The organism is Streptosporangium nanhuense, from assembly GCF_059358815.1.
In genome coordinates, this window is record NZ_JCADBG010000038.1 from 1 (window position 1) to 57,671 (window position 57,671).

The 57,671-nt window shown below is 67.0% G+C and carries 45 protein-coding genes and 2 pseudogenes; 22 read left to right on the forward strand and 25 right to left on the reverse strand.

Going from position 1 to position 57,671, the window contains the following annotated elements; genetic code table 11:
- The 9 genes from AC5L38_RS41175 to AC5L38_RS41215 form a co-directional block, all read right to left on the reverse strand.
- On the reverse strand, positions 1-345 hold a 345-nt coding region (locus tag AC5L38_RS41175), incomplete at its 3' end, for a hypothetical protein (protein ID WP_495248250.1).
- Positions 342-638 (reverse strand): hypothetical protein, encoded by a 297-nt coding sequence (locus AC5L38_RS41180; RefSeq protein WP_495248251.1) that lies wholly within the window; start codon positions 636-638, stop codon positions 342-344. The genes AC5L38_RS41175 and AC5L38_RS41180, both read right to left, overlap by 4 nt.
- Positions 635-1,204 carry an ATP-binding protein gene (locus AC5L38_RS41185; protein ID WP_495248252.1) on the reverse strand — a complete coding sequence of 190 codons (570 nt, stop codon included), beginning with the start codon at positions 1,202-1,204 and terminating at the stop codon, positions 635-637. The genes AC5L38_RS41180 and AC5L38_RS41185 overlap by 4 nt, the downstream gene beginning before the upstream one ends.
- Entirely contained in the window at positions 1,204-1,461 is a 258-nt protein-coding gene (locus tag AC5L38_RS41190) for a hypothetical protein (RefSeq protein ID WP_495248253.1), read from the reverse strand. The genes AC5L38_RS41185 and AC5L38_RS41190 overlap by 1 nt, the downstream gene beginning before the upstream one ends.
- Positions 1,458-1,868, reverse strand: coding sequence for an SsgA family sporulation/cell division regulator (locus tag AC5L38_RS41195; protein ID WP_495248254.1), 411 nt, complete (start codon positions 1,866-1,868; stop codon positions 1,458-1,460). Before AC5L38_RS41195 ends, AC5L38_RS41190 begins: the two co-directional genes overlap by 4 nt.
- Positions 1,865-3,529, reverse strand: coding sequence for a DUF2637 domain-containing protein (locus AC5L38_RS41200; protein WP_495248255.1), 1,665 nt, complete (start codon positions 3,527-3,529; stop codon positions 1,865-1,867). Before AC5L38_RS41200 ends, AC5L38_RS41195 begins: the two co-directional genes overlap by 4 nt.
- Entirely contained in the window at positions 3,526-4,077 is a 552-nt protein-coding gene (locus tag AC5L38_RS41205) for a hypothetical protein (RefSeq protein ID WP_495248256.1), read from the reverse strand. Before AC5L38_RS41205 ends, AC5L38_RS41200 begins: the two co-directional genes overlap by 4 nt.
- On the reverse strand, positions 4,074-4,628 hold the full coding sequence (locus AC5L38_RS41210; protein ID WP_495248257.1) for a hypothetical protein: 555 nt from the start codon (positions 4,626-4,628) through the stop codon (positions 4,074-4,076). The genes AC5L38_RS41205 and AC5L38_RS41210 overlap by 4 nt, the downstream gene beginning before the upstream one ends.
- Entirely contained in the window at positions 4,628-4,861 is a 234-nt protein-coding gene (locus AC5L38_RS41215) for a helix-turn-helix domain-containing protein (protein ID WP_495248295.1), read from the reverse strand. The genes AC5L38_RS41210 and AC5L38_RS41215 overlap by 1 nt, the downstream gene beginning before the upstream one ends.
- Before the next feature lie 310 nt (positions 4,862-5,171).
- Here AC5L38_RS41215 and AC5L38_RS41220 point away from each other — a divergent pair, with 310 nt between their 5' ends.
- The 4 genes from AC5L38_RS41220 (at position 5,172) to AC5L38_RS41235 (ending at position 8,826) form a co-directional block, all read left to right on the forward strand.
- Entirely contained in the window at positions 5,172-5,948 is a 777-nt protein-coding gene (locus AC5L38_RS41220) for a GntR family transcriptional regulator (RefSeq protein WP_495248258.1), read from the forward strand.
- 302 nt (positions 5,949-6,250) lie between these two features.
- Positions 6,251-7,108 carry a phosphoribosylaminoimidazolesuccinocarboxamide synthase gene (locus AC5L38_RS41225; protein WP_495248259.1) on the forward strand — a complete coding sequence of 286 codons (858 nt, stop codon included), beginning with the start codon at positions 6,251-6,253 and terminating at the stop codon, positions 7,106-7,108.
- A gap of 81 nt (positions 7,109-7,189) precedes the next feature.
- Positions 7,190-7,945 (forward strand): ParA family protein, encoded by a 756-nt coding sequence (locus tag AC5L38_RS41230; protein ID WP_495248260.1) that lies wholly within the window; start codon positions 7,190-7,192, stop codon positions 7,943-7,945.
- Positions 7,945-8,826: a ParB/RepB/Spo0J family partition protein gene (locus AC5L38_RS41235; RefSeq protein WP_495248261.1), complete on the forward strand. Its 882-nt coding sequence runs from the start codon at positions 7,945-7,947 to the stop codon at positions 8,824-8,826. Before AC5L38_RS41230 ends, AC5L38_RS41235 begins: the two co-directional genes overlap by 1 nt.
- Before the next feature lie 339 nt (positions 8,827-9,165).
- On the opposite strand, the gene AC5L38_RS41240 is transcribed toward AC5L38_RS41235, so the two are convergent.
- Both AC5L38_RS41240 and AC5L38_RS41245 read right to left on the reverse strand, forming a co-directional pair.
- A complete protein-coding gene (locus tag AC5L38_RS41240) occupies positions 9,166-9,480 on the reverse strand; it encodes a hypothetical protein (protein WP_495248262.1) in 315 nt (104 codons plus the stop codon).
- Positions 9,481-9,690: 210 nt separating this feature from the next.
- Positions 9,691-10,113, reverse strand: coding sequence for a hypothetical protein (locus tag AC5L38_RS41245; protein ID WP_495248263.1), 423 nt, complete (start codon positions 10,111-10,113; stop codon positions 9,691-9,693).
- A gap of 742 nt (positions 10,114-10,855) precedes the next feature.
- Here AC5L38_RS41245 and AC5L38_RS41250 point away from each other — a divergent pair.
- Positions 10,856-11,398 (forward strand): hypothetical protein, encoded by a 543-nt coding sequence (locus tag AC5L38_RS41250; protein ID WP_495248264.1) that lies wholly within the window; start codon positions 10,856-10,858, stop codon positions 11,396-11,398.
- A gap of 1,265 nt (positions 11,399-12,663) precedes the next feature.
- Positions 12,664-12,945 (forward strand): hypothetical protein, encoded by a 282-nt coding sequence (locus tag AC5L38_RS41255; protein WP_495248265.1) that lies wholly within the window; start codon positions 12,664-12,666, stop codon positions 12,943-12,945.
- 738 nt (positions 12,946-13,683) lie between these two features.
- On the opposite strand, the gene AC5L38_RS41260 is transcribed toward AC5L38_RS41255, so the two are convergent.
- Positions 13,684-13,998: a hypothetical protein gene (locus AC5L38_RS41260; RefSeq protein WP_495248266.1), complete on the reverse strand. Its 315-nt coding sequence runs from the start codon at positions 13,996-13,998 to the stop codon at positions 13,684-13,686.
- Between the two features lie 843 nt (positions 13,999-14,841).
- Here AC5L38_RS41260 and AC5L38_RS41265 point away from each other — a divergent pair.
- The 4 genes from AC5L38_RS41265 (at position 14,842) to AC5L38_RS41280 (ending at position 19,736) form a co-directional block, all read left to right on the forward strand.
- Complete coding sequence (locus AC5L38_RS41265; RefSeq protein WP_495248267.1) at positions 14,842-14,982, forward strand: hypothetical protein; 141 nt, start codon at positions 14,842-14,844, stop codon at positions 14,980-14,982.
- Positions 14,983-15,233: 251 nt separating this feature from the next.
- A complete protein-coding gene (locus AC5L38_RS41270) occupies positions 15,234-16,121 on the forward strand; it encodes a hypothetical protein (RefSeq protein ID WP_495248268.1) in 888 nt (295 codons plus the stop codon).
- Between the two features lie 939 nt (positions 16,122-17,060).
- Positions 17,061-17,423, forward strand: a complete 363-nt coding sequence (locus AC5L38_RS41275; protein WP_495248269.1) for a hypothetical protein — start codon at positions 17,061-17,063, stop codon at positions 17,421-17,423.
- Positions 17,424-18,635: 1,212 nt separating this feature from the next.
- On the forward strand, positions 18,636-19,736 hold the full coding sequence (locus AC5L38_RS41280; RefSeq protein ID WP_495248270.1) for a helix-turn-helix domain-containing protein: 1,101 nt from the start codon (positions 18,636-18,638) through the stop codon (positions 19,734-19,736).
- Between the two features lie 459 nt (positions 19,737-20,195).
- Here AC5L38_RS41280 and AC5L38_RS41285 read toward each other — a convergent pair whose 3' ends face one another.
- Complete coding sequence (locus tag AC5L38_RS41285; protein WP_495248271.1) at positions 20,196-20,696, reverse strand: hypothetical protein; 501 nt, start codon at positions 20,694-20,696, stop codon at positions 20,196-20,198.
- A gap of 1,554 nt (positions 20,697-22,250) precedes the next feature.
- On the opposite strand from AC5L38_RS41285, the pseudogene istA reads away from it, so the two are divergent.
- Both istA and AC5L38_RS41295 read left to right on the forward strand, forming a co-directional pair.
- Positions 22,251-23,159, forward strand: a pseudogene (gene istA, locus AC5L38_RS41290) (IS21 family transposase); the annotation flags it as partial.
- Between the two features lie 378 nt (positions 23,160-23,537).
- On the forward strand, positions 23,538-23,672 hold the full coding sequence (locus AC5L38_RS41295) for a hypothetical protein (RefSeq protein WP_495248272.1): 135 nt from the start codon (positions 23,538-23,540) through the stop codon (positions 23,670-23,672).
- A 291-nt stretch (positions 23,673-23,963) separates the two neighbouring features.
- Here the strand turns inward: AC5L38_RS41295 and AC5L38_RS41300 are convergent, their stop codons facing one another.
- The 4 genes from AC5L38_RS41300 to AC5L38_RS41315 form a co-directional block, all read right to left on the reverse strand.
- Positions 23,964-24,821: a hypothetical protein gene (locus tag AC5L38_RS41300; protein WP_495248273.1), complete on the reverse strand. Its 858-nt coding sequence runs from the start codon at positions 24,819-24,821 to the stop codon at positions 23,964-23,966.
- Between the two features lie 219 nt (positions 24,822-25,040).
- Complete coding sequence (locus tag AC5L38_RS41305) at positions 25,041-25,421, reverse strand: hypothetical protein (protein ID WP_495248274.1); 381 nt, start codon at positions 25,419-25,421, stop codon at positions 25,041-25,043.
- A 59-nt stretch (positions 25,422-25,480) separates the two neighbouring features.
- Positions 25,481-26,578, reverse strand: coding sequence for a tyrosine-type recombinase/integrase (locus tag AC5L38_RS41310; protein WP_495248275.1), 1,098 nt, complete (start codon positions 26,576-26,578; stop codon positions 25,481-25,483).
- A gap of 415 nt (positions 26,579-26,993) precedes the next feature.
- Positions 26,994-31,250: an nSTAND1 domain-containing NTPase gene (locus tag AC5L38_RS41315; RefSeq protein ID WP_495248276.1), complete on the reverse strand. Its 4,257-nt coding sequence runs from the start codon at positions 31,248-31,250 to the stop codon at positions 26,994-26,996.
- A gap of 594 nt (positions 31,251-31,844) precedes the next feature.
- Here AC5L38_RS41315 and AC5L38_RS41320 point away from each other — a divergent pair.
- From AC5L38_RS41320 to AC5L38_RS41340, 5 genes are all read left to right on the forward strand, one after another.
- Positions 31,845-32,606, forward strand: coding sequence for a hypothetical protein (locus AC5L38_RS41320; RefSeq protein WP_495248277.1), 762 nt, complete (start codon positions 31,845-31,847; stop codon positions 32,604-32,606).
- A 366-nt stretch (positions 32,607-32,972) separates the two neighbouring features.
- A complete protein-coding gene (locus AC5L38_RS41325; RefSeq protein WP_495248278.1) occupies positions 32,973-33,566 on the forward strand; it encodes an LGFP repeat-containing protein in 594 nt (197 codons plus the stop codon).
- A 201-nt stretch (positions 33,567-33,767) separates the two neighbouring features.
- Complete coding sequence (locus AC5L38_RS41330) at positions 33,768-36,602, forward strand: helix-turn-helix transcriptional regulator (RefSeq protein WP_495248279.1); 2,835 nt, start codon at positions 33,768-33,770, stop codon at positions 36,600-36,602.
- A gap of 70 nt (positions 36,603-36,672) precedes the next feature.
- On the forward strand, positions 36,673-37,317 hold the full coding sequence (locus tag AC5L38_RS41335; RefSeq protein ID WP_495248280.1) for a hypothetical protein: 645 nt from the start codon (positions 36,673-36,675) through the stop codon (positions 37,315-37,317).
- A gap of 136 nt (positions 37,318-37,453) precedes the next feature.
- Entirely contained in the window at positions 37,454-38,182 is a 729-nt protein-coding gene (locus AC5L38_RS41340; RefSeq protein WP_495248281.1) for a calcium-binding protein, read from the forward strand.
- Between the two features lie 169 nt (positions 38,183-38,351).
- Here the strand turns inward: AC5L38_RS41340 and AC5L38_RS41345 are convergent, their stop codons facing one another.
- Positions 38,352-38,618 carry a hypothetical protein gene (locus tag AC5L38_RS41345; RefSeq protein ID WP_495248282.1) on the reverse strand — a complete coding sequence of 89 codons (267 nt, stop codon included), beginning with the start codon at positions 38,616-38,618 and terminating at the stop codon, positions 38,352-38,354.
- Positions 38,619-39,037: 419 nt separating this feature from the next.
- Between AC5L38_RS41345 and AC5L38_RS41350 the strand changes: the two genes are divergently transcribed.
- The 3 genes from AC5L38_RS41350 (at position 39,038) to AC5L38_RS41360 (ending at position 48,693) form a co-directional block, all read left to right on the forward strand.
- Positions 39,038-40,042, forward strand: a complete 1,005-nt coding sequence (locus AC5L38_RS41350) for an AraC-like ligand-binding domain-containing protein (RefSeq protein WP_495248283.1) — start codon at positions 39,038-39,040, stop codon at positions 40,040-40,042.
- 306 nt (positions 40,043-40,348) lie between these two features.
- Entirely contained in the window at positions 40,349-47,968 is a 7,620-nt protein-coding gene (locus AC5L38_RS41355) for an RHS repeat-associated core domain-containing protein (RefSeq protein WP_495248284.1), read from the forward strand.
- Between the two features lie 125 nt (positions 47,969-48,093).
- The gene (locus tag AC5L38_RS41360) at positions 48,094-48,693 is read left to right on the forward strand and encodes a hypothetical protein (protein WP_495248285.1); all 600 of its coding nucleotides are present in this window, start codon (positions 48,094-48,096) and stop codon (positions 48,691-48,693) included.
- A 534-nt stretch (positions 48,694-49,227) separates the two neighbouring features.
- On the opposite strand, the gene AC5L38_RS41365 is transcribed toward AC5L38_RS41360, so the two are convergent.
- Complete coding sequence (locus AC5L38_RS41365; protein ID WP_495248286.1) at positions 49,228-49,434, reverse strand: hypothetical protein; 207 nt, start codon at positions 49,432-49,434, stop codon at positions 49,228-49,230.
- A gap of 473 nt (positions 49,435-49,907) precedes the next feature.
- Here AC5L38_RS41365 and AC5L38_RS41370 point away from each other — a divergent pair, with 473 nt between their 5' ends.
- On the forward strand, positions 49,908-50,432 hold the full coding sequence (locus AC5L38_RS41370; protein ID WP_495248287.1) for a putative dsRNA-binding protein: 525 nt from the start codon (positions 49,908-49,910) through the stop codon (positions 50,430-50,432).
- Between the two features lie 156 nt (positions 50,433-50,588).
- On the opposite strand, the gene AC5L38_RS41375 is transcribed toward AC5L38_RS41370, so the two are convergent.
- The 5 genes and pseudogenes from AC5L38_RS41375 to AC5L38_RS41395 form a co-directional block, all read right to left on the reverse strand.
- Positions 50,589-52,790: a M56 family metallopeptidase gene (locus AC5L38_RS41375; protein WP_495248296.1), complete on the reverse strand. Its 2,202-nt coding sequence runs from the start codon at positions 52,788-52,790 to the stop codon at positions 50,589-50,591.
- Positions 52,791-52,897: 107 nt separating this feature from the next.
- Positions 52,898-53,506: a hypothetical protein gene (locus AC5L38_RS41380; RefSeq protein WP_495248288.1), complete on the reverse strand. Its 609-nt coding sequence runs from the start codon at positions 53,504-53,506 to the stop codon at positions 52,898-52,900.
- A 382-nt stretch (positions 53,507-53,888) separates the two neighbouring features.
- Entirely contained in the window at positions 53,889-54,029 is a 141-nt protein-coding gene (locus AC5L38_RS41385) for a hypothetical protein (RefSeq protein WP_495248297.1), read from the reverse strand.
- A gap of 52 nt (positions 54,030-54,081) precedes the next feature.
- Positions 54,082-54,249 (reverse strand): annotated as a pseudogene (locus tag AC5L38_RS41390) (hypothetical protein); the annotation flags it as partial.
- Positions 54,250-54,255: 6 nt separating this feature from the next.
- Positions 54,256-54,900 (reverse strand): hypothetical protein, encoded by a 645-nt coding sequence (locus AC5L38_RS41395; RefSeq protein WP_495248289.1) that lies wholly within the window; start codon positions 54,898-54,900, stop codon positions 54,256-54,258.
- A gap of 624 nt (positions 54,901-55,524) precedes the next feature.
- On the opposite strand from AC5L38_RS41395, the gene AC5L38_RS41400 reads away from it, so the two are divergent.
- On the forward strand, positions 55,525-55,656 hold the full coding sequence (locus AC5L38_RS41400) for a hypothetical protein (RefSeq protein ID WP_495248290.1): 132 nt from the start codon (positions 55,525-55,527) through the stop codon (positions 55,654-55,656).
- A 276-nt stretch (positions 55,657-55,932) separates the two neighbouring features.
- Here AC5L38_RS41400 and AC5L38_RS41405 read toward each other — a convergent pair whose 3' ends face one another.
- A complete protein-coding gene (locus AC5L38_RS41405) occupies positions 55,933-57,285 on the reverse strand; it encodes a hypothetical protein (RefSeq protein WP_495248291.1) in 1,353 nt (450 codons plus the stop codon).
- Positions 57,286-57,671: the final 386 nt, after the last annotated feature.

The following is a 57,671-nucleotide window of genomic DNA, read 5'->3' on the forward strand; positions in this document are numbered from 1 at the left end:
GAGGGACTCTTTTTCCAGCCGCACGTACTCGTCGTGGACGCCCGCCATCTTCTGCAAGCTGGAGACGGCCTCCAGCAAGGCGTCGGCGGCGTTGCGGCTGTGGGCGCGGGTGCGGCGCGACAAGCCCACCCGCTCCAGCAAAGGGACGCGCTTGCCCTTCTTGGGCTTGTGGTGGCGCAGCCAGGTGGACACCAGCTCCCCGTCCTGCACCAGCATCAGCGCCAGGGTGCGCGACAAGGCCTGGACGTTGTAGAGGTGGTTTTCCAGGGCCTCGTGACCGGCGATGATCTCGGCGGTCTCAAACTTGACCATCTGGCTGCCCAGGTCCTCACTGCGGTTGCTCACAGGTCCTCCTCGTGGATCACGGCGTCCAGCAGGTGCCGGGCGGTCTGCTCGGTGCTGCTCTGGGCGATCAGGGTTCCGTCGGCCAGCACCTGCACCGAGGTGGTGGTGGCCGCCGAGCGGGCCCAGGAGCGGGCCACGGCGCGGGCCCGGCCGCGCAAGGAGGTCTCCTCGGCCAGCGCGAAGGCCACCAGCAGCGCCGCGGTGGCCAGCAGTGCGACCGCGATGCCGTGCGCGGCCCGCTCGGGCCAGCCCGGGGAGAACGCCGCCGCCAGCCAGGTCACGAAGGCGCTCACCGGTTCGCCTCCCCGCTCGGGCGCGGCTGCGCGCCGGGGTTGTGCGCACCGTGTGCGGTGATCTTGTGCGCGGCGTGTGCGGGGTCGCTGACCTGCTGTGCGCTCATGTGCGGCCCGTAGGTGGCCGCGCCCTTCGCACCCTGCGGGGTGCCGGTGACAACAGGCCAGTCCAGGCGGCACCACGCGGCGCGGGAGGCCTCGGTGAGGGTCACCTCGTAGGCGTCGGCGAGCTCGCGCACCAGGGTCAGGCCGCGCTGGTACTCGCCCTCCCCTCGGGCTGCCGGCACCAGCGCCGGGCCCTGATCGGTGCAGGTCAGCGCGACCGCCCCGGCCTCGCCGGTCGAGCCGGGCTCGACCTCGGCGCGCAGCGTGAACCGGCCGCCTACGGTGCCAGACGCGCTGTGCAGCACGGCGTTGGTGGCCAGCTCCGACACCACCAGGGCGACGTCGTCGGCGCGCGGGCATCCGGCGGGAAGGCAGGTCAGCACCCAGGCGCGCACCTCGGCGACGCGCTCCGGAGCGCCGGGGAACACCCGCTGGTAGGCGAGGGTGACGGTGACGGCCATCACGCCACCTCCCCGCAGGTCAGGACCGGCAGGGCGGGGGCGGCGCACGCGGCGAGCAGCACCACCGGGCGCGCTCCGACCGGCGGGAGCTGCCCGTGCGCGGCCAGCGCGTGACGCAGGTGGACCAGCGGGTCGACCTCGCCCAGCTGCGCGGCCGCCACCGTGGCGCGGGCCGCGGCCAGCAGCTCGGCGTGCTCGGCGACCAGCAGCGCCAGCTCCTGGCGGGTCAGGGTGTTCTGCCTGGTCAGCGTCTTCATGACGTCACCTCGCCCAGGATCGTGGCGATCGCGGTGTCGACGTCGACCTGCTCGCGGCCGTGTGGCACGAGCCGGAAGGTCTGGTCGACGAAGTCGATGACGAGCTCGCGGACCGCGTAGAGCAGGAACGGGTAGCCGGACTCGGGAGTCAGGGTGATGGCCAGGTAGGCCTCGTCGAGCTCCTCGTGCGGCGCCACCAGGACGTCGCCCTCCCCGGCCGGGGCGCGCACGCCCTCGGCGAGCAGGTCGCGGCCGAAGGTGTACTCGGAGGTGACGGTGCGGCCCCGAACGAACATCAGGTGCACCGCGTGCGGGTCCGCGACGGTGTAGGTCAGCACCGCATTCAGCGGCGTCTTGGGACTGTCGGCGGGCCACAGCCGCACGTCGTAGATCACCTGAGGCTTCATGCCGACACCTCCGTACGGGCCTGGTCGCTGTCACCGGTGAGGTCCGTACGGGCCTGCGCGGCCCGTACGGCGTGCTTGTCGCTGCCGTCCGTACGGAGGCGACGCAGAACGCCAGCGACCTCCTGGTCGCCGGTCTTGTCGTCGGCGCGCTCGCCCGTACGGGGCGCCGGTGATCCGGTATGGGCGGGCGGCGTACGGGTCTCCTCCGCGCCCGTGCGCGCATGGTCCTCGTCCGTACGCAGACCCGTACGGGCATCCCGTACGGCCTTCTCACACCAGCTGCGGCGCCGGTCGTAGCGCTCCTCCAGCACCGCGTAGTCCGGCGTCCACACCTCATCGCGCGCAGCGGCGGCAGCGATCTCCTTACGGATCTCGGCCACGGCCTCCTCCCGGTCGACCGGCGTCAGCGGCGGAACCGTACGAGGCGCCTCACCCCGTACGGAGCCCGTCCGTACGGGCTCCGTACGGGGTGAGGCCGTACGGGCGTTCTCCGTACGGGACCGGGACGTGTTCTCCGTACGGGGCGACTCCGTACGGGGTGAGTCCGTACGGGACTCGATCGCCGGACGAGGGCTCGCCTCGATCGAGGGGGAGCCGATCGAGGGGAACGCGATCGAGCGGGCCACGTCCACGCGCTGCGCGGAGAAGGCGCGCAGCCGGGCCATGGCCTCCTCGCCCTCGGCGCTGGCCTGAGGGCTCTGGGCGCCGGGGCGGACGATGGAGCCGTCGACGATGACGAGCTGGCCGGCCTTCGCGGCCTCCTTGTCGGCCTTCTTCTCGTAGCGGACGATCGAGCGGGCCAGCTTGCGGTCCCTCCTCGAGGAGCCGGGGCCGACGCCGTAGCGGTCGATCCACGCGGCCGTCCAGGCGTCCTCGATCGAGCAGTCCTCGCCGCGCGAGGCGCGGATCGAGGCCGCCGACCACGACAGCCGCGGGTAGCGGACCCGGCGCCAGGCGGCCCGGCGGATCTCGGCCGCGCTGCGCCGGGCGGTGGTCTGCTGGGTCAGCGACGCGGTCAGCTCCCACAGGGCGATGCCGAGCAGGGAGGCCAGCGCGAGGATCACGCCGACCTGCAGCCCGGCCCACGCGTCGGCCTTCGTGGCGTTGGCGGTGATGCCGTGCCACAGGTTCATCCCGGCCGCGATGCCCGCCATGCCCCAGGTCGCGACCCGGTAGCGGCCGATCGGCAGTTTCGCCTGGATGGCGCGGTGCACCAGGAACGCCAGGTACCAGACGCCGCCCTCCAGGGCGATCGGCAGCGCGGGCGACATGAAGCCCAGGTGCATCACCTGCTCGGCGAACTCCAGCTGGCCGCGCCAGGCGATCGCGATCGGCGCGCCCATCGCCACACCGCCCACGATGACCGGGGCCCGGGTGACGAGCGCGGCCGCCAGCAGCCTGGCGCCACGGCGAACCGCCGCCGAGCGGGCAGCGCGATCCCGGGCCCGCTGGCGCTGACGCTCTACGCGGCGGGCCTCACGACGGTCCTCACGGGTCTGCTTGTCGCGGCGCTCCTGGTCGGCCTGGCGGGCGGCCTGCTCAGCGCGGGCGCTCTCCAAGCGAAGCGTGGTCTCGGCGCGGGTGGCCTCGGCGTCAGCGCGGGTCCGCTCGGCCTCGGCGCCGGCCACGGCGCGCTGGGCGCGGGTGTCGTAGTAGCTCATGCCGCCACCTGCGCAGTCCCGGTGGCCTTGGCCACCAGTACATCGGCGAAGACCTCGACGACCTCCCGGCCGATCGCCGTGGAGATGTCATCGGCCCAGCGCCACCCCGCCGGTATGACGGCGACGCAGGCGAGGACGCGAAGTAGCGCCTGCTGGTCGGCCACCGTGCGGACGCGGGCCTGCGGGCCGTACTGGTCGGTGAACGAGATCTCGGCGTCGGCGATCGAGCGGAGGCCGTGGATGTCGACCATCAGCCCGGCCGGGCTGATCACGCCGGCGTGCGCCCACTTCCACTCGTCGTCGACCAGCTGCTCGACCGGTGCGAACGGCCAGCCGGTGCGCTCGTGCATCGCCGCGGCCAGGAGCACGCACTGGGAGTAGCCGAACAGCTCAATGGCGGCCTCGTCGACCAGGCCCGGCCGGATCACGAACTCGGTCTGCTGGAGGCGGCAGGACGGCCTCTGGAGGTTTACCCGCACGCGCAGCTCGTGCAGCGCAAGCCCGTCGGCGCGCTCGGCCAGCGTGGGGTACGTGGCGAGAATCGTCATCGCCCATCACCCGCCTCGGCCAGCTCGGCCTGGGCGATGAGCAGGTCGGCGAACACCCCGACCAGCTCGTCGGTGAGGGGGTCGATGGCGCTGCCGTCGATCCAGCCGCTCCGGAGCTCCTCACGCTCGCCGATGACGTCGAACAGCAGGTCCAGCGTGGGCAGGGGGCAGGTGGTGACCCGCAGGCCGTGCTCGCGAGCGTAGTCGGCGACGACCTCATCCAGGCTGCGGGTGCCGTGGATGTCCAGCAGGCGCCCGGCCGGGGTGAGCACGCCGACGTGCGCCCAGCGGTAGGGCCACTCGACGAGCTGCACCAGGGCCAGCGGCCAGCCGGTGCGCAGGTGCAGGGCGCGGGCCAGCACGGCGCACTCGCCGTAGCCGTACAGCTCGATCGCGGCGTCGTTGACGACACCGGGGCGAACGGTCAGCTTGTTGTGACCGTGGAAGGTCGGAACCTCCAGGGTCACGACGCACTCGACGGCGGCCAGCGGCCGATCACCGGCCGACGCGGCCAGCTGCGGATAGTGGGAGCGGTAGGTGGCGGTCGTCATCAGACGCTCACCGCCTCAGTGTTCTCAGCGGCCTTGGCCTCTTCGGCCTGCGCCTCGACGATGCCGTCACGCAGGGCGGTGTACACGGCCGACTCCCAAAAACGCAGCAGCCGCCCGCCCGGGGTCCGGACTGCGGTCAGCTCGCCGGTGCGGGCCCAGCGGGCGACGGTCTTGGGGTCGACCCGGAACAGGGCGGCGACCTCCTGGGAGGTCAGCAGCCGTTCCCTGGGCATGGTGAGATCAGGAATGATGGACATGAGTCGGTTTCCTCTCAGGGTTTCGACTCGCCGCGGCCCCGGTGTGACAGCACCGGGGCCGCTTGTTTGGTAATCGGACCTTGCGTCTGCCTCGGTGTGACAGCACCAAGGCCGTACGTTTCGAGCATGTAAGCCTCCAACTTGGACCCGAGTCGCTTGCGCGATTCAAGTCCCACAGGAGGTGTTAATGCCCTACGTTGATCGTTCTACGTTAGTAGTAACTCTACGCTCCCAAGGTGTCAATGCCCAATGCCCTACCTTGGGCATTGGGTACTAGGGTTGTGGCATGGAAGTAACGCCCGCCCGGGGTCAATACCGCCAGGTTGCTGACATATTGCGCACTGCCATCGCTGAGGGTAAGCACCCTCGTGGCGAGACGCTTCCTGCGGAGAGTGAACTTGCGAAGCGGTTCGGTGTGAGTCGCCAGACTGTCAACCGTGCGTTTGCGATTCTGGAAGCCGAAGGGTTGGTGCGTGTCGAACGGCCGACAGGAACGATCGTCCACGAGTTGCCGCCGATCGTCCGCAACGCCGCCGTTCGGCATAGCCGCACTCACCGTGAGCGTGAAGGCAGCCGAGGAGCGCTCGCCACGGAACTTGCCGATCTGAACTATGAACTGCGGTCCGAAAACACCGTTGGCCCTGGCCGTCCCCCCGTCCACGTCGCCGAAGTGCTCGGTGTGGCTCCTGACGAGGCCAGCGTGGTGGTCCGGGCTCGCTACATGCGCGCCGAAGGTGTACCTATCCAGATCGTCACCAGCTACATCCCCCTTACCATCGCCCAAGGCACTCCCATCGAACGGGAGGACCCTGGAGTTGGTGGCATCAGCAGTCGCCTGGCGGAGCTTGGCCACGCTCAGGCAGAGATCGAAGAGCGCGTCATAGTTCGCCCTCCCGTACCGCGGGAGGCCGCTTTTCTGCGGATGACCGAAGATCAGCGCGTCTACGAGATTTTCCATGTTGGCTGGACGCGCGACGATCGCCCCGTCAAGGTGACGATCTACATCATGCCGACCCATCAATGGAATCTGCAGTACAGATACCCCGTTGACTCCTCCGGCTAGAGGAAAGGGTGCGGCTTGGACGCGGGCGGCGTGCAGAGAATCATGTAACGAAGATCTGCCCGCAGAGACTCGATGCCCAAGTGTCACCCCTATGTCACCGCCCCAGGACCAGGGCGTTGACTGCGACTGAGGCAGAAGACCGCATAGATTTCCCGCTTCAGGAGGCAGCCAGATGGATGATCGGCCGTCATGGGCACGCCGTATCCGTGCTGAACGCGAGGTGAGGCACTGGTCGCAGACTGAGGCCGTCCGCGCCTTGGAAACCCATTCCGACTCCCCCATCCAGGAACGATCCACCTTGGGTGGGCTCTCTGAACGGTGAGGATCTGGTCCTGGTCGCGTCCGATCGGGTGTCTGTGTACGACGTCGTGCTGCCGACCCCCATCCCCGACAAGGGGAAGGTCCTTACGCGGTTGTCGTTGTGGTGGTTCGACCAGCTCGCCGCCCTCGTCCCCAACCACGTGATCTCCGCGGCCGATGTCCCCGCGGAATGGGCCCGCCGGGCGGTCAGGTGCCGCCGGCTGGAAATGACGCCCGCGGGGTTCGTCGCTCGCGGGTACCTGGCCGGGTTGGGGCTCAAGGAGTACGAGAAGCACGGCACGGTGCCGGGCATCGCTCTGCCGCCCGGCCTGGTCGAGGGATCCCGACTGCCTGAGCCGATCTTCACCCCGACCACGAAGGCCACCGTCGGTCATGACGAGTTCATCACCTACGACGATGTGGTGACCGAGATCGGCGCCGAGACGGCCGCGGCTCTGCGGGATTTGACGTTGAAGGTGTACAGCCGAGGTGCCGCCCTCGCCGCGGAACGGAGAGTCCTCATCGCCGACACCAAATTGGAGTTCGGCCGCGCCACCGACGGCACGCTCGTGCTCGGCGACGAGGTGCTGACCTCCGACTCCTCGCGCTTCTGGCCCGCCGACTCATGGGAGCCCGGCCGCCCCCAGCACGCGCTCGACAAGCAGTTCGTCCGTGACTGGTCGAGCACTCTGGACTGGGACAGCACTCCCCCCGGACCAGCCGTCCCGGACGAGATCGTCCAAGCCACTCAGGATCGCTACGTCGACGTCTACGAACGCATCACCGGAAAGAGGTGGGGAGTAACCATGGCTGAGGATGAGTACTACGACACACGCCCGCGAGAGGTGATTACGGCGTAATCACCTGATCATCTGAGAGAGTTGCTCCGCCATCCGAAGTACCAGTGCAGTCACTGGGAAGCACACGGAACAGGAGCCCTCATGGCAAAGGTCCATGTCGTCCTCAATCAGAAGGGCGGCGTCGGCAAGTCCACGACGACGATGAATCTCGCCGCCGTCACAGCCGACGCGTCAGGCGAGCAGGAAGCCACCGTCGTCGTCTCGATCGACCCCCAGGGGTCCGCGGTCTGGTGGTCCAACCGGGTCGTCGAAGCGGCCGAGGAACTCGCCAAGACCGATCCGGACAAGGCCGCCGCCCGGGCGTTGCCCTTCGACTTCGTCCAGGCGAACGCCGATGACATCGAGGACCTGTCGAACCTCCGAGACCTCCCGGGCGTCAAGCACGTCTGGGTGGACACCCCGGGTTGGATTCCCACCGTCGACGAGGACGCCGACGACCCGTTCGACGGTTCGAGCTTCGCCGAGGCGCTGCGCCGGGTTCTGGCCTGCGCCGACGACGTGCTCATCCCGATAGAACCAGAGTCGTTGTCGTTCGAGCCGACGTTCAACACCGTCGAGAAGGTCGTGAAGCCCCGCGGTATCCCCTACCTCGTGGTGGCCAACAACTGGGACCCGCGTGATGGTCGCGCCGACCTGGACGAGACGCTGGAATTCGTCCGCGGCCAGGGGTGGCCGCTCGCCCGCACGATCGTCCGGCACTACAAGGTGCACACCCGCGCTCCGGCTGAAGGTCTCGTCGTCACGCAATACCCGAAGAACCGGGTCGCGATGGAGGCCCGCGAGGACTTCTACAAGCTGGCGCTGGAGCACGAGCGGATGCGGAACGGAAACGGCTGATGGCAGGACAACGCACGAGCCTGGCGAACTTGAGGGTCGGCAAGGCCGCCATGCCCGAACCGGTCGCCCCGAAGTGGCCGGACACGGTCAAGCTCAGAGATCTGGCCGACAACCCGGACAACCCCCGGGAGGAGCTGCGGGACCTGGAGGGCCTGGCCGCGACCATCAAGGAGCGCGGCATCCTGCAGCGGCTTGTGGTCGTGCCGCGGGCCACGTGGCTCGGCACGCATCCGCATCACGCCGAGAAGATCGGTGACGCGCCGTTCGTCATCCTCATCGGTCACCGGCGGCGCCACGCGGCCGAGCTCGCCGGGCTGGACGAGGTCAAGGTGGAGGTCCGGGAGTCTGCCTCCGGCAGCCGCACCGACGCCCTGATCGAGAACATCCAGCGATCCGACCTGGACCCGCTGGAAGAGGCGAACGGCATCAGGGATCTCATGGAAGAGGAAGGGCTCTCCCAGCGCGGCGTCGCCGAGCTGCTCGGCAAGTCCCAGGGGTGGGTGTCGCAGCGACTCGTACTGCTCAAGCTCATCCCGGAACTGCGGCAGGCGATCACCAACGGAACCCTGAGGATCGAGGACGCGCGGGAGATCGGGAAACTGCCGCCACAGGAACAGGCTTTGCCCGTTGTTCCCGCACCCGCCCCGGAACTCGACCTCGGGCAGCCCGCCCGAGGTGAGCACAGTCCCGTGGACGCACCCGTTGACCACGACCCGTCGCCGCGGACGGGAAAGGGCGCGAAGGTGTCGAGGGGGCGCAGTGATTACGGCGTAATCACCCTCGGCCCCCCGGCGGCGATCGCGGCGGCGCTTCGCGAGCGGCTGACGCTGGAAGACCTGGAGACGCTCGTGGAGCTGCTGTCGGCGACGACAGCCCGGTGATTACGCCGTAATCACCCAACAGGTGAAGCCTTCGCCGGCCCGGTGACGCAGCCTGGTGATTACGGCGTAATCACCCGACAGGTGGAAGCCCTCGCCGACCCGGCGATGGCAGCTCAGTGATTACGGCGTAATCACCCGACCGGCGAGACTCCGCACCCTGGTGATGACGACAGCCCGGTGATTACGCCGTAATCACCCGACAGGTGGAAGCCCTCGCCGACCCGGCGACGCAGCCTGGTGATTACGGCGTAATCACTCAACGGGCGGAGGGCTTCGCTCCCGCCCTTCTTCGCAGGTCTCAGGGCGGATGTCGCACCGGGGCAGGTGGTCGTGGGGGGGTTAGGTGGTGCGGCGGATGAAGTCGCGGGTGACCTGGGTGCCGGCTTCGCCGAGGAAGTGTGCCAGGTCTTCGGAGATGAGGCTCTTGTCGATGCCGATGGTCATCTCGTGGGGGGTGATCTCCACGATGGCGAGCTGGCCGGCGAGGTCGGCGCTGCGGCGGAACCGGATGCGCAGGGCGGGGGTGGGGAGTGTTTCGTCCACGGGGTGCAGCAGGTTGAGCACGGTGGCGCTGATCGTGTCCATCGGGGTGGTCAACTCAGGGCTGAACTGCATCTCGTTGACGTGGACGATGATCTGGTGGCCGGGCAGCATGCGGATGACTCCGGGGCAGCCGAATGCCAGGGGGGTGCGGTGGAACTGTGCTGTTGGCCGGGACGACGATGACGGGTTGATCACGCACCGAGGCCTTTCTGCCCAAGCTGTTTCCTGAGCGTTTGTACGGTGTGCAGATCGCTCGGATGCCTGGAGAGTTTGGCGTATCTGACCCCGGTAACGATGGCGTATGAGGAAAGCTCCCATTCCTCATGGTCGGTGCCGCTCTTCACCATCAGGGCCGGGTTGCGTGGCGTCGATCGCTCGTTTGAGCTCGTTGGCCAGGCGGGTGTACTGCTCGGGGGTGTAGTTCCCGGGCACCCGAAAGATCAACCGCTCACCCCCACCCGTCCGGATATCGGCGATCTCCCACCCCATCCACTGGGTGATGGCCATCGCCTTCACGCTGTCGGAGTCAAGGCCGAGTCCTACCGCCAGAGCGTGCAGGCGCCAGACGTCGGGCATGCGGGGCACCCGGCCGCTCAGCACGTCGGTTATCCACTGGGCGGTGAGGTGCTGGCCGGTCGCCGGGTCCACCGACAGCAGGGCGAGCGTGCGAATACTGAGGTCTTTGACCTTGGCGTAATCGCGGATGTGGTCGCTCAGCGGGGTGGGGGATGGATCTGCTGTCACGTGCCATGACGGCATTTGGTTGTCAGCTCCTCAACTTTTTCTCGCCGTGATCGCCATCATGATGCCTGCTGGATCCTGACAGCGCGCAACGATCCTCTGCAAACCCCGGGAACCGCTGTTGTCAACAAGATGGACGGTGCTGTGGCTCCCGCGGCGGAAAACTCGGACGCGAAACCTTTCGAGTTCCCCGGTATCGCCTGCCCATTCGCATTACAGTGCGACACGCAGTTGAGTTGTCAGCAAAATCTGATGACAGAGCAACCCATCGGAGAGGTTGGCGATGGCAGGAAAGCCGCAAATGCACCTGCGGAGCGCGGCGCTCTTGCGTGTACTCATATCCGGCGAAACGGCTGGCAGTGTTACCGCGTTCGCACACCGTGCGTCCCTCACCAGGCAATGCATCAACAGCCTGCTCAAGCGAGGCACGTGCCGTCGCACCACCGCGGACGCCGTCGCGTCGGCGGCAGGCGTGCCCACCCTCGACCTGTTCGACCCTCTGGTGTCAGCAAAATCTGCTGACAAAGAAGCTTTGTGATCTTCGTCGTGTGCGCACCTGACTGGCTGACCCCATGCTCTCGATCTTCGGAGCGGCTCTCGCCGCGAGGGCCCGGGCACCCGCGCCGCCCCGACGAAAGGACGCGTCCCGGCACGTCGTCGACGGCTCCGGGAACGCGTATCCGGCACCACCCCAGCCTCGGCGGAGCCCACAGGCTCCCATAGATCTCGCGAGAGGAGTCGTCTGTTGACGATGAAAAGAGTGCTCATCACCGGTGTCCTGGCCACATCCGCGATCGTGGTGGCCGCTCCCGCGGCGCAGGCCGTCCCGCTGACCGGCGTGGCCGCCACGACCGCCCAGGTGGCCGCCAGCCCCTCCCCGGGGAGCGGGTGGGGCCCGGGCGGTTTCGCCGGCTTCAGGAGGGGCGACCTTCCCTGGGACTGGTACGGCCCGCGCGTCCACAGGTACGTGCTGGGAGGGCGCACCTACATCCTGCCCAGCTGCCAGTACGTCGTGAACGGCGGCGTGTACGTCACGCCCAGCTGCGGACCGGGCCAGCGCCGCCCGGTCTACATCGTGAGCGGCCGCCACTACGCCCTGCCCGGCGGCTGGCACGGCCGGTCCTTCGGCTCCGGCCACTGGTACGGCCGCGCCGGTGGCCCCGGCCACGGGTTCGTCCGGCCCGTCGGCCCCGGCCTCTGGGACGGCCGGCCCGGTCACCGCCACGGCTCGGCCTGGGACGGCGCGGACGGGCGGGACGGCGTCCGGCACCGCGTGGCACGGCGCTGACAGGCGGTGTGCACACCGGCTGCCCGGACTGCGCGGGCCCGTTGAGTCCGGACGACGACTCAGCCGGACCACGTTCAGCCGTCCGGAGACGTCAGGTCAGCGTCTCCGGACGGCCTCTCGGCCTCTGCCGTCCCTCCTGCCCTCCTGGATCCAGGTGACGGCCCGGCTGTGGCGCCGCCGTACCGCCACAGACGAGCGCGCACCGCGCAGGGGCCGGCCGATGCTCCGGCCCGTCGCGCACCACGGTGTCCTTCGCCGCCGGAACGCCGACCCCTGGCTGTGACCGCACCGTCCGCCCCCGCGAGGGGGTCTCAACCACGACGCGGATTCTCAAGCGGTCTTGACCTGGGGCGATCACGTTGATCAGAAGATGCCGCCGACCTCCTTCTTCCCACGCCCAGGGTCTTGGTCGTCGTCAATCCCCTCACCTCGGTACTCCCCCATACGTCCGAGGCATCGACGACAACAACCTCATCCGCCGGCGACGGCCCCTCGGACGTGTCGGCGACGAAGGAGTCGCTATGAATGTGTACTGGTGGGTTAGCGGGACGGTGCTCCCGGCACTGCTCGTGGCGGCGGCCTGGCGCCCGTGCCGGGCCGCCCTGGCCCGGCCTCGCCCTCGGCCGTTCGACGACCTCGCCGAGGTCGACCCCGACGACATCCAGCCGTACGCCCTCAGCGGCGTCAGATGGCGCTCCGCCACGCCGATCATGGACATGTGGGACCAGACGCGCACACCGCGAGGCGTTCCGCGGACGTCACCCCCGTCTCCGACCGCAGGCCACACGATGCCACAGGGCGGCACCCGCCAGGCGGCCGGATGTCTTCCGGCACCGGCGGCGCCCCAGGGGAGAAGGCGCTCGGACCGCCGCGCCACGCACAGGCGCGGATGATCCCCCGGCCCGGTACCCGCCACGTACGCGGAACTCCGCGGCGGGCCCCGGGCCGGGCCGCCGTGCCCCACGCTCGCGCCTCCGCTCCCCGGCCTGCCGGACGATCTGCCCAGAACGAGGCACCGCCCGCCACCCGCGTCACTTGATTGCCGTCCGTTGACCTGCTCGCGTCCAGAACCATGATCAGAAGCTGGGTAGCGTAATGGTGGTCACGCTGAGTGATCGAAATCAACGGGAGGTCACATGACAATGATTCGCCGACTGCTTCTGGTCGGTTCCGCTTGTGCTGCTTTGGCTGTCGCGGCTCCTGGTGCCGCCTCGGCCTCTGCGTCCACTTCGTACCAGCCGCTCAAAGTCACGCAGGCCACCACCATGGCCCACGGCGGGAACTGGGGCGGCGGCCACTGGGGCGGTCGTCCGTGGGGCGGCAACTGGGGCGGTCACTGGGGCGGCCACTGGGGGGGGCGTCCGTGGGGCGGTTTCGGGGGCGTTCCCTGGGGCGGTTTCGGGGGCGGCTTCGTGGGCGGCGGCTTCGTGAACGCCGGGTTCGTAGGCGGCGGCTTCGTGGGAGGTGGCGTGGCGGTCGTCGGCGGCGGCTGCGGCATCCAGTACGCCCCTGTCTGCGGGCCCGTCTGCGCTCCTGTCTGCTTCTGATCCGCCGTTCGTTCATCGGTGACCGGGTTTAACGGTTACCCATGGCAATTTTCACTCCCTGTTGTCAGCGAATTCCGCTGACAACAGGGAGGGTGGCCTTCGTCGCGTGTGTTCCCGGCCAAGGGCTCACGGGCCCGCGATCATCCGGCTGGTCGGCGCGACGCCGCGAAGGCATGGAGGCGGGAAGGTGGAAAGGCGACGGGACCTGTGACCGGCCTGCCGGACCGCCTGACGGCCATCCCTCCGGGAGGAGAACCCCGCCGGGCACACGCCGGGATGATCGAGCCGCTCCGGGGCGTGCCGGCGGCCATACCCGGCGATTCCAGGCCGGCCCCGGTGGCGAGTACGGCGTCCACCCCACGCGCCCCTCGTAACGGAGCCCTCACGGGCGCGGAACGCTGAGCGCGCCGGTGAGGCGACGTGCCACCGACGGCCGACGGCGGCACTCGCCGACGACGCCCCGGACATGGGGTCACGGTGACCAGCCGGCCTGGACCTCGCTGGTCTGGTCGTGGCGTCGAACCGGTCGGCGAGCCTGCGATGCCGCCGCGATTCCCGGCCCCGGTGCCGACACACCGGGGCCGGGATGGGCGGCGGGCAGAACTCGGCGCGCGAGGCGGCCGTCGTGGGTGCGGTTGTTCTCTCGCGGGTCGGTGCGGGTTCGCGGGGAGTCGGTGGTGCGGCGGATGAAGTCGCGGGCCGGTGCGTGCTCTGTGGTGGGGTGGGGTCTGTGGGGGGTCAGGTGGTGCGGCGGATGAAGTCGCGGGTGACCTGGGTGCCGGCTTGGCCGAGGAAGTGTGCCAGGTCTTCGGAGATGAGGCTCTTGTCGATGCCGATGGTCATCTCGTGGGGGGTGATCTCCACGATGGCGAGCTGGCCGGCGAGGTCGGCGCTGCGGCGGAACCGGATGCGCAGGGCGGGGGTGGGGAGTGTTTCGTCCACGGGGTGCAGCAGGTTGAGCACGGTGGCGCTGATCGTGTCCATCGGGGTGGTCAACTCAGGGCTGAACTGCATCTCGTTGACGTGGACGATGATCTGGTGGCCGGGCAGCATGCGGATGACTCCGGGGCAGCCGAATGCCAGGGGGGTGCGGTGGAACTGTGCTGTTGGCCGGGACGACGATGACGGGTTGATCACGCACCGAGGCCTTTCTGCCCAAGCTGTTTCCTGAGCGTTTGTACGGTGTGCAGATCGCTCGGATGCCTGGAGAGTTTGGCGTATCTGACCCCGGTAACGATGGCGTATGAGGAAAGCTCCCATTCCTCATGGTCGGTGCCGCTCTTCACCATCAGGGCCGGGTTGCGTGGCGTCGATCGCTCGTTTGAGCTCGTTGGCCAGGCGGGTGTACTGCTCGGGGGTGTAGTTCCCGGGCACCCGAAAGATCAACCGCTCACCCCCACCCGTCCGGATATCGGCGATTCCCTTCTTCTCCCCGAGGTGAGGTGCCGGCCAGTGAGGGCGCCACCGAATGACCTGGGGCCCCGTCCTCGATGTGATCGTGAACGCGGTCGCCCGGCGGGACGGGTGACGGCTCCGCCGCCATGCGCCATGACGGCATTCGGTTGTCGTTTCCTCACCCTTTTTATCGCCGTGATCACCATCATGACTCCTGCTGAATTCCGACAATTGGCAAAAATCCTCTGCGAAAACCGATAGCTGTTTCGTCAATGGGATGAATCACGGAACGCACTCATCTTGAGAACAGGTATGTCAGACCTTCCGGGTTCACCTGCGCTCGCCGAGCGATTCGCATTACAGTCCCACCTGCAGTCGGGCTGTCAGCAAAATCTGATGACGAGCAATACGTCGAAAGGGACTGCGATGGTGGGAAAGCCACAAACGCACTCGCGAAGCACAGTGCTCATGAGCGGCCTGACACCTGGAAGCAGCCGCGGTGTGGCTGAATTCGTCTGCCGCGTGGCTCTCACCGAGCAGCGTGCCGGCGGTCCACTCAAGGAAGGCGTGTTCCGCCGCACCGGAGCGAACGCCGCCGGGTCGGTGACGGGCGTGTGCGTCGCCGACCTGTTCGGCCCCTGATTGTCAGCAAAATCTGCTGACAATCAGGGGCCGGCAACGCTCGCTGTGCGGTTCCCGAGCTGAAGTGTCCGCGTCCTTGATCTTCAGGTGGCGATCCCGCCAAGCGCTCGGCCCAGACCGTCTCGACCGAAAAACGATGTTCTGTCGCGTCGTTCTCCGCTGGCTCACCGAATGCGCACTCATCATTCCGCCGGCCAGGACGGGGCTCGTCCCCGCCGGTAAACCTCACGAAAAGGAGTCGTCCCTTGACGATGAAAAAAGCTCTCGTCGCCGGTGCCCTCACCGCGGCCGCGCTGGTCACTCCAGCGGCGCTGGCCGACATCTCCGCGAGCGCGGCGACCGCGACCACCACGGCGGCCGCGCAGGAGGCTGCCACCCCGTACCCCGGCAACTCGTGGAGCCGGGGAGGCGGTTACCGCGGGTACGGTTCGAACAACCGCGGATACAGCCAGCGCGGCGGTCGCGTCTACGTTCTGGACGGCCGCCAGTACACCCTGCCCAGCTGCCAGTCCGTCGTGAACGGCGGCGTGTACGTCACGCCCAGCTGCGGACCGAGCCAGCGCCGCCCGGTCTACATCGTGGACGGCCGCCAGTACGCCCTGCCGGGCGCCTGGGACGCCGAGTCCGTCGGCCTGCCCGGCCGCTGGTACGGCCTGCCCGGTCAGGAGTACGGCGCCGGCGACGGCCGCGTCTACATTCTGAACGGCCGCCAGTACACCCTCCCCAGCTGCCAGTACGTCGTGAACGGCGGCGTGTACGTCACGCCCAGCTGCGGACCGAGCCAGCGCCGCCCGGTCTACATCGTGAGCGGCCGCCAGTACGCACTGCCGGGTGACTGGTGCGACGAGCCCGTCGGCCTGCCCGGCCGCTGGTACGGCCTGCCCGGCCGCGGCTACGGTCACCCCGGCTGGCACGGCGGTGGCGGTGGTCAGCACGGCGGTTGGGGCGGTCAGCACGGCGGCGGCCAGCCCGGCGGTGGCGGTGGCCAGCATGGTGGCGGCGGCCAGCCCGGCGGTGGCGGTCAGCCCGGTGGCGGTGGCGGCCAGCCCGGTGGCGGTGGCGGCGGCCAGCATGGTGGCGGCGGCCAGCCCGGTGGCGGTGGCGGCGGCCAGCATGGTGGCGGCGGCCAGCACCGCTGACACGGGCCTGCGGCAACCGGTGACGTCGCTGCCGGACGCCCGGACGCCCGGACGCCGGGAGACCCGGACGCCCGGACGTTCCGGTGCCCGCGCGGACGAGCGGTGAACGCTCGTGCGCACCCGGAGCGCGAGCGGCGACAGAGCCCGTACAGGCACGAAGGAAGCCCGTTCCGCGAGATTGACGGAAATGCCCGGGTACTCGGCACGCGTCTTCGGCCGAACCCGTGACGGGCTGTCCTCCACGGCGAGCCTGGCGGTAGGGGGCGGAGGCGCCGACCGCCAGGCGATCGTTTCCGGTCACGGCCGGGACCTCAATGAACGGCGGCAAGGTGACCTGCGAACCGGTGGGGAACCACGAACAGGTCACCGCCGTCATCGGAGGACAACGGCGGCATGGTGACCGGCGGCGAACGCCTGCTCGGCCACGGCGACGCCGACGCCGCCGATGGGAAGGCGCCGTGACCACGACCGATCAGGTGGTGCTCAAGGGAGTGCCACCCGCGGGCGGGGACCGGCGACTCGCCGGAGCAGACGGTGACGGTCTGGTGCGTGGTGCAGGTCGGGGGGACCGACACCACACGTCACCGGCCGTTTCGAGGCGGAGCCGCCTAAACGGCGGTGTCGAGCCCCTCAGCGCCGAGGGTGGCTCCGGCCTCGGCGCCGGCCGCCCTCCTCACGATCGGGCAGTGGCGTCCCCGGCATACCCGGAACATCACCGGTGACGCCGGTGGAGGTCGCGGCCGCCGGGAAGCGGGGAGGGCGACACCCCGGAGTCGTTTGGGGCGACTCCGGGGCTCGTGCCCAGCCTGTCGCCCGGCGAGCCGTCACGATTCGGCCAACCTCTCCAGGTGCCCGAGCCCTCAGAACGCCGGTGCGAAGGGCATGCCTCCTGCGCCGGCGGCGGGTCACCGGAACAGGGCTGCGATGAAGGGAGTCGCGATGAACGCGCACCTGTGGATTGCCGGGACACTGCTGATACCGCTCGCGGCGCTGGCCTGGCCCGCCTGGCTGACCTTCCTGTTCTGGCACCAGCCTCAGCTGCTCGATGGCGTCGAGACCATGTTCGACAAGATCGAGGTGTACACACTTGTCAGTGTCGGCGCCGAACGGTGCACCACCACACTGGTCACAGCCACCTGGGACCAGGTCGCCGCGCAGGCCGTGAAGCGTTCCACGGAGATCGGCTCCGTCTATGTCTGCGTGCTGCACGGCGTCCGGGAGTGGTACTGGCAATGCGGCCGTATGACCAATGTCGTCATCGACGCGCGCAAGGATGACCGTCGCCCGTCGGACACGCCGTAACGACGGCGATCGGCACATCCCGTCGCAGTTCGCCGGACCGCGCCCATCGGCCGCGGCAGAACGGAAGGCCCGAGCCATGAGCGCCGGCACCGGAGACGTGATCCCGACCGGTCGAGACAGGCGCGAGGGGCGCGTCGGCGCCGCTGACGTCCGTCCGCGCTCCGCCGGCCTCGCCGGGTGGTTCAGGCGAACCCGCCGGATCCTCCTGACCGCCTGGCGACGGCTCGTGATCGGCGAGGGGCTGCCGCTGAGCCGGAGCCGTCGCGCCCCTCGAACCCGTCGTGGCCGTGTTCGACAGTCCGGGCGCCCCCCGGGCGCCCGTGGGGGCCTGCACCGCAAAGACTCCGATGAGCGCCCCCACGTCCAGCAGCGAACCGCCGGTGCCGCGGGCCGCCACCGGGCGACGCGGCCACGACCGAGTCACGACCGGCCAGGCCACCGCGATCCGAGAGCGGAGCGCGACAGGGCGGACGCGCCGACCGAACCTATCCGGCCGGTTCAGCCGTGGTTCACGGACGCGGTCTCATGAGGTTCCCATCCGACGGGCGATCACCCGTCCGCCTCGGTCGCGCTCACCTCAGGATCGATCTCGGCTCATCACCCTGAGCAATCATTCTGTACCATTTCGATAAACCTTATTACTCTGTGTTGATATGAAACCTACTTTGCGTATATGTCCATTGAATTTTCAAACGGCGTGACACCGGCGACGTGCTGTCACCGAGGTGGCGCGCCCTCGCGGACTGGACGGAAGGAGACCCTCCTGCGGGCCGCCGCGCCCAGGGCGCCGACCGGCCGGCGAGGGTCGGAACCGGAGAGGACCCGCATGCGGCGGCCGTCCGCGCCCCGCCCGGGCCCGGGAGGTGGAGACCGCCCGGTGACGACAGGCAGGGCATGGGGGAGGCCGTGATTCGCGGCGGGTCCTGGAGCACGGTCCGGCCCGGAGAGGTCGGCGACCGGAGACGGGAGCACGGCCGTGCTCCGACCACTTCGCCGAGGCCCGCGACGGCGGCCCTGGGAAAGCCGCTCCGGACGGCCGACCGCTTCCCCGTGGCCGGCGCCATCTCGTGACCCGCTTGGGCGCTCTTCCCCTCCCGCACAGGGGCAGACCAGGCAAACCCGAATGGAGCGTTCCATTTTTCTCGTAACACTCAGAGCGCCGCACAGCTCCGAGGTCAACGCCCGGCTCTGCCAGGACAGGGCGGAGGCGGCATGAGCGCGCCCGGCCAGCCCCCGACGCCCCGGCCGCGAGGGGAGGGAAACGCCGCGGCCACCCGGGCGGGCAAGGTTCCGGGTGGGGCGGCGGACCTCGGCGAGCAGATCATCGTCACCGCCGGGCGGCGCGCCCCGTTCACCCAGCTCGGCGACTGGGTGGTGCTCGGCGACATCGACTGCCAGGCCAAGGCCCTGTACTGGGCACTGGCGATGCACGTCAATCAGCAGCGCGGCGACTTCACCGTCTGGCCCTCGCGCGAGGCCCTGGCCGAGATCCTCGGCTACAGCCGCCCCCAGTCCGTCGACCGCTACATCGACCAGCTGGTGGAGCTCGGTGCGATCAACGTCTACGAACAACGCGTCAGCGGCGGGCTGCGTGGCCGCCACGTGTACGAGATCCACCAGACCCCGCCCCCCGGCTATGCCGGGCTCATCTCCTCAGCCGACTTCCACCAGGCACGCAAGGCACGCCTGGTCGCCGAAAAGGCCGGTAAAGACGCAGCACACTCCGTTGTGCGCTCCAGCGCACAACGTGGTGCGCCCCAGCGCATCCCGGTTGTGCGCCCCAGCGCATCCGGGTCATGCGCTGGGGCGCACACGAACCAGACGAAGATGAAGAAGACCAAGAAGAACGATACGAAGACCTCCTCCGCCGCCCCCTCCGCCGCCGCCCTCCCCGAGGGTGTGCCGCCGAAAGGGGAGGAAGGACAGGAGTCTCCAGCCACCGGGCAGGACGCGGCGCTCGGCACCCACTCGCCCGCCACGGAGTCGGGTGACACTCCGGCGCAGACCGTCCCGAGCGAGGTCGCGACGACGTTCCTGCGGACCCTGCCCGCTCCCTGGCGACTCGCCGCCTCCGTTGTCGGCAAGGCCGCCCCTGCCGTGGCGGCCGCCCTGGCGGACGGATGGACGACCATGGCGTTGCGCGAGTACCTGACCCGGAATCCCGGCGGCATCCGCGACCACGGCCGGGTCCTGCTGCACCGCCTGAACGATCTGCCCGCCCCGCCGCCGAACAGCCCCGCCTGCCCGCGGCACCCCGGAGCCCGCCGTCGAGGCGACGAATGCGGCGGCTGCTGGGCCGACCGTCAGGGCTGAACCGCCGGAGAGCAGCTGGGCGAGGCGGGCGGGCAGATGCCAGTGCTGACCCTGGCGGGCGATGACGAGCATCTCACCGTGATCAGCGCGGTCGACCTGAACTGAGCAGAGGCCGGCGGGGTGGTGCGGGCCGGGGGCGGCCGCAGAGCCGCAACCCGGCCGCGACCATCTGGTGGCGCATGGTTGGCCGTTTCGGCGTGGAAATGCATGTTGAGGAATCACAGAAATTGAGCATTCACCTGAAGTGACGAGGCGAGCACTGATAGACACTTTGATGAAGGGGGTCTCGGAAACAGAACCCCCCGCCCGAAGGGAAGGGACAAGATCCTGATCGTCGGCTTAGCCTGGCCCGCCGCAGTGTGTTTCGTCGCGGCGAGCGTGGGGTGCGATCTCTTCGTCTCAGCGTGTCGTGTGGCGACGTTCGGGGGGCGAGCCAGCGCCGAGGGTCAGCAGGCCGTCTCAGGCGAACTCCGGGGGAGGGTCACCGGTTGGCGAGGGGGGTTCCTTGGCAGGCTCGTCTTCGTCGATCAGGCCTGGGGGCAAGACGCCCGCGGCGTTCCACGGGGGTTGGGTGAGCTGGTGGGAGGCGCCGTTGAATTTCGCGGCCGCCTCGGGATGGCCGAAGCCGGCGGCCCGGCTGAACAGGCTCGCGGCGGCCCAGTCCTCTCCCTTGTCCTGGTGGATCGTCGCGAGCCGGTAAGCGGCCGCGGCGTGGCCGTGGTCGCTGGCCAGCCGGTAGAAGAACATCGCGACGCTGAGCTTGGTCGGATCGGCCCGCTCGTAGTCACGGCCGTAGGTATAGGCGAGATCAGCAGCGGCCCGCCAGTAACTGGCCTGCAGCCGACCGGCATGGTCAAGCAGTCTCGACACATCAGGGTGATCGGCGACGCGGGCCTGGCGCAGTTCCGGCTGCGCCTCGGTGGAATAGCCCCGCAGCAGGGCGATGACGGCCAGGTGCATGCAGCGCTGGCTGTCGCCGTTCTCGCTTCGGGTCAGCAGACGGGCGCCGGTCCTGCCGTAGATCTGCAGCAGCCGCTGACGGGCTGGGGACAGCGGCGGGAATTCGATTTTGGCGGGCGGCGGCGGGCCGGGCGCGCTGGTGCCCGGCGGCCGGATGGGCTGCGGCGGCGTAAGCGGCGCGTGCCGGGCCGGGGGCTGCTGTGCGGGTGAGGGGAGCGCGGCCGGCGGGTCGGGGGGACGTGCCTGCTCTTTGTTGCCGGCGACGATCGGCAGAGGCGCCCACCCAAGACGGCGTTGACTTCCAACGAATTGAGACGTAGCAGGAACGCCCCGCTTCCACACGAGAGAAGCGAGGCGTTCGCCATCGGCTATGACACGGTCTCTGACCGCTGGAGTCTCAGCTGTCGGCATTCCCGAGGAATTGCTGTTTCAGCATCGCTTCCATGTGTCGTAGCTGGGGGCAGGCAGATACGAGGGCCACGACTGGGTGAAGGTGTACGACTTGCTCTGCCCAGGGGGGGCTGTGATGCATTCGCCGTCCTTACCGTTTGCGGCGATGATCTTCACGCGATCTGACTGCCCAGAGTGCTGGCAGTTATACCACGTACCCCAGATCCTCGTGGTACGCAGCCCACCCGAAATAGAATGACTCTGGCTGCCCGACCAGCTGTCGCTGTTTTTTCCCGCGCACGGGTTGGGCTCTGCGCTGGCCTGCGACGCTCCTCCCACTACCAAGGTCGCGCAAATCGCGGTAGCGGCGGCAAAAATGGCCGCAGACTTGCTTCTTCTGAGCATGATATTACTTCCGTTCCGATGTTGGATGCGGCTATGATAATTACAAGGTGAAAGATTAAATTTATTTGCGAAAGCAATTCATGAATGTGTTCACGGATTTTCAGATACAAATCGCGACCATGTCTGGCGGTTGAGATCATGAGACAGTTTTCAGCGTTGGCGAAAAGGACACGATTGAACGCTTTTGCTGTGGCAAACCGAATCTCGCGTGCCGTCCGGCTAAGCAGATAAGGCCGGGATGGGGTTCGATCGCGACAGACCGCGCATTTCGCCCTGAAATCGCAGCGAAGCCCAATCCATCTACCGTCGTTTACCAATCTCCATCTCTTCACGAACATCATTTCCTGTGCTCAATAAGAGCAGTTCTGGCTTGTATAGAAGTATCTATGATTCTTAGGCCGCGTAGTTGACTTTGCGCGCACGAAGCCTTGCTCAGTTGCGCTGGGGCTTGTACGGAGTTGCGATCAGAGGGATTCGCCTACGCGTTGGTCTGTGGCCCCGGTAGATCATCGTCATGGCACGTGGAGAGCTCACCGATGAGAAATGGTCCTTGATCGAGCCTGACCTGCCCCTGGGTGAATGAGGCCCGATCTCGGATCCGCGGCAGCAGTTCAATGCGGTGATGTGGCAGTTTCGTACCGATAGCCCATAGCGGGATCTGCCTGTCGAGCACGAGCCCTGTCCACCATGTTGACGACGCGCGAACGGTGACCCCCTGGCGACGGCCGAATAGTGACCCCCTTGTAGTCACTCTGGAGGGTGATCAAGGTGGAGGACTGGGCGGAGATCCGCCGGTTGCATCGAGCCGAGGCGATGCCGATCAAGGCGATCGCTCGGCATCTGGGTATCTCGAAGAACACCGTCAAACGGGCACTGGCAGCCGACAGCCCGCCGAAGTACGAGCGGCCAAGCAAGGGATCGATCGTGGACGCGGCCGAGCCGCAGATCCGGGCGCTGCTGGCGCAGTTCCCGACCATGCCCGCGACGGTGATCGCCGAGCGGATCGGCTGGGAACGCTCGATCACGGTCCTCAAGGACCGGATCCGTGTGCTGCGGCCACGGTTCAAGCCGGTCGATCCGGCGTCGCGGACCACCTATCACGCTGGTGAGCTGGCTCAATGTGATCTGTGGTTCCCGCCGGTGAAGGTGGCGGTGGGGGCTGGGCATCTGGCCGGCCCGCCGGTGCTGGTCATGGTCAGCGGCTACTCGCGGTGGATGATGGCCCGGATGCTGCCCTCGCGCACTGCGGGGGATCTGTTCGCCGGGCACTGGGCTTTGTTGTCGGAGCTGGGTGCGGTGCCCAAGACGCTGGTGTGGGACAACGAGAGCGCGATCGGCCAGTGGCGAGGCGGCCAGCCGCAGCTCACCGCGGACGCCAATGCCTTTCGCGGAGCGCTGGGGGTGGGCATCATGCAGTGCAGGCCGGGCGATCCCGAGGCCAAAGGGATGGTCGAGCGGGCCAACGGTTATCTGGAGACCTCGTTCCTGCCCGGCAGGGAGTTTTCCTGCCCGCAAGACTTCAACACACAACTGGCCGGCTGGCTGCCTGTGGCCAACAGCCGTCATCACCGGCGCATCCAGTGCCGCCCGGTGGATCGGCTGCACGCTGATCTGGCGGCGATGGTGGCGTTGCCGCCCATCGCTCCGGCTGTGGGCTGGCGCACCTCGGGTTCCGGCCGACCCGCGTCACGCTCACCTTCAGGAGATGACCATGCAGGACTTCCTTCCCTGGATTCCGCTGATCGCCGCGGGCTTCAACGTGGCCGCCGCCGCGATCCGGTTGATCACCGTCCGCTTGCGACACCGCGCCAGCAGCACGCCCTCCTCCGTCGGCCCCGGCTCAGAGCCGTCGCAGACCCACAGTAATCGCGCCCCCTCGTAGATGACAGTGGCGGAGCCGACGTCCACTCTGGGGGATCCGGTAGGAACGAAACCGTGCCCCCAGATTGGCGTCACATCCGCTGGAGGCTGGCGCTTGCAGCTGCCCGACGCCCTTGAGGACTCCCGCTCCGGCGAGGCCTGAACCCTGAGGAGGTCGGTGCCTGGATGGACGAGACGCTGACCGTGCACAGCCAGCAACGCGCCGAGACGACCTCCTGGCCACCGGCACCGGACACGCTGCCGCGCTTCGTGACCCCCATGGCGGTCATCCCAACACCGCCACAGCCCAAGATCGAATGAGACTTTTCTTCACGCTCACCTTGGCCAGCTCAATCTCCACGCCACCCGCCCCTTGCCCTTGCCTGCCCCGCTTCGCCACCTGGCCCCTGAACCCGCCGCGTTCGCCCGCGCATAACCGGATGGCATGCGCAGCGGATCACGGGATCACTCACCGTAAAACAGGTGATTGCCGCGCAGCGATGGTTTCCTTCGATCGGTACCGATCCGCCGTCCGCATCGTGATCCGGTAACCACCCCTTCCCCTTTCACCGCCACCGCCCAAAGGGGCGTGCCGGCCAGAGGAGCTGAGATTCAGGGCGTGATGGGCAGGTCGCGGCGGGCCTGGTCCAGGTCGCTGCTCCAGATCCACAACCTCTGGGAGGGGGGTACCTGGTGGTAGCCGTAGGGGCCGACCTCAGTCAGGGTGCGCAGATCTACGCACACCCATTGGAACGCTTGATCGATCGTGGCGGCGGGGCCGTCGGATAGGTCGCGGGCGCCGAGTTTGATGGCGGCCCGGTACTCATAGCCCAGCAGCAGGTCCTCACCGAACTGCGCCCATGCCCCGCGCTTGTCGGCCCACGCGGTCTCGGCGTCGGCCACCAGCAGGGTCAGGTCGGCCGCGGTGGGCAGGGAGGGGTGGATGAGGAAGGTTGCGGCCCAGTCGGCGGCGACCATGTCGAGGTTGAAGGTGCGCCGCCGCGGATCATCACGCGGCGGCAGCGGGTCGCCGGCGCCGCCGGTGAACCAGGTGCCGGTGTAGGCCAGTAGGCGTCCGTTGCCTTCGATGAGCTCGCCGGTGGCGATGACGGCGAGCTTGCGTTGCGAGCCGTTGGGGCGGGTCAGCCGGGCGGTCACCATCGCCTGGTGGGCGGCGGCCGCGGCCTTACCCGCGGCCAGGTGCCGGGCAGCTGCGTCCGGGGGGAGGCGAGAGAGCAGGTAGGTGCGCAGCTCTTGCGGCAGAGCGTCGTAGGTGCCGTCCAGCAGGCGGGTCTTGGTGCGCTCCAGGGTGGCTTGCGCGGTGGTGGGGGTGCCGCCGTAGGCACTCTCGGGGGTGTCGATCGATACCATCCGGATCGCCATCGCGATCGTGGGGGTGTCGCCGTCGGTGACCCCGAGCAGTTGGTAATCGTTGGCGGGTTTGCTCCAGCCCGACGAAACCAAGATCAACCATCAGTGCTCTCCTGAACGGTCCGGCGGCGATGAGGGAGGCGTGCGCGTTCAGCAGGAACATCGCCGTTGATCACCACTTCGTTGCCACCCATACCGAGCCGATCGCCCACCACCGCCGTGATTTCGGCGGGCCAGCTTCGCAGGCTCCTTTGGAGGAGGGCAGGGGCATATGCCCCCTGCCCTCCAAGTGATGTTCAGCTCTTCGCCGCAGCGGCGTCAGTGCTGATGGGCCGACTCGTCGGATTGGTGGTTAGCGATCACGGTGGCCGCGCCTGGAAGCGTTACGACGAAATGCGGCTTCCAGCAGTCCGATTCCTGAGTGCCGAGCTCGGCACCGCATCCGGGACAGACGAGGTTGAGGCCATCCAGTCCATCGAGGCCGCAGCATCCGTTGAGACGTTGAGGGTCGGGGTGGCGTTCTGTGCCCGTGACATCGTCAGGATGCAGGATGAAGCCGTTGTTCCAACTGGAGGTATAGGTCCCCGGCGCCATCCGGGCCTTGCCCGCAAGGTTATGGCCGGCCGATGGCGGAGCGTTCTCCGGGCTGATCTCGGTGGTGAGACGCCGCTCGCATTGGGCGCAGACGAGGAACGACATGAACGCCATTTTGGAGGTTAATCTCTGTGCTGATCAATCGGCGCTCCGCGGGTCGGTATTCATGTGACCGCGTCAGGGCCCCGTGCTCGTCGGGTGGCCGAGGTGAGGTCTTCGGGGCGGGGCAGGGTGAGGGTGTCGACGGCTGCTTTGCGTTGGCGGCCGGGGCGCCGGTCGTATCCGGCGGTGGTGACCGGGGAGGCGTGGCCGAGGAGTTGCTGGACGCGGGCGAGGTCGACGCCGTTGTCCAGCAGGTCGCCGGCGAACGTCCTGCGCAGGTCGTGCGGGGTCAGTGGGGGCAGGCCGGCGACCAGGCGGCGGACGTTGAGGGCGTCAGCGACCGCGTCCGGGGTCAGGTGCCGCGGTTGCGTGGTGCCCCAGCGGTTGATCGGGACGAACAACGGTCCGCGGATGTGTTCGGTGGCGGCGATCCAGCGTCCGAGGTAGGTGGCGGCGACCTCGTGCAGGTAGACCTCGCGGGACTTGCCGCCCTTGCCGGTGATGACCAGGCGCCGCTCTCCAGGGTCATAGGCGGCGCGGGTGGCCATCGCCAACTCCTCCCGGCGGATACCGGTCGACTGCAAAACGGCGATGATCGCCGCGTCGCGCAGCCCGATCAGGGTGCCCGCGGTAAGGCAGGCGCGCAGCATGGCCGCGACCTCCTGGTCGGCGACTGAACGGCCGGCCTTCGCCCGGGCGCCGCCGGGAACGTTCTTCACCGCGCGGGCACGGTGGTAATCCTCCGCGCTCATCAGCCCGAGCATCCACGCCTGCTCCAGCACCTTGCGCACCGCGCTCAGGTGTTTGTTGATCGTGCTCGGCGACCAGGCCACCGCCCGCCCGTCGGCACCCGGATAGGTCTGCTGGATGAACAGGGTGCGCAGCCGGGCGGTGTGCTGGAAACGCAGCATCCCCCACGGCACCATCGCGCCGTCGGCAAAGCCGAGCAGTTGTGCAGCCTGGTCCAGGCACAGGCGCATAGTGCGGCGCGAGGCCGCACTGGGCAGCGATCCCAGATACACCCAATACGAATTCTGATCCCGAGGAGCGGTGGCCGGCACCGTGGCCAGCACGACAGGGGGCGTCGCCGGCAGCATGGCGGGTACTGCTGCGGGCAGGGCGGCGGGCAGCACTGGGCCGGTCTCAGCGATCTCCGTCATGGCCGTCAGTCTAGGTGATCAACTCCGGGGAATCGTCATTCTCCGGAGCCAGCATGGCGGCCGGAATCGTTTTGTTTCGTTACGAACGGAATCTGGTTTTAGAAGAACGGTACGTTGATATTTGCGACTGAGAGGAGCGTCCCAAGGTGGTGGCCCTAGCCGAAGGGGCAACGCCGCAGTGGCTGGCCCTGCCCGGTGACAGCCGGGCGGCGGTGGAGGTGGTCAGGACCATTCGGGGCCGTCAAGGGGTACTCGCCCGGCCGCCACACCGCAAACTCCGGGCGATGATTGAACCCCATCAACAGCGCGATCTCCGGACCGCCCCAGCACGGCACCCGATACCGCAAGATCCTTCTCAGCGCCAACGGCACGCTCAGCAGGCTGCTTGTGGCCGATGGTGAATCGCAGGGCGCCTTCAGCAGCTTCGCCGATACGGCTCGCGTGGAATGTATCGCTGCCACTCATAAGCGGTGAACGACCGCTCCGCGATGCCGCAGACCGCCCGGAGAAGATCACGAGGCAACGCGACGTTCCAGATCCGCACCGTTTTGTCCGCTCCACTGCTGACCAGGCGGGTACCGTCCAGGCTGAAGGTCACCGAGAGCACCAAGCTGGTGTGGCCGGTGAGCGGCGCACCGACCTGCTGATGAGTAGCCGCATCCCACACCCGCACCGTCCCATCACCTCCAGCGGTGGCCAAGCGAGTGCCATCCGAACTGAAGGCCGCCGAGAACACCGAGCCGGTGTGGCCGATGAGCGAGGCACCGACCTGTTTGCCAGTGGCCAGCTCCTCCACCTGCACCGCCCCATTCTCTCCAACGGTGGCCAAGCGGGTGCCATCCGGACTGAAGGCCGCCGACATCACCTGCCCGATGTGGTTGCCTCCTAGGGGGGCACCGACCTGCTTGCCAGTGGCCAGATCCCACACCCACACCGGCGTATCTTCCCCAGCGGTGGCTAAGCGGGTGCCGTCCGGGCTGAAGGCTGCCCGCCACACCCAACCGGTGTGGCCGGTGGGCAAGACATCAACCTGCTGGCGAGTGGCCGTGTCCCACACCCGCACCGTCCCATCATCTCCAGCGGTGGCCAAGCGAGTGCCATCCAAGCTGAACGCTGCTGACAATATCGAGCGGGTGTGGCCGGTGAGCGGGGCACCGACCTGCTGGTGGGTGGCTGTGTCCCATACCCGCACCCTCTCGTCTCCAGCGGTGGCTAGGCGGGTGCCGTCCAGACTGAACGCCACTAAGGATGCCCACGCGGTGTGGCCAGTGAGCGAGGCACCAACCTGCTTGCCAGTGGCTGTGTCCCACACCCGCACCGTCTGATCGCGTCCTGTGCTGGCTAAGCGGGTGCCGTCCGAGCTGAACGTCACTGAGAACACCGGGCCCGTGTGGCCGGTGAACGAGGCACCGACTTGCTGATGGGTGGCCGTACTCCACACCCGCACTGTCCCATCGCCTCCAGCGGTGGCCAAGCGAGTGCCGTCCGAGCTGAATGCCACCGACAATACTGAGCCGGTGTGGCCGGAGAACGGGGCACCGACCTGCTGGTGGGTGGCTATATCCCATACCCGCATCGCCTCGTCTCCAGCGGTGACCAGACGGGCGCCGTCCGGGCTGAACGCCACCGAGGACACCCAGGCGGTGTAGTTGAACGGGGCACCGACCTGCTGGTGGGTGGCCGCATCCCACACTCGCACCGTCTCGTCGCGTCCAATGGTGGCCAAGCGGGTGCCATCTGGACTGAAGGTCACCGACAACACATAGTCGGTGTGGCCGGTGAGCGGGGCACCAACCTGCTTGCCAGTGATCGAGTCCCACACCTGTACCGTCCCCTCGACTCCAGCGGTGACCAAGCGGGTTCCGTCCGAGCTAAAGGCTGCCGACACCACCTGCTCGGTGTGGCCGGTGAGCAAGGCACCAACCTGTTTGCCAGTGGCTGGGTCCCAGGCCCACACCGTCCCATCCTCCCCAGCGGTGACCAGGCGGGTGCCGTCCGAGCTGAAAGCTGCCGACACCACCCGCTCGGTATGGTTGGTCAAGACAGCACGTGCGGGTTGGCTGAGTAGCGCATACATGCTTCCCCTCGCCTCAGCGGTGGGGGCAATGGCCCAGGCCGCTGCGGCCAACCGTGCCGACGTCATTGGGTCACTGGGGAGCAGAGACTGGCTGTGGAGAGCTATTTGGCGAGACAGGAGTTGTGCGTTGCGGCTGAGTGCCACGGCGCGTTGACGTTCGGCTTCCTGACCGGAGCGGACAGCGCCCTGCGCCGTGACGATCGCGATCACCAGTAGCGTCGCCAACACCACGAACAGCGCCTGCCAGCGACGCCGGGTGCGGGTAGCAGCGTGTTTGCTGGCGTCCAAGAAGGCATCTGCCGGGCCGGGCAGACTGAGGCCGGGATACCGCGCCGGGTCAGCCTGCCAGCGTCTGGTGGCGGTGCGGGCGGTCTCCAGCCGAATCCCCTGATAAAGGAACGAAGGGTCGCGGTCTTTGCTGGTCCATTCCGTAGCGTCGTGTATCAATTCGCTATACAGGGCTTGTTCGTGGTGGTCTCCGGCCAGCCAGCCGGCCAAGCGTGGCCAGGCGGTCAACAGTACGTCGTGGGCGAGTTCGATGCTGTCGCCATTAGCCACCATCAGGCGCCGGGTGGTGAAGGCCTCTACGACCAGATCGATCTGGTGTGCCTGCTCGGGTGGGTGGCCGGTGTGTAATTCCTGGCGGGTGAGGGGGCGCCGCGCGTAGTGGCCGTCCGGTAAGACGGCGGTCATCCGATGCATCAGCTGCTGGGCGAGGCCCTGTTGCGCTGGCGTCAAGGCGGTGTAGGCGGCCTCGGCGCTGGTTTGGACCGCGTGGGCGATGCCGCCGCCGCTGCCGTAGCCATGCCGGGTCAGTCGATCGTCTTCGCGGTTGTCCCAGGCGGCGCGCATCGCTTGGGACAACAAGGGCAACGCTCCCTCCCCCACCTGTAGCCCCGATCGGGTGAGGCCGGGTGTGTGCGTGCGCAGTTCGCCCAGCACTAGGTCGACCAGCCCGGCTTCTAGTTGGAGGCCGGCGGCATGGGCGGGGCCGGTGATGGCGCGACGCAGTTCCGGCTCGCTCATCGGCCGCACCGTGAACGGTCCCGCCTCCAATGCCTCAAGCAACTGAGGGTAGGCGGCGCAGCGGTCCCAGAAATCACCGCGTATCCCCAGCACGACCAGCGCGGCCGATGATTCATCGGGACCAACCGGAACGTGTGCGGCCGCGTGCAACACCGACACGAACGCCTCCCGGCGCGCATCAGCGCCCAGAGCCGCTGCAGCATCATGCTGGCCGGTGGCCGATAGCGGAGATCGGGTGCTGTCAGCGGCGAGGGTGAAGATCTCCTCGAACTGATCCACCACCACGATCAATCGCGCCTGCTGCGCCTGCCGAGCACCGCGCTGGTGTTCTTCGAGGTATTTCGCCACGGCTTGGCGCATCACCAGAGGGGCGCGCTCCGGGGCGGCGGCTAGCGTGTCGGTCAATGTCACCGCGTCGATGCCTGCCAGCGCGGCCAGATGCACCGCCAGCTCGGTCAGCGGATCGGCGGTCGGGGTCATGACCAGCCGCGGCCAACGCGCCGCCTCCGGCATCCCGGGCAGTCGGCCGCTGGCCAGCCGGGCCAGTAATCCGGCGCGCAGCAAGGAGGATTTACCTGCTCCCGAGGCGCCGGTCACGACCAGCATGCTCGGCCCGCTCAGCCGCTCAGCCATCACCGCGGCCAACTGCGCGCTGACCTGCTCACGGCCGTGGAAGATCTCCACGTCATCCTCGCCGAACGCCACCAGCCCCGGATACGGACACGCCCCTACCCAGGTGGTCGAGGGGTTCCCGCTGGTTGTGGCGTTCTTGCTCCGGCGCGAGCGCATGCGTTTGTCGATCACGGCAAGCTGATCGCGGATAAGGGTCAACTCGGCCGATTGACGGCGGCTGCGTTCACGATCGGCGCGGTGTTCGGCGTCTTGACGCTGCAATGTCTGTTGGATCCGCACTGCGGCGCCCTCAAGGCCGGCCAGCAGGAAAGTGAACTCTGTGAAGGTCTGCCCCAGCTCAGCGAACACCGTGGCCAGGTGGGTGTGAATCCGTTGCTCACCCACCTCCATCGCCTCAAGGACGGCGGCCTCGGCGGCATCGATTTGATCCAGCACGGCGGCGATCTCCTCGCGCAACTGCGCGGCACGCTCATCATCTGCGTCCAGGACCTGCTCGATGCACGCGCTCAGCTCACGCTGCGCCTCCTCCAACCCGAAAGAAGCGCCAGCGGGGGTGGGTTCACGCCAGCGGTCGGTGCCGCGGACGATCATTTCACTCAGAATGTTCGTCCCCAGCCCGGCCAGCGCTCCCATCCCCGCCCCGGCCATACCGCCTAGCACCACACCCCCAGCGGCAACCGCAACCGGCGCCAGCGCTGCGGCACTCAACCCGGCCAGCACGACAACGGGCGCTGTACGCCCCACCTGGGCAGCGCCGCGACGCATCTGGTGAGCGCTTAGCCGCACCCCGTCCGTGCCCATCTGCACGTGGTAGGCGCCAAAGCGCACCCACCCCCTGACCCCTTGACGCATCTGCTCAACCAGTGCAGCGGGCGCCTCAATACCGCCGATCAGACGGTCCTCGTGCTCGTGCGGAGGGTCAGGTGTCGAGGTCATCACAAAATCCTCGCCCGGAGTCAGCGAACACAACAAGATGCGCCGGAGTTACTACATTCCGCCACGTAATTACACCAATTCCAGAGCCTTCCAGCCCAGCGAAAGCTGATCAATCGGCTGCACCCCTGGAGCAGCTGCGAATCGAGGACAGCTGATGCCCTATCGCCCATGCCGCCTCCCGCTGGCCCATTCAGGCCGACCAGCAGTGAAGTCGCACCTGCCCCCTGCGACCTTGTGATGGTTCAGGCGGCGGCGGACGCCCACATGCCGCACGACGAGTACGAAGGCGAGTACGGGCGAAGGAGCGGAGGGGCGGAGGTTCATCAGCAGTCATACCGACGGCACCCGCTACTGCGCCACACCAGCAGCGCGGCTCAGCCAATGACGGTGACAACCCGATGGCACAAGGCCGCGACGAGGACCTCGACGGAAAGACGCTCCAACCCCGCCGCTCTTGCCTCGGCTGATCAGCGGATTTGCCCTGCGGACGGGAATGAGCCTGTGGTGCGGCGAGCCCGCACCACCCCGAGCCGCAGACGGTGATGTGCCCTGAGGAGGCGACCCGCCCCGAGGGCGTCCATATGATATGGACGCATGTCCTCCCGTAAAACCCGCGCCTTGTCTGATCGGGCCCGCCGCGACGCCACGGATGCGATCTTGGATCGGCGCCGCCGACTCGGGGACCCCGACCTAGAAAAGGCCTCCGACCACCCGGTGGAGCTGGTCACCTACGTATTGGGCCACCAGCGCGTCTCGCGCAGAGCGATCGGCGCCGATGTGCTGGACGCGCTGGTCGTTTTGGAAGGGGCGCGCCGCCAAGCCCAGCAGGAGTTCGACCGGCTGGAGCACCTGCTGCTGGAACAAGGCATCACCGCGGGCCTGTCCCTGACCGACCTCGGGGTTGCCGCGGGCGGGTTGGGTAAGTCCACCATGCACAACCGGCTGCTACGCGGCCGCGCCCGCCACGCCGGCCTGGCCTCCAACGAGAAAGCGCTGCGCGCCCAGCAGCGCGGCGACCAGTGGCTAGCCGAGTACGGCAAACGCCTACTCGCCGCCGCCCACCAGCTGCCGCCACACGCCGAGCGCGTCGCCGCGCAAGGCGATGAGGATTTTGCCGACGGCCTGGCCGAACTCGCCGAAAGCCTCGCCACCCTGTCGGCGGCCGCCACCGACCCCGCCCAGCCGATCCCGGCCGCCGACATCACCCGGATGCGGTTCATCGCCGCCCGCCTCCGGGTGATCCTGCACGAGATCACCGCCCCTCACCTCGCCACCCTGCGCGCTGAGCTCGCCCCGGTCTTGGCCGAGTTGGCCGCGTTGACCGGCCAGCACGTCACGGTAACCGCCTACACCTGACCTACGGTGATGAGAGGAGACACCCGCCTGGTGAAGGCATGACGTCGTATCCTCGGTCAGATCGCGGCCACGACTGCCATCCCCGACCTGTCCTCACCCCGCACACCGCAGGAGCCCTTCGCGCGGGCTGTACTCACTCGAGCCGTTCATGATGTTCCGCCGAGCAGGGCCTGCCCCCACTATTTATGGGTTCTTCCTTCCGTATCAACGCAGGTCACAGGGTTGATCGATGATCTCTAAGGGTAAGTGGGCTTTGGCGAACGAGCCAAGCGTGTCGCTGGCCTCATCGTGCCTCCTGAGCATGTAGTCAGGGGCTGAGCGAACCGATTCCTCGTATCAGAGCACCACAATCCATGGGGGGAGACCATGTCTCTAACGACACGAACGCTGCTGACCGCAGCAGCCCTCGCCGCGACCGCAGCGCTTTCACCCGCCGAGGCGGCATCGGAACAAGCCATTGACGTCGCATGTGATCCCAACCTGGTGGCAGGGCCAGGCAGTCTCATCGGGGATCATTGGCGCACGAACGGTGGTGAACACAGTGTTTTTGGTTGCCCGATAACCAAAGAGTTCGGTTACCCCAACAGAGTTGGCTCGTTCCAGCGGTTCGTCAATGGACAGATCATGTGGTCGCCTGCCCTGGGCGGCGGCAATCTGCTAAGGGTTTATAACGCTGGCAACATGATCGTGTTCCGGTGGGGTCGCACCCAGCGTGACTGGGACTACTTCAACGTCCGTTGGAGGCACAACACCGGCGGGCCCAACCAGGTGAGGGTGGGGCGCGAGACAGCGTGGACTGGATTCTATGGCTTCACCCCAAACAATGTGAGACGCCTACCTGAGCACCATGGGACCGAGACTTTTACTTTCTCAGTCCAAGGCTGTGATCGAGAGGGCATTTTCCAAACCGCCACATGCGGTTCTTGGAGCGACGAGATCTGGATTCCGAGAAGCTTCTAAGCACGATTTAGATCATGTGCTGAGTGGGACAACCACCATCAAGAGCAACTGCTCGACCTAGCCGATGCCTCGGGCGATTTTCGACGTCACGGCCCCAGCCTGACTCGGCGCGGAGGATCGCGTCGTGCAGGTAGGTCGCCTGGGGCAGCTCCGCACTGTATTACACCCGAAAATTACTACTGGGGCCATTACGATCAGGAGGTGGATCTGGTCGGCCGGACGCGTGAGGTTGGGGTGCTGGCCGGTGCGTTGGAACGCATGCCGCGACTGGTCTTGTGTCGAGGTGAGGCGGGGGTCGGGAAGACCCGGCTGGCCGAGGAATTCGAGCGGTACGCGCGGGCCCGCAGGGTGCCGGTCGTGTGGGGCCGGGCGACGGAGACGGCCGGTGCGCCACCGTACCGGCCGTGGCGGCAGGTGGTTGACACACTCGCCACGGGCGCACTTGATCCATTCGCCAGATTGTCGTCTGGCCGTCCGTCCGACGACGGCGAGGACATGGAGGGCATGGCGGAGCGGTTTCGGCTGTTCGACGCGGTGAGCAGACTCCTGCGTACGGCAGCTGCCGATCGCGGTCTGGCGGTCATTCTGGACGACCTGCACTGGGCTGATCGGCCCTCGATGTTGTTGCTGCGCCACCTCGCGAGCGACCTCTCCAGGAGCCGACTCGTCATACTGGCTAGCTACCGTGGCGGTGAGCACGCGGGCGACGGGCCGATCGGGTCGATCGTGGCCGATCTGGTCAGAGAGTCCGTCACCGAGCGGCTCAATCTGGCGGGCCTGACTGCGGCAGCCGTCGGCGCACACCTCGCAGGGATCACCCGCGTGTCTCCCCCGTCCGATGTCGTACGGCGGGTGCATGAGGTCACCGGCGGGAACCCGTTCTTCGTCGGAGAACTGGCGCGCATGCTGCCAGAGGACGGCGGATGGCGGTTGCCGGCCGTGGTGCCGCTGAGCGTGCGGGCGGCGATCGCGCTGCGCACGGCACGGCTATCGCCGGTCTGCAGGTCCCACCTGCGGGTCGCAGCGATCGTCGGGCAGGACTTTCCGGCGACTGGGGTCGCCGCCGCTGCCCGCAGCCAAGACCGAGTGTGCTTGGAGGCACTGGAAGAGGCCGTGGCCGCCGGGTTGATTGAGCCTGCCGACGCAGTTGGCCGCTATCGCTTCACCCATGCCCTCATCCGCGACGCCGTCGAAGCTGACTTGACCGGCGGCGAGGCCGCCGCGCTGCACAAGGCAGCGGCCGAGGTGATCGAGGAGTTGCACACTGGCCGGCTCGGGCCGCACCTGGCCCAGCTCGCTCACCACTGGGCGGCGGCGGCTGTGCTCGGCGATCGGCTCAGGGCGGTCGGTTGGATCGAGCGCGCCGCGGATGACGCGCTGCATCGGCTCGCATTTGAAGAGGCAGCGCGACAGTACCGGGTGGCACTGGAGACTGGTGGTAATGACCTCGATGACCTTGACGGCTATCGGCTGCTGAGCGGGCTCGCTGATGCTCTGTACCGCTCGGGCGAGGTAGGTCCCGCCCTTGAGATGTGCGTCGCGGCAGCCGCCGTTGGTCGGCGGCTCGGCCGCCCCGACCTGATCGGCGAGGCCGCGCTGACAGTGGAGTGCGTGGCTGACTCGCGTCACGACGCCACATTGCGCCGACTCTGTGAGGAGGCACTGGATGGCTTGGGCACGCAGCCGTCGGCCCTGCGCATCCGGTTGCTGGCTCGCCTGGCCGAGACTGGGATGTACCTGGATGAGTATGATCACGCGAACGTGGCCAGTGGCCAGGCTCTCCAGGAGGCGCTAGATCAAGGCCCGCCGGACGTGCTCGTCGCCGCCCTACGAGCGCGACGGCTGGTCCGCAGCGGGCCAGACGGTGTCGAGGAACGGGTCAAGCTGACTGAGCGGATGGTGGAGGCTGGCCGGTTGCTGCGCAGCCCGTCCACCGAGATGTGGGGCCGGCTGTGGCGCTTTGAGTCGTGCTTTGAGCGAGGAAATCTCGCTGAGGCGGGCGCCGAGATCGAACGGCTCGCCCAGGCGGTCGATCACGTGGGCGGACCGCTGGCCCGCTGGCACCTGATGAGCTGTCATGCGGTACTCGCCCAGGCCAGAGGGCTCTTCGCGGACGCCCACCGACACCTCGACGAGGCTTATACGGTGATCGCGCCGACCCGCCTGCCCGCAGCGATTCCCGCGCGAATGGCCCTGTTGACGCTGCTTGACCACCACCAGGGCCGGCAGGATTGGGCCGAGGCAGAAAGACAGCGGCCGAATCTTGCGCGGCTGGACAGCATGGGGATCATGGATCGTCTTGGTCCTGTCTACGGCCTGGTTGGGGTGGGCTTGCTGGACCAAGCAGCGATGGCTTATCGCGCCCTTGGCCCTGTGGAAAGCTGGCGTCCGCCGCCGTTTTTCCGGCTGGTCTGCCACACCTTCGCGGTCTCGGTCGCGATCGCTCTCGGTGAGCGCGATGACGTAGCGACGCTGCGCGAGTTGCTGCTGCCCCATCGACAACTGCACGTCGTCTCCGGGCTGACAGTGGTCAGCTACAACGGTCCCGTCGAACTGGCGCTCGGCCGTGCCGCCGCCTTCCTGGGCGATCTCGACGCCGCGGTGACTGACCTCGACGAGGCGGCGGAGAGCTGCCGGATCAGCGGCGCCGAAGGGTTCCTGGTGGAGGCACGCTGCGAGCTGAGCACCGTCCTGGTACGGCGAGGCCAACCCGATGACCTGCTTCGCGCACGTGGCCTGATCAAGGGCTGGGCCCGCACGGCCCGGGCCCTGGGCATGGCACCCTACATCGAGCGGGCCGCCGCGCTTTCGGCTGAACTCGACGCCGCTACCGCCCTGCCGCTCACCAGCCGCGAGGTCGAGGTAGCCAGGCATGTCGCAGCCGGGATGACCAACCGCGAGATCGCGGCCACGTTGTTCGTCTCTGAGCGCACAGCGCAAAACCACGTACAGCACATCCTCACCAAGCTCGGCTTCTCCCGGCGCAGCCAGATCGCCACCTGGGTGACAGCGCATCTGAGTAGCCCGGGGAAGTAATTCGGCGGATGCCTCAAAAGGCACGGGTTCATAGCGTCGGCATCGACCACCAAAACCCGTGGAGACCGCGATGCCCAACCGTTTCGTTCATCTGGCCGCCAACGCAGCCATCGTCGGCGCGCTCGTACACGTCGTCGGCGCCGTCGTACAAGCGGCCGTTCCGAAGGATCCGGGCGAGCCCGGCTTCGCCCTGGCCAACGCGCTCGCCGGTACCGCTCACCTCACCTTCCTCCTCGTAGCGCTCGCGCTAGGCACCAGCGGGGCCGCAGGCAAGGGGCCGCTCGCCAGGATCGGCGTCGGGATCGCCGTGCTCGGCTGGGGAATGCTCGTCACCGGTGAGGTACTGGCCCAAATCCTGCTCACGATCCTCGCCCCGCTGTTCAACGCGGCGGGCCCGGTAATCGGACTGGGCATGACAATCACCGGTGTCGCCGTCTTGCGTGAACACGTTTGGCAAGGGCCGCAGCGCCTGATCCCCTTGCTGTGTGGCCTCTACCCTCTGCTGGTGATGGCACCGGTCTTCACCGCCACCGGAGGGCCCAACTACTACATCATCGCCGGCTGGGGACTGTTCTGGCTGCTGCTCGCCATCACGCTCCGCCTACCCCTTTTCCAAGAAGACGCCCAGCCGAATCCACCTGGCCTGATGCCTGGACACGCGACGCCCACCAGATCGTCGGCTCCCTCAAGACAGCCCCTTTCCCCAGAGCCATGACACGCCCTTCAGCACAGCCACTGATTCTCACCACCGTCATCGCGGTCTGGGCCATGGCCGTGGGGGTCGAACTATTCCTGCGGCACCGATCCGCGTGATCACCATCCGTACAAATTCACGAAAGAAGGAACTCCCGATGACCATCTCCGCACGCCTTCGATCAGCAGCTCTGCTCGTCGGTGCCACGCTGTTGCTGCTTCCCGCGCTCACAACTCCCGCCTCGGCGACGACCGCACTGGTTACCGCCGGAACGTGCAAGGAGGGCCCCAAGACCGGGCAGCTCACTTACACAGCGGAGCCCGGCGTAGCCAACGAACTCACCATCACTCAGGACGCCGCCCTCACAATTTTGCATGACGAAGCTGGTCAGATTCAGGGCTGCACCCCCAACGGTGACTCCGTGACCGCCGCGCCCGCCACGGAGATCAAGGTCGTGGCCGGGGACGGGGACGACGTCATCGTGGTGAACACCCCGGTGCTTGGGCAGCAGGTGCTCGTGCTGGGTGGCGAGGGCGACGACGAACTGCGCGGCACGGGGAACGCCGACGACCTACGCGGCGGGCCCGGCGACGACACTCTTCGCGGCACCGGCGGCAACGACATGCTCCGCGGAGACGCGGGGGACGACGAACTCCGTGGCGACAGCGGCGCCGACGAGCTGAACGGCGGCAACGGTGGCGACGACCTGAGCGGCGGCGCCGGCACCGACGAGCTGAACGGCGGTAACGGCGAGGACGAACTGCGTGGTGACGCCGATGCCGACGAGCTGAATGGCGGAGGCGGCCCCGATGAACTCGACGGCGGCGCCGGCACCGACGCATGCAACGGCGGTCCGGGCACCGACACCGCGACTCGCTGCGAATAGCGAGACACGGCCGGACTTCGTCCGGCCGTGTCTCAAGTTCGAATTCGCCCAATAGACAAAGGGGCGGCGGCCCGCACGTGATCGTCGCGTGCGGGTCGCTGCCGTATTTCTCCCAGACACCACGGCAACCCCTTCATGACCACGGCCGTGCCAGGTTCACGAGATGAGATCACTCATCTCCGTCTCTTTTCCGTCGCCGCGCTTCTGCTCGCCCAAGATGTGTGCCGAACGCGGCCAACGCCGTCTCCGCGGCGGCCGCCACCGACCCCGGCTCACGGGGCCGAAGCACCACCACGTTGCCGGCTCCGGAGTCACTCCGATCGGCAACGCGGTTGTCGACTCGGTCGCCATCCCGGCCGCCATCGCGACCGTCAACCTGGTTGCCGGTCTCGCCGTCGCCGCCATTGTTGATCTTGCTATCGGTGTTCGCGGTCACCCTTCGGACCCCTCCCCTTATTATCCGGGGAGTTTTTCCGGCGTTAGCCCGGCCTGCGCCCGGTGGTTATCCGGGGAGATCCTACCGAGACTCCCCGGATAATCGTACTTATCCAGGGAGCTGTGGGGTGGCGCGCCGGGGCCGCATGTCAACTGGTCGTTGGCGCGCGGGTGGCGGGGTGCTGAGCCGTTCACCGTAGAGCCGCCGCTTGGTCGCCGGACTCTCCTCGGCTGGCCGTAGTCAGTGGAAATGCCGCATGGGGACAACGGCTTCACGTTCACTAATTCATGCGCCGTGAGCTGCGGTTTCAGAGGGAAAAGACTCAAGGATAAAGCGTTATGGTGTCGTGATCGAAATTTCCTGAGCCTAGGGCGTAACACTGAAGACGAGCAGGATCCCGGAAGGCAGGCAGGCTCCCGTTGACAGATCTGGTCTTCCACAGCAGCACCCTTCCCGTATCCGAGCGGTTCGCCAGCTGGTGTGAGCTGGCCGCCGCGTCGCTTATCCCGACCACGGTGGACTCCGCATACCAAGATGATTTCCACGGGTCAATGCGCCTGCGGGCGCATGGATCGGTGCAGGTCAGTACGGTCACCTGCTCAGCCCTGACCTCCACACGATCTTCGGACCTGATCCGCCGCGGCGATCCCGACATGTACTTCCTCGCGCTCGTGCAACGCGGAACCCTGGGACTGACCTACGCCAACAGGGAAGTGGGCCTGAGCGCGGGAGACCTCGTCATCTACGACTCCTCGGCACCCTTCAGCGCCCACATGATCACCCCGACGCTCTGGAGCCGAAAGGTGCTGGTCTCGATCCCGAAAACGCACCTTCCGCTCGCGCCGAAAAAGATCACACCGCTCCTGGGCGCCGGCATCAGCAACAGCGACGGCCTCGGCGACATCCTCTCCCGCCTGATAACCCGCGCGGCTCTTCCTTCGAGCGCCGAGAGCGCCGAGAGCGCGGGCGAGGCCCGGCTCAGCGGTGCGCTGCTGGACCTGCTCTCCGTTCTCCTGGGTCACATGGCGGGCGATGCGCCGGTGCCCCCCGAGGCGCGCCACCACGGGCTGCTGCTGCGGATCCGGGCGTTCATCGCCGACAACCTCCACGACCCGCACCTGACACCACAGATGATCGCGGAAGCACACGACATCTCCCGTCGCCAGCTGAACCGGCTGTTTCACAACGAAGACCTGCCCGTGGCCGCCTGGATACGGCAACGCCGCCTCGCCCGATGTCACCGCGACCTGGCCGACCCGGCCCTGCGCTCGCAAGCCATCTACGTCATCGCCCGCCGCTGGGGGTTCACCGACGCCCCCTCCTTCACCCGCGCGTTCCGCGCCGACTACGGCGTCACACCGATCGAACACCGGCAGGCCGCCCTACGCGCCACCGAGCCCGCAAACACAAGAAACCCGGCCTGAAAAATCAACGACTTTCCCCTGCGCTCCCCTCAAACTCAAGATCGTGCCGGGACATCGCTCGCATATACGACATACGAGGACGACTGCTTCTGCGTCTGACCCCTCACGCAACGACGCGAACCGGCTCTGCATGATCGTTTACTTGTCCTGCACTCCGAACCGTCGTCTTCGGCCTGGCCGAGACGCCACGACGGACCGGGGTAACGCGAGGGCCTTCCTGCTCGCGCTGAGGTGTTCGGAGGATGACGGGATATGCGCCGGAGTTTGTCATGGTCGTTTTCAGCCCGCATAAAGAAATGGACGTCGGTGGCCGTCATCACGGCTGTGACCCCGGGGCTGTTGCTGTTCCAGGCGGTTCCCGTGTCCGCCGCAGTGCGATCGGCCACGTTCTTTCACGGCACCCCTGACACCCCCGATCAGCTGACCGGGTCGGCGGCGAGATTTCCCTCCCTGGTGGATTCCGCAGCCACCACCACGACAGTGAGGCTGCCCAAGGGGCCTGAGCAGGACATCCGAAGCAGCAAGGACGCGTTGCCGCTTGAGAAGCGGCTCAGCGGTGAAGGTGCTCGGGCTTTGGGGACCGGAACCGGAAAGGGCGGCTCCACTCCGTCAGATAGCCGACGGGCCGAACGGCAGGGCGCGGCCGCCACCGGTACTGGGGCGGTATCGACGTCAACCATCTGGTGTACGGACTACCCATATTGGGATTCGACCCGACGTTATGGCTTTGGGGACGTGGTCGTCTATGGCATGAACGTGTGGAAGGTGATTGGCTTCAACAGCACGGTAGGGGAGCCTCCGGGGTGGCGCGGCACTTCATGGGCGAAACAGGGACCTTGCTCGGCCCACCAATCGCCAGCGGTGGATCTCGCCTACCCCTACGACGGGACGTTGATGGAGTCGCGGACGCCGACGCTGCGAGCCACAGGTCGTAGTAGGGACGTCATCACGTCCCCGGTGTTGATCCGTTTCACCTTCAAGGTGTGTGACAACGCGGCGATGACCGGGACGTGTCCCGCGTCCGGTACGGTGACGAACTACTACTCGGGAGAGTGGGAAGTTCCCTCGGGAAAGCTCGCGTGGAGCAAACAGTACTGGTGGAACGTCACCGCCACCGACACGAGCAACAACCTGAGCACGACCTCGTCGGCGAGGTCGTTCACCACCGGGGTGCGCCAGCCGGTGATCGGCTCACAGCTGGCTGCGCGCGGAGTCAACGGCCAAGAATTCCACCAAATGCCGGGCAACTACACCACCGAGGCCACGGATTTGTCGGTGGCTACGTCCGGTCCGCCGTTGTCGGTGACGCGCTCCTACAACAGCATGGACGCCCGCACCGATGGGATCTTCGGTGCGGGCTGGTCGACGCGCTGGGACATGAAGCTGGTGCGCGAGGTGCGCGGTGACCTTACCAGCGCGCTGGTGACCTACCCCGACGGGCGCCGGGTGCGGTTCGCCGCCAACGGCAACGGAAGTTTCCAGCCGCCACCGGGCATGCACGCCACCTTGGCCGACGTCACCGGCGGCGGGTGGAAACTGATGGACAAATCCTCCACCGTGTACGTGTTCGACGCCCAGGGCCGACTGACGAAGGTGACCGACGCCCACGGCCGGGCCCAAGACCTCCTCTACGGTGCGGGCGGCAAGCTGGAGAAGGTGACCGCGGCCGGTGGCCGGTCGCTGAGTTTCACCTGGAGCGGCGCGCACGTGGCGAGCGTCTCCAGTGACCCGCTGGACGGCTCGCCGGTGACGTGGACCTACCACTACGAGGGCGACAAGCTCACGGCGGTGTGCGCGCCGGTGGCCGCCCCCAACTGCACCCGCTACACCTACGACAGCGGCTCGCAGTACCGCGGCATCGTCCAAGACAGCGAACCCTACGGCTACTGGCGGCTGGGCGAGGCGTCCGGGTCGACGGCAGCCGACCTGGGCTCGGGGGCGGGCAGCGGCCAGTACAGCAACGGCGTCACTCGCGGCAGGCCCGGCGCGCTGGCGGGCACCCCCGACACGGCGGCGGAGTTCAACAACTCCCTGGTGATCATGCCGGGGAACGTGCTGTCGTATCTGGGTGATCAGGTCTCGGCGGAGATGTGGTTCAAGACCACCACCTCCGGGGTGCTGCTGGCCGCCTCGAAGGACTACAGCATCGTCCCGGAGGGGCCGATCTTGTACGTCGGCACCGACGGCAAGCTGCGCGGCGCGTTCAAAACCGTCGCCTCCCCCATGGGGTCGACGACCGTGGTCAACGACGACCAGTGGCACCACGTGGCCCTGACGGCCGCCGGCACCGATCAGGTGCTGTATCTGGACGGTGCGCAGATCGGCACGATGACCGCCCAGGTGGACTCCTGGCGCCCCTACTCCGCGATCGGCACCGGTACCGTCGCCCGCGGATCGGCTCCTGGCCTGCCGACCGGGACCGGTACGCAGGAGTTTCCCTTCCGCGGCCTGATTGACGAGGTCGCGATCTACGGCAAGCCGCTCACCGCGGCCGAGGTGGCGCTGCATTACGCCGCGCGCGCCGAGGCGCCGCACAAGCTCACGAAGATCACCCTGCCGTCCGAGCGGGTGTGGGCGGCCAACACCTACGACGCGGGCACCGAGCGGATCAGCACCCATACCGACCAAAACGGCGGCACCTGGAAGATCAGCCAGCCCGTCTACGTCCAGGAAACCGGCCTGTCCACGGTCACGGTTACCGACCCCAACAACAACACCCTTGGCTACAGCCACGACGCTTGGCGCGGCTACCGCCCGGTCAGCCGCACCGACCAGCTGGGAAAGATCACCAAGTACGAGTTCGACACCGGCGGCTTCCTCACCAAGGTCACCGACCCCAACGGGGTCGTCACCGAGCAGGTCAACGACGCTCGCGGCAACGTCACCGCCACCACGACCTGCAAGGCGACGGGAAACTGCCAGACCACCCGCCAGGGGTTCTACCTCAACAACGCCAATGAGTTCGACCCGCGCAACGACCGTCCCGTGACGCGCAGGGATGCCCGTTCAGCGAACGCCACCGACAACACCTACGTCACCACCACCGAGTACACCCCTCAAGGGGAGGTGACCAAGCACACCACCCCAGCCACCCCTGACTTCCCCGCCGGTCGCTCGACGAGCACCACCTACACCGATGGCACTGAGGCCGCGATCGGTGGTGGTCTCACCCCTGCGGGGCTGGTGGAGTCGGTGAAGGATGCCAAGGACAGCGAGATCACCTACCGCTACAGTGCCGCCGGAGATCTGGTCGAGCAGACCAGCCCATCAGGGCTGGTGGTGAAGTTCGGCTATGACGCGATAGGCCGGGTAATCTCGCGCACCGAGGTGTCGGCGGCTCACCCGGCTGGGGTGACCTCGACGTTCACCTACGACGGGGCCGGGCGGTTGCTGACGCAAACCGATCCGGGGGTGAAGAACGAGGTCACCAATGTCACCCACACCGCCAAGGCCACCTACACCTACACCGCCGACGGCGACACGCTGACGGAGACGGTGGCCGATCTGACCGGCGGCGATGCGGCGCGGACGGTCAGCTACACCTATGACGCCAAGGGGCGCCTGGAGACGGTCACCGACCCCGAGGGCGGGGTGACCCGTTCAACGTGGGACAGCACAGGGGCGCGGGTGTCGGCGACCGATCAGCTGGGCACCGTCTTCGCCTACGGCTACACCAAACGCGGTGAGTTGACCTCAACGACGATTAAAAACTGGACCGGCAGCCCGCTGGCCCCCAAACCAGCCCAGGACGTGGTGCTGGAGGCGCGCTCCTACGATGACGGAGGGCGTCTGGGCGGGCGAGCCGATGTGATGGGCCGTAAAACCCGCTACACCTACTTCGCCGACAACCGCCTGTCCGAGGTCATCGGCGATGATCTGCTGCTGAATGAGGCGACAACGGCTACGGCGGATGTGGTCGTGCAGGCCAACACCTACGACGCGGCCGGCAACCTCGTCAAGCAGATCACCGACGACCTGGTGGCCGGCCAAGACAGCGGCGGTGAGAAGGTCACCACCGACTACGTCTACGACGCGGCCGGCCGCTTGACCTCCACCACGTTCGATCCCGCCAGACTCGGCCGCAAGACCGCCTACACCTACGACGCGGCCGGCAACGTCCTCAAGGAGACTTTCACCGGGGCGGGCAGTGCCCGCACCGAATCCACCGCCTACACCTACAACGCGCTGGGCCTGATGGACCGGCAAACCGTGGAGAACGGCGCCGATGACCTGGTCACCACCCGCACCTACGACGACCGGGGCTTGTTGACCGCGACGACCGATCCGCGCGGTAACGCCTCCGGAGCCACGGCCGCGGACTTCACCACCACGATGCGCTACGACTTGGCCGGGCGGCTGGTGGAGGCCAAGGCGCCGCAGGTGACGATCGAGAAGAACGCGACAGCGGTCACCGGGCGGCCCACGGTGCGTTACGGCTACAACAGCGCCGGCCTGGCCACCCACGCCGTCGACGGTGAGGGCCGCACCCTCACCGCCGCCTTCGACAAGGCCGGCCGTTTGACCTCGACCACCTCGCCCTCCTACACCCCGCCGGGTGGCACCGCGCTGATCCCGAAGATCAGCTACGGGTACGACGCAGCCAGTCAGCTGACCACCGTCACCGACGAGCGCAACTACGTCACCTCCACCACCTACGACGCGTTGGGCCGCGCGGTCAAGGTGACCGACCCCGGCCCGTCGGGGCCCGGCGGCGCCTGGACGGCGGAATACAACCTGCGCGGCGAGCAACTGGCCGCAGTCGATCCCACCGGCGCTCGCACCGAGGCGACCTATGACGGGTTGGGCCGTCAGATCACCGCGACGCAGATCGAGCGCACCCCCACCACCGCGGCGCACACCACCAAGCTGACCTACGACGCCGCCGGCAACCTCACCAAAACCGTCGCCCCCGGCCCCGGCTCCAGCACCAAGACCACCGACTACATAGTCAACGCGGCCGGGGAGCCCACCTCGATCACCGACCCGCTGACGCACGCCTCCACCTTCAGCTACGACATCCTGGGCCGCACGGTGAGGGTCACCGACCCGCTGAGCAACGCCACCGAGGCCGAATACGACCTGGCCGGCCGTCAGATCGCCGCCAAAGACCTCACCAAGATCGGGTCGACCGACACGGTAGTGCGCACCTTTGAGTTCGGCTACGACCTGGCCGGTAACGCGACCAGCACCACCTCCGGTGAAGGGCGCATCACCCGGCGCACCTTCGACGCCACCGACCGGATGACCTCCCTGGTCGAACCGGTCACAGCCGGCACCTCGATCACCTCGACATTCGGCTACGACGCCACCGGCGCGCGCACCCGCACCACCGATGGCCGGGGCAACGCCACCTGGACCAGCTACAACACCCTCGGCCTGGTCGAATCGGTCATCGAACCGGCCACCAGCGCCCACCCGAACGCGGCCGATCGGACCTGGACCAGCCTTTACGACGCCGCCGGCAACACCACCGCGACCCTGCAGCCGGGCGGGGTGCGCATCGACCGCACCTTCGACCACCTGGGCCGGCTCACCACACAAACCGGCAGCGGCGCCTCGGTGACCACCCCGGAGCGCAACCTCACCTACGACGCCGCGAGCCGCGTCACCGCGGTCGGTGACTACAGTCTGGAGTACAACGACCGTAGCCTGCTGACCAAGGTGTCCAAAGCCACCAACCAGGTCGCCACCTACGCCTACGACGCCTCAGGCAACCCCACCCAGCGCGTCGACCCGACCGGCACCGCGACCTACACCTGGGATGTCGCCGACCGGCTCAAGACCGCCAGCGACCCGGTGACCGGGCGCACCTGGACCTACGGCTACGACAACGCCGACCGGCTCACCAGCAAAACCTCCGCCTCCCCGGTCAACACCCAGACCTACGGCTACGACGCCGTCAACCGGCCCGCCTCCCAGACGGTGAAGAACAGCTCCGGCACCGAACTGGCGAAAATCGTCTACGGGTGGGACAAGGACGACAACCTCACCAGCAAGACCACCACCGGCACCGCCGGAGCCGGAACCAACACCTACGGCTACGACCACGCCGGACGGCTGACCTCCTGGACCGCACCCGGCGGCGCGACCACCGCCTACACCTGGGACGAGGCCGGTAACCGCACCGGCGCCGGCAGCGACACCTTCGTCTACGACCAGCGCAACCGGCTCATCTCCGGCGCCGGAACCGACTACACCTACACCCCCCGCGGCACCACCGCCACCGAAACCAAAGCCGGCACCACCCGCACCCTGGCCTTCGACGCCTTCGACCGGCTCATCTCCGACGGAGAAGCCAACTACGGCTACGACGCGCTGGGCCGGGTGACCTCCCGCACCAAGGGCGCCGATCAGCGGCGGTTCGTCTACTCCGGCCTGGACAACGACATCGCCACCATCGCCGACGGCGCCAACACCACCCTGGCCAAATACGGTCGCGGCCCCTCCGGCAGCCTGCTCAGCCTCCAAGAAGGCGCCGGGCCGGCGCTGGCCACCATGAGCGACCAGCACGGCGACCTGGTCGCCACCTTCTCGGCCACCGCACTGGTCGACTCGGTCGCCTACGACCCCTTCGGCAAACCCACCCATCACGCCGGCACCCAGCGCACCCTCGGCTACCAGGGCGAATACACCGACCCCGACACCGGCAAGGTCAACATGCACGCCCGCTGGTACCAGCCCGGCACCGGCGCCTTCACCTCCCGCGACGACTGGGCCCTCGCCCCCACCCCCTCGATCCAGGCCAACCGCTACACCTACGCCAACGCCAGCCCCCTGGTCCACACCGACCCCAGCGGCCATGCCCCGTGCTACTCCGACACCCGGGCAAAAGCAGGCCAGGTGCCAGGGATGCTGATGGCGATGGCGCCCCCGATGGACCCCGGTGGCGGCGGCTGCCCCGACAACGACAAACCCCGCACAGGTTCCGGCAACGACAAACCTCGCGGTGCAGGCTCTGTAACTGCCACCCCGCACTCCGATTCCGCACCGAGAAACCCGCCCCCCAGCGGAGGCAAAAACCCGACTAAGCCAACCCCACCCAAACCGACACCGCCGCCGAAGCCGAAGCCGCCGGCGCCGGCGCCGGCGCCGAAGCCGAAGCCGAAGCCGAAGCCGCCCAAGGAGAGGGTATATACGATCGATGAACTCATAGAAGCGCATAACCCCAGGAGCAACATTCTCAACACCGTCGAGAGCCCGAACATCGGCAATGGCGGATCCGACTGGGACGACCCCACAAACTCCGGGCCGGGCAGCAACACCGAACCGGTCGACTACACCCCGCCCATCTCCACCAGCCCCCCGCCTCCCGTAAACCCCCCGTTACCTCCAAGCATCCCCGACGGAGATTTCTGGGACTGGCTTGACGGGCTCATCTCGGGAATTAACGACGCAACAACCTCCTATGATCCCTGCTGGGAGCATCCACCATGCAATCGCCCCCATTTCGGGGATACGGGCACCGAAGCATTCGAAGACGGCTATGGGGATGGCCAAGCATTTATAAACAAAGAGCCATGCTCCGGCCTTGAAGGAATGGCCTTCGATGCCTGTTGGTTCACAAATCAATTAACGTCTGGCGCCATAAAAGGCGGAGGGCGAGGTGGCGCTCGGAGCGGGGGGGCAGGAAAGAAGTCAACCCCAAACAGAAGTGCGGCTTCTCCGCAACAGCCGCCAAACATTTTCCGAGATGCTATCGGCAAGATTAAGGACGGGAAGGGAACCCCTCGAACAAACAATGGAGTACAAAAAATATGGACAGGCGAGAGAAAAGATGTCCCGCTGGCCGTGAAGAGACGCTGGGGCGGCTCTACAGAATGGGAGGTTCCCGGAGGAACGGGCAAGGATAGGATCTTGCGAAACAGCCATGGGGACTTCGGGTGGACCAATGACCACTATCAAACCATCCACCCATACAACCCATAGATATAAAGCAATTTGGGCATTTTTTAGACAGAGCCCAGCTACCGACCTCAAAGGGCACTTGCTCCAAGAGCATCTTTCGAGCGGCATCAAGGACCAGAAAATCAACCTCAAGGTATGATGACTTTATGAGAAATGAAGGGCTGTCATTGGGGGCCGAGGCGGCACGCCAGCTGGCACGGCTCGATTTCGTCAAAATTAAACAAGGGCTAACAGATAGAGAATTTTCGATTATTGAACAAAAATTCCAGATCGAGTTCGCCGATGACCATCGATCATTCCTAGCCGCTGGCCTCCCCGTCTGGGCTTACGGATACGATGACGATCCGAATAAAGCGACAATATTTGGTTGGCCTGACTGGCGTAATGGCGATCCCGATCTGCTACGTGGCCAAATAAATCTCCCCATCGAATACTTGCTACAGGAAATAACGGATGGCTACTGGCACCACACGTGGGGTGACCGGCCACAAAATATCGAAGAATCCTTATTTGTCGCAAAGAAGCATCTAGCTGAAGTGCCACGAACGATTCCAATTTATGCGCGTCGTTACCTAATTTCCGGCCAAGGCTCCTTCGGTAACCCAGTATTGTCAATACTCGGAACGGATGTTGTCTGTTACGGAAAAAATATTCTAGATTACATAGATCGAGAGTTTATAAACAATAATGAAGACAACAGTGAAGGATTGAGCACCGACATCCCGTTCTGGAAAGATTTCCTGTGAAGGTTCATCCTGATAGAATCTGAAAATTCTGCATCGCAGTGATTCTCAGCGCCGGAGCAAAAAATCCTCAATTAAAATTGCACCTTGAAACTCCTTCAGCACGGTCGACTTCCGTGGGCCCAGCCGCTGGCAGGTTCCGCCGGTGGGTCTCCTAGATTAGGTGCCGGCGGGTCTGCTGCTGGCGGAGAGCCCGATTGTGGGTGAGGGTGCGCAGGACGGATCGACTGAGATGGTGGAGTGAGGCGGGCCCCTCTGCATGTGGGTTGGATTGAGATGCCCCGGTCCAACCCAAGCTGCTTTTAAGTCCATATAAAGTTGAGATGCTCTCTTCACCTATCAAACGCCGTCAAGCTCGACTATGGGCCAGAAAGCACGGCGGCAAAACAGGGCAGCGAGCAATGGTTGACTACCAAATCGCGACCACTAAGCTTGGCCTGCTACACGAAAAGGCCCAACTTCAAATAATAAATCAGGACATATTTGAGCAACAAAATCAGCTATTACATGAGCAAATTAGAATCGCAAAATCTTCATTCATCTAGTTGTCGTCTCGGTGGCATCGGCTAGGTCCAACAGCTCGACCAGTTGCGCGAGGCGCATAACGATCTGCGAGCGGCGCCCGTCGGCAGCTAGGGTCTCGACGTCGGCGGCTTTGACGTCGACCAGGCGCAGCGGGAGGTGGTCGTAGCGGCCGTCGGGGGCCAGCAGCCGCCCGGTACGGCCAGTCTCGACGGCGCGCATCGGCCCTGGAGCGGGCGGACGGCCGTGCCGATCCGATACAGCACCTCCAGGGCGGCCCGTCCGGCCAATGCGTCCGGCAGCTCGCCGGGGGCGACGTCGCCTACCGGTCGAACGTAAGCAGTTCCTCGACCTCCTCCAGGACGATGAGGAGGTTGCGGTCCTGGTCGGGCACGAGCACGCGGATGGCCATTATGAGTGTCCTCCGGGGGAGTCGAGGGTGTCCTGGGGTCCCGGTAGTAATCGCCGAAAATCCAACGGATATACCCCTGACCTGCTCCGATGTGAGGGCGTCGCATGGCTGGTATGCCGGTTGGTGAGCGCAGCGGGCTGGGGCGAGGGTGCCGCTGACCTCACCGGATGCTCCACTTCGACGCTCGCGAAGCGATATCCGTTGAATTTTCTGCCGTTACTACCGGAACCCCGGCAAGGGCCGCCACATCCGGCTCGGTTTGTATTGCAGCGTCGCCTGTCTGGTGCGCGCCGGGGAGATGCTGGAGGCCGGGGCGGCCGAGCACGCGGCCCGGATGGACCTGCCCACCGAAGAAGAGCGGCGCCGCGAACGCGCCCGCGTCGTCGACATCGCCCAGACGCTGCTCTCCGGCGGGCTGACAATCCGCCAGGCTGCCGAGAGCCTGAACGTGGAGACCTTCACCCTGAAGATATGGCTGAAGGAAGCGGGCATCCAAATCAGCCCGGCCGCAGCCGCGCCGCTGACAGCGGGCTCGTCGGGGTCAGCAGAGTCGTCGGGCGGGGTGGGGTCGGGGGAGCGTCATCCAGTGAGCGTGTTGAACGAGCTGACCCAGCAGGGACGCATCGAGACGGTCACCTGGACGGTGGAGTCGACCGGCCCATCGCACGCGCCGGCCTTCACCGCAACCGCCCTCACCCGCCTGCTTGCCACGAACACGCCGGTGCGCGGCAAGGGGAGAGGGGCCAGTAAGGCGGCCGCGCGGTCGGCGGCCGCCGCAGCGTTGCTGGCCCGCCTCGATGCGGTGTGACAGTGCCGACAGCAGGTGTCGGCGAATCTCGCCGTCATCGAGCTCGTGGTGCAGTTACTCGCTGCTCTCGCGGATGATGCGGGTCAGCCATTGTCGGTAGGTGAACCAACGCACCGTTGCGCACTGGCCGGGGCAAGACTGGTCTGGTGTTGTTGATCAACTACCTATGAGTAATAGGTCGCCAGTGTTCAAGATCGTGATGCCGATCGCGGCTGACGACAGCGCGACTGCGGCGATCGCAATCCAGCGGGTAGTCGGTTGATGAGGCAGCGGGCGTGACGGTAGGAGTGCTGCTGGTAGGGCCGCAGTGAAGGCAATCACAACGATCATGCCCAAAGCGTTCGTGACCACCGCGGTAACTGCGTCGAAGGGGTAGGACCACACCGTGAGATAGCGGAGCCATACCGCCACGGCCGTCAGGAACGTCGCAGTAGTGGCGGCGGCGATACCCGGCGCCAGGCCAGCCTTGCCGGCCAAGGCCAGTAGTGCGATCAGGCAGGCGACGCCTGCGCCGACGGCAACCAGAAGATCGAGTTGGAAGGCGTAGTGGGGGTTGTTCTTCTGTACCGGAGAAGTGATCGCGATGCGCACCACGAAGGCGGCAACCGCTGCTACGCCGCTCATGATGGCGATGAATCGTGCGGGTGACCACGGTGGACGAGCACGGGCCTTCCCATCGCCTGTGGACGACCGGTGATCCAGCGACTGGCGTGTTCGGATGATCCACCGCCATGCCAGCAAGGCAACGACCGCCAAGCTCGCTGCGGTCACGGTCTCCTTGCCAGTGGATATGCCGCTGGCCAGGTAGCCCTTGAACCAGTCGACTGGATCGGGCTGAGTGCCGCTAAAGGTCTCGCGGATGGAGAGGGATGTCGCGGTGTCCGCGCCGACCCAGAACCCGCCGACGAAGAGCGCGATGTTGACCGCCACGGCGACCACGTATCCCTGCCGGGTGAGAAGGCCCCCACCGGGGTGAGATCGCGCCCACAGTTTGGCGAACGCGATGCTAAACAGACCCGCGCTGCCGACCGCGATCGGCAGGGTTACCGGCATCAGCCAGTTGAAGAGAGAGCTGGCATTAGTCTTCCAGATGGATGTCGCATGTCCGACGATTACACCACCACACAGCGCGAAGGTCAGCGTACGGGTGCGCACGGCCTGGCCGCCGATCTCGGCGGCCGCGACCATGCGCCATAGCGCTGTACCCCAGCCCAGCGCCACAACCAACCCGGCAACCAGTCCGGCCGCACGTATCTCACTGTCCGTCGGCATGGACTCGGAAAAACCGTATGGCGCCATGGAGTTCAAGTCGAACAGCACCGTGGTCGCCAGCATGCCCACCACGAAGGCCTCGATGGCGGAAGTTCGTAGCGTCAGGCCGGGTTGTTGCAACGTGGCGATCCGGTGGGCGGGAGTCGGGTGGATGGCCCTTAAGCGCTGCCACCAGGAACGGCGTACATCCGGCTGCCCACGCAGCAGATCCACCAGCGCAGCGCCGGTGTGCCCGCGAGCGGCTCGAAGGTCGGCCTCATGTTCGCGGGCACGCAGCACCGCCAGTGAAATCCCCGCCACCACGCTGAGCAGCAAGGCAGCCCGTATGCCGTAGTCGAGTGTGAGCGGATGGCGCAGCAGTGCCGCGCTGATGAACACCACCCCTTCGAGTTTCGATGCCAGGCTGTCGTCACCGAAGAGCAAGTCCACGATGACGCCATCGAGGATCGGGGCGAAGGTGAAGATCGGCGGGATCAGCAGGATCGGGGGCAGGGCCCACCACACGCCGCGTGTCAGCCACACCAAGGTGACGTCGCCGGCGCGTACGTGGGCGAGCTCGTGGCGGATGATGGCATCGGCTTGCTCAGTCGGCAGGGCTACGATGCCTGGCGGCAAGACGACCTGGGCCCGGCCCGGCCGACCAACGGTGAACGGCTCCTGCAGGCGCAATGATCCGAAGACCGCTTGTGGTGCGCGCCGCAACCTTATGTCCTTGGCCGCCGCCTCCACCCGGGCGATCCATGAAGGAGGTAGAGGGTGCAGCGGGCCGGCGCGACGCACCAGCCGGTAGGGCAGCAACAGCATTAATGCCACCCCCAACATGAGGACCGTCAGCGCGCCGCCTAGCGCCCACAGCACTCTGCGCCCCTCGACCGGAGCCATGCAGTCGCGCTGCTGCCGATAATTACGGACAACGTCATCACGATTTTTGCGCATGCTCTCTAGATCGGAGGGAAACCCTATACCACTGTCTCCGGCTATGTCCTTTGCGAGGCATTGATCCATCGTGTGGGCCCATGATTTTCCCCAGACCTGACTATGGATGTTATGGCCGACGAACGCTCCGCCCAGCAGCATAACGATCACCAGCAGCAAATAACGGCCACGGGCTGGCGAGGGCAGGGCGAAGGGATCTCGATGAAGGGAGCGGACGGCCCCATCGTCGGCGGGCTGATCGAGGTGTGGGGGGGCCGTCATGCTTGGGGATCCGTCCCGCGCAGGCGCAGTGCGCCGATCACAGCTTCGGCCAAGCGGCCTGCCTGAGCCTCGGTCAGCCCTTCGGCCACACTACGAGCCTTCATCACCGCATAAAGCTCGCGTTCTTGGGAGGGATCAAGCCATGACGGCCCGACGTGATCACCACTCGATCCCAAGGTCACCTCGACGGAGGCGTCTTGGCCGCGGGCCAATCGACCAGGGAGGCGTTGAAGCAGGAGGGCAAGCTTGTCGCGCGTCGAGCGCTCCAGTTTGTCGAGCGCCGCGTCGGTGACCCGGTCGGCGGTTCGAGTGGCCGCCGCCGCCAGCAGGAACGATATCGCCGACAACACGTACGGCGTCAGCAAGACCAGGTCCACGCCCGCTCCCACGGGAGCGCGCAACTGTGTCCGGCCCAGAACGCGACCAGGGTCGAGACGGTATTCAGCCGCCACCTGATCGAACAGTTCCAGCTCACCGGGATAGGCCAGGGCGACGATGTCACGGGCGTACTCCAGCTGGACCTGCCAGATCAGCTCGGCATCGTCTCTCGCCGCTGAAAGGTGCGTTATTGCCTGTTCCTGCCGTGACTTACCGCGTCTGAACATGCCACCCTTTCTTCGTACGGGTATCCCGGCAAGCCAAAGAGATGACTGCGTCAAAGACCAGAAAACCGTATCGGCACATTACCGCTGTAACGGTCTTTCGGAGAGAAAAGTGCCCAACGTCGAGAAGCGAAAAGTTCCGCCGATCAAGAAGGAAGTAACAAAAAAAGAGCTTTTAAAGCTTTTGGGCGAATTAAACCTTTTTACCGTATTGCGTATTTGGGGTGTCGGTAAGAATCGTGTCACCAGGCCCAAACGAGCACGCTCGCCCAGATCAGCCGGGCTGAGTTCATAGAACAGAACGTGCCTTCTGTAGGTCGGCGCCCTTCACTGACGAGGCGCTGAGCAGGCATAACGCCAACGCATGTACCTGGTTGCACCAGTCTTACCGACACCTCAGGAAACGCGCCTCCCGCAGGCGGGGGCCGTAGGTGACGGCGTCGCGGCAGGAGACGTACACGACCACCGGCGGTTCGGCCAGCCCGGCCAGACGGGCCGCCACGGCGAAGCCGTCGGCGTCGGGCAAGTTGGATGTCGAGCACCACCACGTCGGGACGCAGCCGGTCGGCGGCGACGACGGCCTCCGCGCCGGTAACCGCGTCGCCGACCACGACGAAATCCCCCGCTTCGAGCAGTGCCCGGGCCGAGGAGCGGAACGCGTCGTGATCGTCGACGATCAGTCCCGTCCGGGCCGCAGCCGGATGGTCGCACACACCCCGGGGCGGGGCATCGGTGCTGGCATGCACCTCCGTTCAGCCGGTGGGCGGGAATTCCTGCGAGCAGCGCAGTCCTTCGTGTGACGCCGTGAACACAGCGGTTAGCCATCGGTCGAGCGACGTCAGCACCTCGATCTGCGCCACGACCGCGTAAGTGATCTCGCTGCCCACGATCTCCCCTGGCGAGACCTGCATCCGCAAGCCTGTGGTGCTCATCGGGATCGCGTTGGCGCCAGTCAACCGCAAGCGCCAGCCGGCGGTGCTCGTGCCCGTCCCGAAGGCGGCCAACCGCACGAGCGCCCGGGTCAGTTCGGTGCGGCGCGAGCGGGCCACCTCAGCCTCCACGCCTACCGGGAGTTCCAGGGTGGCCCTGAGCGGGCCGGACCGTTCGGCGACGACCAGTTCCCAGTCGTCGAGCACCGCCGGATCCAGGTCGCTCAGGATCGCGCCGGGCAGGTCCAGTGAGAGTTCGGCGGAGCGAAAGCGGCAGCCCTCGTCGGGCAGCAAGGTCAGGTCGAGTTCGAGCGACCAGTCGGCCGCGCCCTTCCTGGTCCAGCGCGGGACGCCGAGGGCGATGCGGTTGCGCTTGTGGCGGGCGGTCTGCCAGATCTGCTCGGCGGCCCACGAGCGGCGGCCCCGGGTGTCGAGGGGGACCAGGTCGAAGGTGGCGAACTCGGTCATGGGGCAGTGGTGCCTTCCGTTGCGAGGTCGAACAGGGGCCAGCCGATCAGTTTGAAGCCCGCCCAGTCGTTAGGCCGCAGGTCCCATGTGCCGTGCGATGGTCTGCAGCTGAAACTTCGCTTCCTAGGCCTGCTGTCTGGCCTGCGGTTTCATATTGTTGCGGCCGGCTCCCACCGCGTTTCGGCGGCCTTTGTCCATCCGCCTTCGGCTGTCAGGATGGCCGCCATGCCCTACGCCCCCGCTCCCGTCCCGGCCCGCGAGGAGTTCCTCGATCTCCTGGAGCACCTCGACGTCACAGATCACCCCGGCGCCGGACACGGGGGTTGAGCAGCAACCGAACCGTCAGTGGCGTTAGCGAGTCCTCGCGGGGCGCGTTACCGCCACTGACGGTTCGGATGCGGGTCGCCGCTGGTCGGTGTCGGCAATAGACGATTTTCCGACAGGCACTCAATCAGCGCTGCGGACCTGCCGGAAAATCGGACATTGAGTGACGAAGCATGACGGCGGACGGCCGGTTTGGGGCCGGAATTGACGACAGTATTTTCCGACAGGCGGTAACGCGCGCCCCAATGGCTCGCTAACGCCATTGACGGTTCGGTTGCTGCTCAACCCCCGCGTCATCCGGTGAGCGTGCTGAACGAGCTGACCCAGCAGGGCCGCATCGAGACGGTCACCTGGACGGTGGAATCGACCGGCCCCTCGCACGCACCGGCCTTCACCGCAGCCGCCGCCACCCGCCTGCCGGCCGCCCCCTAAAAACGCCGAGATGCTCGGCGCCACGCAGACGAATCTACACAGTAAAGCCCCCGGCCATTCCTCCTAGAGGGGCCGCACCATGGCTGGTGCTGCCCCTCCCCCGAATACCCGACATTCGAGCACGGGTCATCTCATCGATGCGGAAAAGCCCGGCCCTGGGCGGCGCCGCGGGGAGGGATGTGCGGGTGGGTTGTGTGTGCCCGAGGTCCTTTACAAAGTAGATTCCTGGTGTAGCGCGTGCCGCTGGTTCCTGTACGTGGGCCTTGTTGGAATCCCTCATCGGTTGTCTTGGGGGCGGGTGGCCATCGCTTGCACCAGCCAGGCCCGCTCTGCGGCGAACGCCGCCTCATCGTCGGGGTCGTGCTGGGGCGCGGCAGTGGGCGGGGCGTGGCGGTTCAGGAACTCGCGCTCGAAGACCTCCGCAGGCTCTACCAGCTTGGGCCACGGTGTCTGAACGGGCCGCTGAGCGTTGATCGCAGCGTCGCGGCGGGCTTGGCGGGCCTGCTGGGTTTGGCGGCGTTGTATCGCGGCTCGAGCGGTGTGGCTGGCGGCCGCGAGTTGGGCGCGGGCGGTGGCTGCGGCGGCGGCGGCATCGGTGGCGCGGTGGGTGAGGGCGGTTGCGCGTTGTTCGCGGGTTTCGATGAGTGCGGCGGCCGCGGCGGCGCGGCGCTCGGCGCGGCCGCGAGAGCGCGGCGCTATCGGGGTGCCTTCGGCGCTCAGCCAGCAGGCGAGCCGGTAGCGGATCCAGCCGGGCACGTAGCTGGGATCGCTGGTCAGGGTCCAGGCGTTGCCCTCGGGGCGGTGGTCTAGGCCGTACAGCACGTCATCGGGGCTCCAGCCGGAGGTGAAGAACGCGCGCAACAGCGAGCGCAGGTGGCGGGCGGAAAGACGCCGCAGGATCGAGCTGTGGGTACGCAGCGCCTGGGCGGCTTTGAGCATGTCGGTCTTGGTATCCGGCGTCGCGGTCAGCGGCCACGTCCAGGCCGTGCCGCCCGCGAGCCCGGCCTCCTCGCTGCTCCCGTCCACGGGCCGCAACGCCCCCACCCCGAGATGATCATGCTTTTCGCGCGCGCGTCGCGCGCCCGCGTTACGGGGATCAACCCCTTTCTCGGTTCTCTTCAAGAGAACCACAGAGGGGGGTCGTTTTCCGTCCCCACCAAGAGGCCGTGCAACACCGGGCGACGAAGAGACGACCCTCTCGGCAGCTGCAGGCATCGGGCTGGGCTGTGAGGCTTCAAAGGCCGGTGGGACGGTGTCGGCGGCGCGGGCGTCCTCAATGGCCGCAGGTCGGGGCGCGGGGATGCTGGGGGGCGTTGAGCGCTGCAGGGCGACGGGGGTCAGCAGCACGTATTGGGCGCCGAGGTTACCGGCGCCGTCATCATCGCGGCCACAACGGGTACCGGGGCGAAAACGCGGTGTGGAGCCCGCGGTGACCGTCCCCAAAAACCCGCGCTCACGCAGCCAGCGCAGCCACTTCTTCACTGCGCTCTCACCCAGCCCGGTGCGGCGCATGATCAGGGCCCGGGTGGGGATCGAGGTCCATACCCCCGTCACCGCACAGCGTGAAGCGCGCCACATCACCACCCGCGCCACCGCGTGCAGATTGCGCCAGGCATCACCACGCAGCACCGATATTTCAGGGTGGGCCTCCACCCCCCGCAGCCAAGAGCGCTGACCCTCAGCCGGCGCAGCGCCGCACACCAGGGCGCAGACGGCTGCCACCGCGGCCGCCACCGCCTCGCGCGTCAGTGCCTCGCAACCAGCGCATTCGCTGGTGCGTCCTGCCCCATGCACGGGACATCCAAGAAGTTGGTTGACCTCACAGCCCGGCGTGTCGTCGTCAAGGCGTAGTGAGCTCAACGCCTGGGCTGCTATCGTCGTCTCCAGACGTGAATAGACACGCCTAAGCCGCTCAGCTCATCCCGGCCGCCAAACCATGGAGCTGAACGTTCAAGGTGTGTCGTGTGAAGTTGTCTCGTGAGAAGCGCCCCCTCTGGGGGCGTTTTCTTTTTGCC

Bases quoted from the DNA above. Each gene is read 5' to 3' on its own strand.
- AC5L38_RS41185 (WP_495248252.1), bottom strand. From the start codon at position 1,204: ATGGCCGTCACCGTCACCCTCGCCTACCAGCGGGTGTTCCCCGGCGCT.
- AC5L38_RS41190 (WP_495248253.1), bottom strand. From the start codon at position 1,461: ATGAAGACGCTGACCAGGCAGAACACCCTGACCCGCCAGGAGCTGGCG.
- AC5L38_RS41195 (WP_495248254.1), bottom strand. From the start codon at position 1,868: ATGAAGCCTCAGGTGATCTACGACGTGCGGCTGTGGCCCGCCGACAGT.
- AC5L38_RS41200 (WP_495248255.1), bottom strand. From the start codon at position 3,529: ATGAGCTACTACGACACCCGCGCCCAGCGCGCCGTGGCCGGCGCCGAG.
- AC5L38_RS41205 (WP_495248256.1), bottom strand. From the start codon at position 4,077: ATGACGATTCTCGCCACGTACCCCACGCTGGCCGAGCGCGCCGACGGG.
- AC5L38_RS41210 (WP_495248257.1), bottom strand. From the start codon at position 4,628: ATGACGACCGCCACCTACCGCTCCCACTATCCGCAGCTGGCCGCGTCG.
- AC5L38_RS41215 (WP_495248295.1), bottom strand. From the start codon at position 4,861: ATGCCCAGGGAACGGCTGCTGACCTCCCAGGAGGTCGCCGCCCTGTTC.
- AC5L38_RS41220 (WP_495248258.1), top strand. From the start codon at position 5,172: ATGGAAGTAACGCCCGCCCGGGGTCAATACCGCCAGGTTGCTGACATA.
- AC5L38_RS41230 (WP_495248260.1), top strand. From the start codon at position 7,190: ATGGCAAAGGTCCATGTCGTCCTCAATCAGAAGGGCGGCGTCGGCAAG.
- AC5L38_RS41235 (WP_495248261.1), top strand. From the start codon at position 7,945: ATGGCAGGACAACGCACGAGCCTGGCGAACTTGAGGGTCGGCAAGGCC.
- AC5L38_RS41240 (WP_495248262.1), bottom strand. From the start codon at position 9,480: ATGCTGCCCGGCCACCAGATCATCGTCCACGTCAACGAGATGCAGTTC.
- AC5L38_RS41255 (WP_495248265.1), top strand. From the start codon at position 12,664: ATGGCCCACGGCGGGAACTGGGGCGGCGGCCACTGGGGCGGTCGTCCG.
- AC5L38_RS41260 (WP_495248266.1), bottom strand. From the start codon at position 13,998: ATGCTGCCCGGCCACCAGATCATCGTCCACGTCAACGAGATGCAGTTC.
- AC5L38_RS41270 (WP_495248268.1), top strand. From the start codon at position 15,234: ATGAAAAAAGCTCTCGTCGCCGGTGCCCTCACCGCGGCCGCGCTGGTC.
- AC5L38_RS41275 (WP_495248269.1), top strand. From the start codon at position 17,061: ATGAACGCGCACCTGTGGATTGCCGGGACACTGCTGATACCGCTCGCG.
- AC5L38_RS41280 (WP_495248270.1), top strand. From the start codon at position 18,636: ATGAGCGCGCCCGGCCAGCCCCCGACGCCCCGGCCGCGAGGGGAGGGA.
- AC5L38_RS41285 (WP_495248271.1), bottom strand. From the start codon at position 20,696: ATGCACCTGGCCGTCATCGCCCTGCTGCGGGGCTATTCCACCGAGGCG.
- AC5L38_RS41295 (WP_495248272.1), top strand. From the start codon at position 23,538: ATGGACGAGACGCTGACCGTGCACAGCCAGCAACGCGCCGAGACGACC.
- AC5L38_RS41305 (WP_495248274.1), bottom strand. From the start codon at position 25,421: ATGTCGTTCCTCGTCTGCGCCCAATGCGAGCGGCGTCTCACCACCGAG.
- AC5L38_RS41310 (WP_495248275.1), bottom strand. From the start codon at position 26,578: ATGACGGAGATCGCTGAGACCGGCCCAGTGCTGCCCGCCGCCCTGCCC.
- AC5L38_RS41315 (WP_495248276.1), bottom strand. From the start codon at position 31,250: ATGACCTCGACACCTGACCCTCCGCACGAGCACGAGGACCGTCTGATC.
- AC5L38_RS41320 (WP_495248277.1), top strand. From the start codon at position 31,845: ATGTCCTCCCGTAAAACCCGCGCCTTGTCTGATCGGGCCCGCCGCGAC.
- AC5L38_RS41325 (WP_495248278.1), top strand. From the start codon at position 32,973: ATGTCTCTAACGACACGAACGCTGCTGACCGCAGCAGCCCTCGCCGCG.
- AC5L38_RS41335 (WP_495248280.1), top strand. From the start codon at position 36,673: ATGCCCAACCGTTTCGTTCATCTGGCCGCCAACGCAGCCATCGTCGGC.
- AC5L38_RS41340 (WP_495248281.1), top strand. From the start codon at position 37,454: ATGACCATCTCCGCACGCCTTCGATCAGCAGCTCTGCTCGTCGGTGCC.
- AC5L38_RS41360 (WP_495248285.1), top strand. From the start codon at position 48,094: ATGAGAAATGAAGGGCTGTCATTGGGGGCCGAGGCGGCACGCCAGCTG.
- AC5L38_RS41365 (WP_495248286.1), bottom strand. From the start codon at position 49,434: ATGCGCGCCGTCGAGACTGGCCGTACCGGGCGGCTGCTGGCCCCCGAC.
- AC5L38_RS41380 (WP_495248288.1), bottom strand. From the start codon at position 53,506: ATGTTCAGACGCGGTAAGTCACGGCAGGAACAGGCAATAACGCACCTT.
- AC5L38_RS41395 (WP_495248289.1), bottom strand. From the start codon at position 54,900: ATGACCGAGTTCGCCACCTTCGACCTGGTCCCCCTCGACACCCGGGGC.